The organism is Shewanella sp. SR44-3, assembly GCF_014163735.1.
GTDB lineage: Bacteria > Pseudomonadota > Gammaproteobacteria > Enterobacterales > Shewanellaceae > Shewanella.
The window spans coordinates 1-48,075 of sequence record NZ_JACJDV010000029.1 but is presented as its reverse complement, the minus strand read 5'-3'; the positions used below and the strand labels follow the sequence as shown (position 1 = coordinate 48,075).

Genomic DNA, 48,075 nt, shown 5'->3' with positions numbered 1-48,075 from the left:
CTTTAGGCTTTAGGCTTTAGGCTTTAGGCTTTACACGTTTAAAACAAAAAAGCGCCCTAAGGCGCTTTTTAATTCAATCTACAAATTAAACGTACATGAAATCTGCGTGTTCGATAAGTGGCTTGAATGCGTGACGTTGCATAGCTTTAGCACGAACTTTAACGTCTTTACCGTCAACAACGATTGTTACGTCAGAAGTATAAAAATCAGCGTTAGCTTGAACGTTGATGATATCTTTTTGGTCAAAAACGATAACCATTGGCTCTTTACCTGGGCCATAGATAACAGCTGGAACTTTGTTCGCATGACGTAGGCGGCGGCTCGAACCTTTCCCGATTTCAGTACGAATTTGTGCTTTAATAGTGTAAGACATGAGTTTCTCACTTAAAAATAAATAATTAAAGGATCAACATTCTCGACCAATGTTGATTTCATTAGTAAAAAATAGACTCATGCTGATGAAGATATAATGTCGTGTCCTTCATTGCGTCTAATTTTTACCTGGCACTCCCATGGTGATAACCTCAGTTAACCCAAGCTAATCAACTTAATGCACCTACCTGAAATAGTGCCATTGATATTGAGAGTGCAAATAAACGCGCGGATACTAACATACACATAATAAATCAACAAGTAGACTCGCCCTAATAAAGGCATAAACTAATACCAGCTCTGCATAAGCCAAGGATCAGGAGCCGACCTCAATGAGTTTGTCGTGATTACCAAGCCCTCACAGGGCCGCAATCAACGTGGATAAAACCAGAGCTTGGGTAAAACCCCACCCCACCTAGCTTCAGGGATTTAGCTGCATCCCGCAAATGGGCTAGCTTAATCCCTGGCATAGCAATATCCATTGCCATGCCCTTCATGTGATAGCTTTTTTTAGCAACGCCATTACTGCGCGCGGCCAACATTTGATTGGTCTTCGGTGAGCGATAAGCAGAAATAACGTGGATTTCGTCTTGATACTCCACCAACTGCTGTAACTTGTATAAGTAGTCGTAGAGACGCTTATCCATCGGAGCTGAAAGATTTTGTCTGTGATCTCTAAGTACATGTTCAAAAGCTGTTAACGCGTCTTGCTGGTATTGGCCGTCAACCCAAAAGTCTCCTTGGCCACGCTCGCCGGTGTGACGATTATAAAAGCTCAGATCTTTTACCCCCTTACTGCTACGGCTTGCGTGGGCTTTGTTTGGTAATAAACTCGCGACAGCGACGCCACTTAGACCCAGTAAAATTTGCCGACGAGTCGGACATGCTAATGTCATCTTAGACCACCAATCAGTTGTTTGTTTTTCGTACAATTGGTGAGCAAATTAAACTGAAAGGCGAATAATAGCAAGTCGCGTAGGCTAAAAGTTTGAATATAAAACAAACAATTTTATCGACTTTGAATTAGCTCAATCACTTAGCAGCACTGACAATCATCATTGACTGGCTAATTTTCAACCACGTCGATTTGAGCCTGAGAGCCTTTATGATAAATATCGTTACGATATTGGGCTAAATGCTGCTCGTCTACCCAAGCGGTCCAATACACTAAATGAACCGGTAACGTGTGGGATAAAGAGAACCACTGAGTCTTGTGTTTGTTACTTTGCAATTTACGCCAAGTCCGCTTGTCATTAACCCTATTGAAGGCGAACCAGTTGGCAAGCTCAGCTATTTTTTCAATGCGAATGCAACCAGATGACAAAGCCCGATCAGCATTGGCAAATAATTCAGGGGTAGGCGTGTCATGAAGGTAAATGTTTTTATCATTATTAAAGTGAAATTTATAACGCCCTAGGGAATTATGCTCCCCTGGTCGCTGCACCAATTTATAAGGGAAGTGAGTATGAGCCAGAGCTTGCCATTCCTTGGGAGTTAACCACTGTTGCTGCCCTTGATAATCAAACACATCAAATTGTTTCTCCGCCAAATAATGGCCGTCTTTTCGCACATGGGGTAGCACATCTTGGCGCAATAACTTACGGGGCACTGTCCATGTAGGGTTAATTACTAAGTTAGATATGGCTCCAGACATCACAGGCGTTTGACGATAGCTTTTACCGACAATCACCCGTGAATGCAGCACGGCCTGATCTTTATCCACCAGCACCATGTCAAAGGCGGGAATATTCACCAGAAGATAGCTGCCATTAAGCTCACGTTGATAATCACTTTGCGCCACAAAGTTAACCGCCAGCAATCGTGCCCTCTCTATGGGCAAAAGATTCAGCCATGCCAGCGTCTTAGGGCCAATGACACCATCATCTTTAAGCCCATGGCGACGTTGAAAGGCTTTAACGCCAACATCTAAGGCTTGATTAAACACATAACCTTGATGCTCGCCATAAAAATCCCCCAATAAGCTCAAGCGATGAGCAATTGAGGGGATACTGCTATGGCCATCATTAAGGCGCAGCAAGCCTTGAGGATCTATGATAGGCCAGTCTAAGTGCTCATCTAACCACAGCATGCGCCTGACATGGCTCATCACGGCTAAATATGCTGTATTTTTTGGCTCTAACGCATAGCTTTTTTGTCGCGTCGTGAGCTGGTTGAATCCATCAGCATTAAGTGGGTAATCGCCCCCCATCATAGGCACTTGCCGTTGCTGCCAAAAGTAAGCAATATTATCAAAAATTTTGTCGTAAATTTCGAGGCGCCCAGCGGCGCTGCCTTGATGTAGGATAGTTAACCATTGCTGACGTTGGGCACTGGGTTCAACCAGTGTAATAAGTCTTAAGTGATCCAATAAACCACTGTCTTGACGTTGATCTTCAGCTCGGGCATCTGAAGATGATATTAGAGCCAGCGCTAACACTAACCCTCGGTGTAACGGCATCAGTAATAATACCAGCGCTTTGGTTTTTACCTTAAAATTCCATAGCAACTTAGACAGTGCCGTCACTAACAGTGCAGTCCCTAGCAGAGTAATACCTCGACTCATAACGCGCTCCGACAATGAACCTTGAGTTAAAGTATGGCAAACATTTACTCACTCAGTGCTCATGGATTATCTATTTTGCGAACGTTAATTCTAAGGCTAAACCTAGAGGCACAATAAACGTAACCTTGATGAAAATCACCGCAACTGGTGCAAACAATCGCCATCAAGGCGAGGTATACTTTCAATCACCCCAAAATCTTGTTATAAGCAGGCCTTCTTTTTTTGTTCAAGCATTCAAGGTCATTTACAAGATGAACAAACAACAGTTAATTGCCGCTATGTCCCAGAAACTTCAACAATCTCAACGCCAGACTAAAATTGAATTAGAGCAAATACTAGCGGTCATAAAACAGAGTATGATTGAAGGCGATAAAATCTTTCTGCCACAATTTGGCACCTTCGAGCTACGCTATCGTTTGCCACAAATCGCCCGTAATCCTCAAACAGGTGAGAGCATAGAAGTAGAGGGACAGAATGTGCCTAGCATTAAGTTCTCTCCCACCCTTAAAGCCGCCCTAAACTCATCGACTTTGTAATAATTATTGGTGTTGAATCAATAAAAAAGGTCAGCAAATTGCTGACCTTTTTATCGCTATAACTCGAAGGTTAAGCCTAGAAGCCCTCTACCCCATGCATATCGGGTAATTGATGCGCTATGCCTTTGTGGCAATCAATACAGGTTTTCTCGCCGCTTGCCAAAGAGGTTGAGTGCATCTGCGCAGCACGCGTTGACTGACGGGTAAAGTCCATGTAATCAAAATTATGACAGTTACGACACTCTAACGAATCATTGGCTTTAAGACGTACCCATTCATTTTCCGCAAGATGACGACGCTTAGCTTCAAACTTTTCGCGGGTATTGATGGTGCCGAAAATCTTACCCCAAACTTCTTTCGATGCCTGCATTTTACGGGCTATTTTATCGGTCCAGTTATGGGGCACATGGCAATCAGGACAGGTTGCGCGCACGCCACTTCGGTTAGTGAAGTGAATCGTGGTTTGTAGCTCCTGATAAACATTGTTTTCCATCTCATGACAACCGATACAGAACTGCTCAGTATTGGTGACTTCAAGGGCGGTGTTAAACCCGCCCCAGAAGATGATCCCCGCCAAGAAGCCACCCAAGGTCAAGAAGCCTAAACTGTAATGAACACTGGGACGATTTACTATCTTCCAGATTTGTTTCAGCTTATCTATCATAGTGACTCCTACTTCTTAGTTGCCGCGTCGGCTTTGATCAACTTATCGACATCGACAAAGTCGTTTTCAACCAATAGTTTGGCATCCAACTGAGTGACATGACATTGAGTACAGTTGTAACGTCTTGGTGAAAGCTCTGCCAAGAAGTTATTGTCCCTGTCCATGTAGTGCGTCACGCTGACCATAGGTGCCTGTGAGTGACCTGTGCTGTTACGAGCATGGCACTGCATACACTTGTTGACCTTAAGATCCAACTGATAACCATCAGTCTTGTGTGGGATCAAAGGCGGCTGCATTGGATAGTTACGCACTTGCTTTAAATCCGTGTTGAGCACCTTTTGCATCAAAGGTGGCGTGACTTCAACATTGATAGGCGCTAAGCGCAAAGTATCGATTTGATCTTCAGGTACGCTGGTTGCTAATACGCTAAAAGATAAACCTAACATGGCGATAATTGACGCTATTGTGATCTTTTTCATGTGTCTTCTCCTTAGGCCTTCAATACCTTAACTGCACACTTCTTAAAGTCGGTTTGCTTAGAAATGGGATCGGTTGCATCTAAGGTGACTTTATTAATGAGCTGGCTTGCATCAAACCAAGGAACGAACACTAGCCCCACTGGTGGCTTATTACGGCCGCGAGTTTCGATACGTGTCTTGATTTCACCACGGCGTGACATCACTTTGACTTCATCACCACGACGTAAACCACGTTTCTTAGCATCATCTGGATGCATAAAACACACAGCATCTGGGAAGGCTTTGTAAAGCTCTGGCACACGCTGAGTCATAGAGCCTGAATGCCAATGCTCAAGCACACGGCCGGTTGATAGCCACAGGTCAAACTCTTCATCAGGCGATTCCGCAGCAGGCTCATAAGGCAGTGCAAAAATCACCGCTTTGCCATCTGGCTTGCCGTAGAATTCAAAACCTTTACCAGCTTTGACATAAGGATCTGAGCCTTCACGGAAGCGCCATTTGGTTTCCTTACCATCAACCACAGGCCAGCGCAGGCCATGCTCTTTATGGTAGGTATCAAAGTCAGCTAAATCGTGTCCATGACCACGGCCAAAGGTTGCGTACTCTTCAAACAAACCTTTTTGAACGTAGAAACCAAAGGCATCATTTTCATCGTTAAGGTACTTAGCATCCGCATCCGTTAGTGGGAACTTATTCACTTGACCATTTTTAAACAAGACTTCAAATAAGGTTTTACCCTTAAATTGTGGGTTTGCTGCAAGCACAGCCTCAGACCAGACTTCATCAGTTGTGAAGCGCTTTGAGAATTCCATCAACTGCCAAAGATCAGATCTTGACTCACCTGGCGCTTTCACCATTTGATGCCAGAATTGAGTACGACGCTCGGCATTACCATAGGCGCCCTCTTTCTCAACCCACATAGCGGTAGGTAAGATTAAGTCGGCGGCCTGTGTGGTCACCGTTGGGTAAGCATCAGACACCACGATGAAGTTCTCTGGGTTACGGTAACCCGGTAGCATTTCTTCGTTAATGTTCGGACCCGCTTGCATATTGTTATTCACTTGCACCCAGTAACAGTTCAAGTCACCGTCTTTAAGACGACGGCTCTGCTCAACCGCGTGGAAACCGGGTTTTTCAGGAATAATGCCACTGGGTATTTTCCAAATATTTTCAGTGATTTTTCTGTGTTCAGGGTTATTCACCACCATGTCTGCAGGTAGACGATGGGAGAAAGTCCCCACTTCACGCGCGGTGCCGCAAGCCGATGGCTGACCGGTCAATGAGAACGGACTGTTACCTGGAGATGAAATCTTACCTACCAACAGGTGAATGTTGTACATCAAGTTATTACACCAGACACCACGAGTATGTTGGTTGAAACCCATGGTCCAGAAGGAGGTCACTTTGACTTTTGGATCCGCATACAGCTCAGCCAGTTCAAGCAATTTATGCTCAGGCACACCAGAAAGCTTGCTGACGGACTCGACATCGTAATCGGCAACAAACTTTTTAAACGCTTCAAAATCGATAGGGGTTGAATCGTTTGCAGTGTCTGCATTTTTAGCTTTCATCTGAGTCGGGTGCCCAGGGCGCAGACCATAGCCAATGTCAGTGGTACCTTTGCGGAAATTTACATGCTTATTCACAAAGTCCCAATTGACCTTGTTGTTTTGAATAATATAGTTAGCGATGAAGTTCAGAATCGCCAAATCTGTCTGTGGATGAAACACCATGGGCAAATCAGCCAGATCGAAGGATCTGTGTTCAAAGGTTGACAAGACTGCCACTTTTACATGGGGAGCACTGAGACGACGATCTGTTACGCGGGTCCAAAGAATAGGATGCATTTCAGCCATGTTAGAGCCCCAAAGCACAAAGGCATCGGCCGCTTCCATGTCATCATAACACCCCATAGGCTCATCAATACCAAAGGTACGCATAAAACCTGCAACCGCTGATGCCATACAGTGACGCGCATTGGGGTCGATATTGTTTGAGCCAAAGCCTGCTTTCATCAATTTAACAGCGGCGTAACCTTCCCATACTGTCCACTGGCCTGAGCCAAACATACCCACAGATGTTGGGCCTTTGGCTTTAATGCTGGCTTTGAAGCGTTCAGCCATGGTATCAAAGGCTTTTTCCCAAGAAACCGGAGTAAATTCACCGTGTTTATCGTACTTGCCGTCTGTCATACGTAGCATAGGCGAGGTTAAACGGTCGCGGCCATACATGATCTTCGATAAAAAATAACCTTTAACGCAGCTTAAACCGCGGTTAACTTCACTGTTGGCATCGCCATGAGTGGCCACCACTTTACCCTCGCGGGTAGCAACCATCACAGAGCAGCCTGTACCGCAGAAACGGCATGGTGCTTTGTTCCACTCAAGCTTGTTCTGCTCTGAGCTGGTAATCAGATTACTGGCACCAGCAGGAAGCGCTAAGCCTGCTGCACTTGCCGCAGCAATCACAGCGTTGGCCTTCATAAAATCACGTCTATTCATATTCATATTTCACCCTCTTCAAGCACTTCACATTGGTGATACACCATGGTGGCCGTTAAGACGCCTGGCATAGCATTGATGACCGCAATGTCATCCAACAAGGATTTTTGATTTGCGCCTTCCAATACCACGACTAATTTAACGTCATTATTCACTGACAGTTCCGCCCGTTTGTTTTCCAAAATGGCTTGTCTCACCTCAGTCATCATCTCAGGTTTGACTTGAACAATTAGGCTGGTTACGTGAAGTTCATTGCTCATTAAGTTGCATCTCTTTGTTATTGATTATTGTTCTACGGCTATCAACCGTACTTAGCCAGCTCCAGGCGGGCCCATTAGTATTTGACTAAACCAGATACTAAAACCCAATGCGCTGACAAACAGCACTGCCAAAATTGGCGCTAAAAAAACCGTTAGAAATACGAATATTTTTAACTCAGTTTTTTTCTCAACTTGTGTGTTCTGACTCATGAACCCTCCCAGCATTAACACCTTACGGCGTGGTTGACTCTGTATTCAAGCGCTATGCATATGAAGTTTATCGCCAATTTACAGCCAGTCTCTGTGCTGCTACGGGCCTAACTCACTGTGACTTGATCCAGATCAGTAAACTCTAGTCTTGTGTGAAACAAACCGCCAAATATCTGTGTTTATCTCATCCATTGATATCGGTATTTGCCATGGCTTCTGTGATCTATGTAAATGGTCTAAATAAACAGGCCCAGTAAGGCCACTCAAGCCACAACAAGGTAAATTATAGAACAGCGATGACCAGTTATTACCGATAACGACACCTGATTTAAACCAGTATAAGAAAAACACGTAAAAAAAATACGGGTTTAGCATCAAACTTAGTGTTGGCTCACACTTTATGTTGAGATAATTTAGCGAAGACTAATGCCAAGGCAACATCAAGGAAAAGACCTAAGTTAGGCACAAGGGTATAGGCGAAAAATATGATGAGAGAAAATTAAGTAGAATAAGGCTAACTCAGTGTAGTAATTGCGGTTAATTGTGATGGTACGGCTACGCTATATTGTGTAGAAGGTGATAAAACATCGCCACATCGAGGCTCGACATGGCGATAAATTAAAAGCGTGCATCACAAGGTAGGAATCAGGCCTTATTACTGGCTATCCACTCTTGGACATCGGCTTCGACGACGCTCATAGGCCGCGCCCCTGGCAGTAAAATTAAGTCGTGGAACTGCCTGATATCAAACTTATCACCTAATGCGGCTTTAGCTTGCTCTCGAAGTTCAACAATTTTTAACATCCCAAGCTTATAACCTAGGGCTTGACCCGGCCATGCGATATATCTGTCGATGGCTGAGGCCACATTAGCTTCTGTTGAGCCTGTCGCTGCTGCAAAATAACTGATTGCCTGTTCGCGGTTCCATTTTTTATGATGAAGTCCTGTATCGACCACTAATCGTGCCGCGCGGTAGACTTCAGCTTTTAAGCGGCCTAAGTTACCCCAAGGATCGTTTTCATACATACCCATTTCAAACGCCACTTGTTCCGCGTATAACGCCCAGCCTTCAATAAATGCATTAAAAGAGGCGTTTTGACGCATCAAACCTATATCAGTTTGTTGCATGTTCAAAGCAATTTGAAAATGATGTCCGGGCACAGCCTCATGGTAAGTTAAGGTTTTAAGACCATATTTCGCTATTGAAGTCATGTCCATTAAATTAATGAAGTACACCCCCGATCGGCTACCATCCAGCGCAGGAGGCACATATGAGCCACCAGCGGCACCAGCTTGAGTTTCAATCGGTACTCGCTTCACAACCACGTCTTGAGGCGGCAAGGTTGAAAATAGCAACGGCGCTTTAGTCATCACTAAATCTATCTCAGCACTTAAATCATTAAGCAGTTGCTGGCGACCCGCATCTGAATTCTCATACAGGAAACGAGGTTCTTGATTGAGCATTAACATACGCTCGCCAACACTGCCTTCACGATAGCCATTGGCACTTAAAATATTGTCCATTTCCTTGGTTATCCGAGTCACCTCCTCGATGCCCAATTGATGAATAGCATCGGCGCTCAGGCTGGAATCAGCAAGGTATTGTATCCCATGCTGATAGAAAGCTTGCCCATTGGGCTGCGCCCAAATACCAACGTCTGTGGGCGCTTTGGCTTCTAACGCTGCGACAAACTCACTGAGTGAGCGATAGGCAGGATAAATATTAGTCTCAACTTGAGCCACAGCCTTGGCGACTAACGCTTGTATTTTTTCAGGGCTAAGCTCAGTACTTGGGCTCTGCTCAATACTTTGAGCTGGGCTGCGGTCAGTACTGTTTACTGCGGCGCGGGCAAGCTTACTAGCAAAACTTGTGACTAAACTATGCTCAGAGGCTGGAACCGCAGTGAAATTGGCTAAAAACTTCAATGTATTAGGAAAAAGCGCCTTAGGAAGAATAACCCCAGCTTTTGCATCATCTGCCACTTTTGCTTCTACTTGGCCGACCATCAATGCAAAGGCTGACAGCCGTGCTAAATAATCCTGTGCATCATTGAAGTTATTGATAGTCTGCTGATCCGCAAGGATGGCCGGAATGTCGATTAATGGGCCATTAATTTGGTTAACAATATACGGCAAGTGCCCGGCCCAAGTATCAATATACCCAGCGCTGAAACTCTCCAGTCCAGCATAATACTCGCTAATAACCTGATTGATTAATCTATGCTGTTGCTGCTTGTCATTCAATGAGCTTGTGTCTATGGCCGCTAATTCATCTGCTGCCTGTTGCATTTGCTGCTTAAACGCCATCACGCCCGGTGAAGAATAATCCGGTAATTGACGCTGAAAGTGCCCCGCCTGCGCCTGAGACAAATTAAGCGAAGTCGCCATCGCAGGTTGAAATTTAATAAAGTTAACCGCAAAACGTGCAACGGCAGCATCAAGTTGCTGCTCAGCGGTGACGTTAGCCTCTTGGCTCACACCTTGAGTAGTGCTGTCTTGTTGAGCCGAAAGTTGTGATTGAATGTCAGAGTCAGGTGAGCAACCACTAAGGGCAATGAGTATAGCGAAACTAATAAGGCGCGGGCTGAACATTAGGCTTCCTTGGGAGACAAAAAATAGTCGCTAGACTATACCTGTTAAGCGTCCGTAACAAAATCTATTCTGAGGTAACCCTATAAAAATTTCAAAGATTACACTAAGATATGCAAGACTTATATCAGCTTAGCAGCAAGGTATTGGTCAGTAACTTAAGCCATAGGTTGGAGACAGCATGAATAAGCAAGTGAGCACTCGCGGTACCAAAGAAAAAGCATTACGTCTAAATCTAGACGACAAAAAATACGGTACTATCGTTGAAATTGGTGCAGGACAAGAAGTAGCACGTAACTTTTTTGTCGCAGGCGCTGCAGCGGGTACGATTGCAAAAACCATGTCAGCCTATGATATGACCTTCTCCGACGCCATTTACGGTGTCCAGCAAGACGGCCGTTACGTCAGTAAAGCCCGAGTACAGGCCATGATGGAGCAAGAGCTTGATTTAGTCATTGAACGTGTAGGCAATGTGCGCTCTAAATCATCGCGCTATTTCACTTACGCAGCCACTGTGGCAGCCAAGAGCTTTAATCGCAATAACGAGTGCCATGCTTGGTGCGGCGTTAGGGTACAAATGTACCCAGGTGCTGAGCCATCAAACATTGTGGTGCATGTGCGTATGTTTGACGATAACGCCGAGGCGCAGCAACAAGCCCTTGGAGTGCTGGGCGTTAACCTTATCTACGCGAGTTACTATTACTTTGAAGATCCTAAAAAAATCATCGACTCATTAACCGATGATTTAAAAGCCAATCGGATTGAAATTGATTGCATCGAATTCCAAGGCCCTTATTTTGAAGACATAGACAGTCGTGCTAAAAACATTCATCTTATTCGCAGTTGGAAAACCCGTGCCATCATGTTTAAACCCGATGGTAGTGTGGCAGTACCTGCTGAAATGCTCTACAAAAAGAATGTATTAACGATCCGTGGTTCATTTAAGCCTGTAACTCGGCTGAATGTTGACATGATAGAACAAGGTGAAAAAGCCTTTGCCGAACTCAATGGTGTTAACAAGGAAAACACTGTGGTAATCGCGGAAATTTCTTTAAATGATAGCCATGGTAAAGATGCCAATATGTCTTCAGCGGACATCATAGAGCGAGTGAAACTGCTTAACTTACTCGGTTATAATGTGATGGTGTCGGATTACACCCGCTACTTTTCTTTAAGAGCCTATTTCCGTCAATACACTAAACTGCAAATCGGCATAGTAGTGGGCATGATTAATATTAAGCAAATCTTCGATGAGAATTTCTATCGTGGCCTTGAAGGTGGCATTTTAGAAGGCTTTGGTAAACTTTTCCCCGATCACACCCGAGTCTTCGTCTACCCTGAGCTCAGCGAAAGCGGTGAATTAAAAGATTTAACCACAGTTAATGTGCCCAATAATTTGCGCTACTTGTACCGTCATCTATTGGATAATGGTTTTATTACCAGCATAGAATCCAGCGACATTAATTTGTTTAACTTTTTCTCACGTGAAGTCTTAAAGCAAATTGCTAAAGGCTCAGACGAATGGCAACAAGCCTTGCCCCAGCCAGTTATTGATGAAATCATCAGTAGAAAGCTGTTTGGTTATCGCGGTTAATACAAGCTAAAAAAGCTACAAATGTGGGATAAAAAAAACCAGTCGCTTTAGGGCCACTGGTTTTTTATTTTCTGCATGTTCACTCACAACAACGGTTATTCGTTGCTGTACGTCTTAAGGATGACACACATTGTGCAACTCAAGGTTAGTGCCGATATCTTTACTGCGGCCCAATTTTGCATCATCGTTACGCAATTGCGTCAGGTGATCCAGATAGCTTTGGTCGACATCATTGGTAATGTAATGACCATCAAATACCGAAGTATCAAACTGCTTTATCTCTGGGTTCTCCATCCGCACAGCTTCCACTAAATCAGTGAGGTTTTGGAAAATAATCCCATCTGCACCAATAATGTTGGCGATTTCATCGGCATCACGGCCGTAAGCAATCAACTCATTAGAGGTGGGCATATCGATTCCATAGACGTTCGGGAAACGAACCTCTGGGGCCGCTGAGGCAAAGTACACCTTCTTGGCTCCGGCTTCTCGGGCCATTTCGATGATCTGTTCAGAGGTGGTGCCGCGTACGATGGAGTCATCCACCAATAGCACATTTTTACCTTTAAATTCAGTGTTTATCGCATTAAGTTTACGGCGCACGGATTTAATCCGCTCTTCTTGGCCGGGCATAATAAAGGTACGGCCAATATAACGATTTTTTACAAAACCTTGTCGATAAGGTAAATCCATGCAACGGGCAATTTCTAAGGCAATATCACAAGAGGTTTCGGGAATGGGAATAACCACATCGATATCGTGCTCTTCCCATTCTTTCTTGATCTTCTCGCCTAACTTGGCCCCCATGTTCACTCGACTGGCGTACACAGACACTTTATCTATGGTGGAGTCTGGACGTGCGAAATACACGAACTCAAAGATACAAGGTGCATAATTAGGAGCAATTGCACACTGGCGGGTGAATAACTGGCCATCTAAGGTGACAAATATCGCTTCACCGGGAGCCACATCACGCATCACTTCAAAACCAACAGCATCCAATGCCACACTTTCAGAGGCTACCATGTACTCAGTACCGGTTGCACTTTCATGCTTACCTAAAATCAGCGGACGAATACCAAAAGGATCTCTAAATGCCACTAAGCCTTGACCTATGATCATTGCAGTCACAGCATAAGCACCGCGCGTTTGAGCATGCACCTTAGCCACAGCATCAAACACTTCATCGGCACTTAAGGTTAGGCTACGAGTTTCTTGCAGTTCATCGGCTAATAGATTGAGTAATACTTCTGAGTCGGAGGTGGTATTCACGTGACGACGTTTTTTCACTAAGCCTTCAGCCAGTTCGACTGTATTCGTGAGGTTGCCATTATGGGCGAGGGAAATACCAAAGGGAGAGTTAACATAAAAAGGTTGGGCTTCAGAGGCGCTGGAACTACCAGCGGTGGGATAACGTACATGGCCTATGCCGGCATTGCCTTGCAGCCGTTGCATATGTTTAGGTTCAAATACATCCTTCACTAGGCCGTTGGCTTTGCGTAAACGAAACGCATACTTGTCAACGGTAACTATACCTGCCGCATCTTGACCACGATGCTGTAGTACAGTGAGTGCATCGTAAATCGTTTGATTAACTGATGACTTGCCTACTATTCCGACGATACCACACATGGGTAAACTTCCTCATTGTAAGATGTTCTATTTTATCATTATATTTTTGGGTACAAAGCTGGAGGTGTTTTCCAAATAGCTAAAAAACCATTGGATAACCACACCAAATTCAGGCACTAACACAGATTGCTTCCACCAATTGGAATTGGGAAAAGCGGTAAACGCATCCATAAAAAACAGTAATGCGCTCACTATAAGGGCACCGCGAATGGCACCAAAACACACACCTAATACCCTATCGGTACCGGAAAGGCCTGTTTTGGACACCAGCTGGCCTAAGAGGTAATTGATTAAGGCACCAAGAATGAGGGTGGTGATAAATAAAATCGCGATGGCTACGCCATTGCGGAACAGTTCATCTGACATCTGAGTCAGGTGCACCGCAAGGTCGAGATAAAATTGGCTGGCAATAAAGAAGGCTGCAAACCAAACAACAAGAGACATAGCCTCTTTGGCAAATCCACGGATAAGGCTTATCAGGGTTGATAGGCCGATCAGGATGATAATTGCGTAATCAATCCATACCATTGAGCTTGAGATCCACTATCTAGATTAAGACGGCGCGATTCTACCAGAGACAAGAGTGTTTCTCACCCTCTTGTCGAATAAATAAATCACACTATCAAAATGAGTTAATAAAATGCTTATCTTTCAAGGGGATTGTAGGGAACAATCTTACCTTTTAGCCCTGTTAGTTTTTCAATCTGTACTTGCCTTGCTTTAAGCTTGGCTTCAGAAACATCGGGGCCGACAAACACTTTGGTTAAGCGTCCATCGATAGGATTGCGGGGTAAAGTGTAAGTCGTAAAGCCTGCTTTACGTAATTGCGCCACCAAAGCCACCACATTGTCGGCACTGTTAAAACCGCCCAACTGTAAGGTCACATTAGCCCTAGGCTGGCTAACAGGTTTATTCACTGCAGGCTTGCTGACCGATTTAACTTCGGTTTTGGCTGTATTGCTCGCTGGTTTATTCGCAGATTTACTGCTTGTAGGAGGCGCCTTTTTTGCTTCAGCTGTGCTTAGGTCTAATGCATCGACCATTTTGATAGGCTTAAGGTTTGAGATAGGCGGTGAGCTGCCTTCAAGCTGGGGCTGGGTATTTTGCTCACTGAGCACTTGAAATTTTTCATCTTCTGCGGCGGTATTAGCGTCTTTATCAGACACTTCGTCAGCTCCCTGAGTCTGGGTGTTTTTTGCTAGACTATTGGCGCGCAGTGGAATTTCGGTAAACACCTCTTCTACTTTACGTTGCTTTCCGTCAAGTAAATCTGGTAAAAAAATCACCCCTAATGCGACTAAGACTATGGTGCCCACTAATCTATTTTGAAATTGACTGGTCACTTGCTGATTCCTTGCTTCTTAAAAAGAAAATGTTGTATTGCCACAATGCTTGTTAACCACCTTCACCGCTGACGAATAAATGTGTTATCAAACGAGTTTACTCATCTTTGAACTGCGCTAACTCAAGTAATGTTTTAAAGCCTGAAACTGTATAAAAAGAGCCAAATACAATAATAATATCATCATCTTGCACATCAATAGATAACGTCTCCCAAGCTTGACTCAAGGTGTCGAACCCTAACGCTTTGACATCCATTTTTGCTGTATCAAAGCTAACATTTGCACTCTTATTTAGATTTAACGCATCGATTAACTGCTTGGAACTTGCACCGCGCTCATTATCTAAACTGGCAAAATACCAACTGTCTATCACATGCATGAGCTCACTGAGCACCCCTTGGATATCTTTATCTTTTAACATAGCGCACAAGGCCAGTACGCGCTTACCACTAAATACCGCTAACTGCTGAGCTAAGTAAGCTGCGGCATGAGGGTTATGGGCCACATCAGCAATCAACAATGGCGAGGTTGACAGCGTTTCAAAACGACCACTAAGACGGGCTTTAGCTATGCCCTCACTCAGCTGTATATCGCTAATTCCAGGCCAGTATTGAGTTAATAATGCCACCACGCCCGCAGCATTGGCTAACGGTAACACAGGCAAGGCTAATGCGGCTATCTGCCTATTGCCACTGTGAAAAGACCATGTTTGTTGCTGCTTTTGGTAGCTAAACTCGTGGCCAACACGACAAACTGGCGCGCCAATTTGCGCGGCATAATCTGTCACAGTTATGGGCAGTTTCGGCTCACTTATCACAGCTAAGCGCTCAGGCCTAAACACTCCCGCTTTCTCTCGCCCCACTGACTCGCGGGTATAACCTAAATACTCTTGATGATCTAACGCAATAGAGGTGAGCAAGCAGACATCGGCATCTATCATATTGGTGGCATCTAGGCGGCCACCTAGGCCGACTTCAAGAATGATGACATCAAGTTTCGCCGCTTTAAATAACCATAGACCCGCTAACGTCGCGTACTCGAAAAAGGTTAAGGAGATGGCTCCTCTCGCCGTTTCAATGGCAGTAAATGCGGCAATTAAAGCATCATCGGTTGCGTCTACGCCTTGAATACGCACCCGCTCGTTGTAATGGATAAGGTGCGGTGAGCTGTAAACCCCCACCCGCTTGCCAGCCAAGCTAAGCACTGACTCAAGCATGGCGCAACTGGTACCTTTACCATTGGTGCCAGCAACAGTAATGACTTTGGCAGGGGCTAAATCCAATAGCTGTAATTGACGGGCAACCTCACTTACGCGACTTAAACCCATGTCGATTTCTGCCGGATGAATAGACAGCAAATACTCGAGCCAATCATTCAATGATGCGCCCGGTAATGGACTGCCGCCCATTACGCTTGGCGTAGCTGTGTCTTGCTCAGTCTTATGCAGAGCCCTTTGTTGAGCCACACCTTGTTGGATATTTGAGGACATAAATAAAAACCAACCTAGTAAAATTCACAAATCATAAAATAGCGACGCGAGCATTAGGCTTAAACGTCAGACTCTCAATCAAGAGCTTAGACACAGCTAACATTGTTGTTAATCCAGCATAAACAAAGGCCCTAGGGCGAGCTTAGGGATCGCAAACTCTTCTGGATAGGTCACATCAACCAAATACAAACCATTAGGTTTAGCCGTAGCTGCCGCTTGCCTTCTGTCTTTAACTGCAATTAACTCAGAGATCCAATTAAGCGGCCGATTTCCTAGGCCAATTTCAAGCAAACTACCCACAATATTGCGCACCATATGGTGTAAGAAAGCATTAGCCTTAATATCCACCATGATATACATGCCCTGGCGGGTCACATTCACTTCATGGATGCTGCGAAATGGACTTTTAGACTGGCACTGCATCGCCCTAAAGCTAGTAAAATCATGCTCACCTAACAGCTGTTGTGCCGCTTGATGCATTAAGGTTTCATCAATGTCACCGTGATAATGGCTCAGACCATGGCGTAATATTCCTGGGCGAAATTTATGGTTATAAATCACATAACGGTAACGTCTCGCGGTTGCCGAAAAACGCGCATGAAAGCTGTCATCAACAACCTTAGCCCAGCGCACCGCAATAGTGTCAGGCAAGTTCGCATTAACTCCTAATGTCCAAGCTGAGTCAGGTCTAATAGCCGTAGTATCAAAATGCACCACTTGGCCAGTTCCATGAACCCCAGTATCTGTTCGCCCTGCGCATACCACCTCGATAGGCTCATTTGCAATCAAAGAAAGGGCTTTTTCAAGCTGAGCTTGTACCGAATCCACTTCTATTTGGCGCTGCCAACCACAAAAATCACTGCCATCATATTCGATACCTAACGCAACCCGCATTGACTCATCCTCACATTTTAAGAGCGCGCATTTTATCACAAAAAAAACGGCGCATGCAGTGCGCCGTTTTAGTTTATCTTGCGAAGGTAACAATAAGCTTACTGAGTGTGGTGCTAAAGCTAAACCTTGCTGATTGTAGCTTCCAATCTGATTGAAATGTGGATCCCCCAGCGCTTAAGCTAATCCCTTAATAAGGCTTTTTGCCTCTGATTTTTGTCTGTCATTGCCATCTAGCTGCACCTCTTTCAGCAAGGCTCTAGCACTATCAGCATCTTCAATCTCGATATAGGCCCTTGCTAAATCCAATTTAGCATTCACTGAGTTTTCTTCATCATCAACATCAATCATAGAAGTGTTGCCAATCAAGGAACCAATTTCATTATCATCCATGGCCACGTCAACATCTTTATATTGATCGCTACTGTCATTACCTTCATCGGCATCATTCAGTAACTTATTAATGTCGATATAGCCATTTTCTTCTTCGAAATTAGCCAATGAGTGCTCATTTAACAAATCTTTATGTTCATCGGCATCTAATGCGGCCAATGCTTCTTCAACAGTCAGGTTTTCATCTGTAATTTCAAAATCATCTTCGACGCTAAAGACGTCTTCCTCTTCACTAAAGGCGACGTTTTCCGCAAATGCTGCTAACAGGTTTTCATCACTGAAATCAGGATCGTCTGGGTAAACTTTAGCCGCCTTTGGGTCGCTAGCGTCCGCAGTCGATTCTAATACTTCAGGTTTTTTATTTGATTTTAAATCATTAAAAAATTGATTTTCCTTCGCTTTATCAGTCTCTTGCGCTGGTTCTTGCAACTGAGGTGTTGCACTAATATCAGTATCAGACTCGTCCTCATCTTCAAAGTCAAAACTGACATCGTCACTGTCATCCATGCCGGCCAATAAAGCTTCAAGTTCAGCAGCGGTTGTGGCTTCATCGAGATCGGCTGTCGGTTGCGCCGCGCTAGTATTAAGATCATCTTCTTCATCAAGTAATGAAAAATCGATATCATCAATTTCGTCGTCAGTCTCAGTGCTGAATATACTCTCATCCTGAGTCAATGATGCTTGTTCATCAGTGTTAAGCTCTTGCGTTACTTCAACCGCACCCGAATCGGCTAATTCTTGGGCATGATTTAATTGACCTAAGAGAGCATCGAGTTCATCAGTATCAATATCGAGCGTTTCTTCGTCATCATCGGCATCCACCGCAGGACTTGATAACACTTCTTCCAAGCTTTCTTCTTCAGCTTCAATTTCAGGCTCGGCTTCTGTTTCAGCTTCTATTGCAGGTTCAGGCTGTTCTTCAATCTCCACTTCCGCAGCTAATTCTGATGCACTCTCATCCTCAAGCTCGATGTCAGCGGCTGGTTCTTCAGAGCTAGGCTGTGCATCGACGTCAGAAGTTGTATCGGACCCTAACTCCTCGAGCATGGTATCAATATCATCTTCTGTGGCTTCAGCAGCTGGACTTGATAACACCTCTTCCAAGCTTTCTTCTTCAGCTTCTACTGCTGACGCTAATTCTGTTTCGGCTTCTTCTGATTCGGCTTCTTCTGATTCGGCTTCTTCTGTTTCTGTTTCAGGCTCTGCTGCTACTGCAAGTTCAGGTTGTTTCTCAATCTCAACTTCAGGCGCTAATTCTGACGCATTCTCATCCTCAGGCTCCACAGCAATGTCTGAGTCTGGTTCAACTTCAGCGGTTAATGCTGGTTCATCTGGAACGGCAGTAGTTGCTTCTGAAACGATCTCAGACTCCGCTTCTGGAGCTGTATCAGAGTCGAGCTCCTCAAGCATGGTATCGATATCGTCTTCTGTCGTTTCAGCAGCAGGGCTAGATAACACCTCAGCTAAGGTTTCTTCTCCAACTTCTGCCTCTGCTTCAATTTCAGGTTCCACTTCTTCAAATACAGATCCGGCGACGACTTTAGAAGCTGCATCAGCCTCGGCTTCTTCACGCTCAGCCTCTGATGCTAATTCTGTTTCACTCTCATCCTCAGGCTCCACAATAGCATCTGACTCTGGTTTAACTTCTGAGGTTAGCTCTGGCTCATCTTGAACTTCTGTATCAGCTTCAGGAACGACTTCAGTTTCAACGGCCGGTTCAGAAGCGGCTTCAAGCTCTGGCTCTGCTGGAATATCAACATCTGTTTCTGGTTCAACTTCTAATTCAGCTGATGTTTTTGCTAACCTTTGTTCTGCTATTTTTTCTGATGAAGTATCAAAGTCAGCCAGTAAAGAATCCAAATCATCATCGGATACTTCATCATCTGGATCGGCATCACTATCAAGCTCAAGTTCTGCACTTAACTCTGCCGCGATAGCATCGGCCTCTAACTCTTCTGGAGTGGTTTCAAGCTCTGCAAGTAAAGCCTCTATGTCGTCAGGAGCCTCATTAGACTTCTGAGCGGCCTCGCCCGCATCGACGTTTTCAGCAGTAGTTTCGTCTTCTGGTGTGCGCTCAAGTTCTGCGAGCATTGAATCAAGATCATCATCTGAGGTTTCTGTGTCTTGAGCTGCATCGAGCTCAAGCTCGGCATCTAACTCTGCAGCAATGGCATCAGCTTCTAGCTCTTCTGGCGTGGTTTCAAGCTCCGCAAGTAAAGCATCAATATCGTCTGCTTCAGGTGCTGATTGTTTATCGGCCTCAGAGCGGACATCAAGGTTATCTTGTGCGTCAGACTCAAGTTCCGCTTCAAGTTCAGCTGCGATAGCCGCCGCTTCTATCTCTTCTGGACTTTTCTGCAGTTCTGCCAACATTGAATCTAGATCATCATCTGAAGGCTCATTATCTGAGTCAGTATCAAGTTCAAGTTCGGCATTCAACTCTGCGGCAATGGCATCGGCTTCAAGCTCTTCAGGGGTAGTTTCAAGTCCGGCAATTAAGGAATCAATATCATCGACGGCTTCATCTTCTGAAGATGCTTGAGCTTCAATTTCAACTTGTGCATCAGTGGCTAATTCAGCTTCTGATTCTGCATCTAACTCGATTTCTGGTGCGAGCTCTGGTTCTAACTCTGCCGCAATGTCGGCATCGCTGTCTATTTCTTCGTCAGCTTGTTTCTTTGAATCAAAAGCTGCCAACATGGCGTCTATGTCGTCATCTTCTGGTTCTGTTTCAACTTGTGCATCAGTGGCTAATTCAGCTTCTGATTCTGCATCTAACTCTGGCCCTAATTCTGGCTCTAACTCTGCAGGTTCTAATTCCGCGGCCTCGGTATCACTGTCTATTTCTTCGCCAGCCTGTTTCTTTGAATCAAAAGCCGCCAACATGGCGTCTATGTCGTCATCTTCTGGTTCAGCTTCCGTTGATGCCTTTGGTTCCATTTCTGGTTCAGATTCAGCGCTAGCGCCATCATCTTTGCCGATATCAAACTCGGCCAGCATGGCATCGATATCATCATCTGCCGTAGCGGTATCGACATCCGCCTCACTTGAGCTATTGTCATCCTGCCCCACATTGAACTCGGCCAACATAGCATCTATGTCGTCGTCAGCATCTATTGCTGTATCAGTACTTTGTGGTTCATCAGCAGCAAATTCAGACAACACAGCATCAATATCATCATCGGTGTTTTCAGCTGTGGCATCTTCTGGCACTGGAGTGGCTTCAGGCTCTTCTTCTAAATTAGCGAAAAAGCTATCAAGATCATCGTCATCGGGTTTTAATGGCTCAAGCTCTTCATCTTGCTCTTCCATTGCCTCCGCCCAAAGATCATCCAGAGAGGTGCCTTCGTCATCATCTGCAACGGACTGGCTGCTTTCTTCTGCGATGAACATTTCAGATGCCATGTCCATTTCAGCATTACTGCCCATTTCCGCTTCGGGCTGAAGATTGATGCTGCTTAAATCCAATAAATCGTCCAATGATTCAGCATCGTCTTCATCTAAATGAACCGCTAAGGTGCCTTCATCGTCTTCAACATCAAGCTCTTCATCATCGAGCATATCAGCCATGGAAGCAGCACTTGCAGCAGCGGCAATCGCCGCCGCTTCTGCCACTTCCGCTTGCATTTTCTTCTTGCTACGGCGACGCATAATTAAAAACAAGATCAAGAAGATGAGCAATAATGGCAGTGCCGCCATTAACACTAAAATTAAGGTGCTGTCAGTTAGCGTACGCCAAAAGTCACTCGGTGCTTCTTCAACTACCGGCTCATCAACTTTTGTGGTGTCTTCTATTAACTGCTGATAACTCACTTTTAATGCTTGATTCTTCTCATTTAGCTGATAAAAATCCTCTTCTAAGCTTGAAACTTGTAACGATAACTCTTCCAGCTTCATTTTTAGCGCTTTAGTATCGCCCGCTTTTACCATCAGCTCATCTTGGGCACGGCCAAGTTCCTCGGTAAGCATTAACACCTTATGTTCAGATGCTTCGAGTTTGATTTTTAAGTCATCAGCTAAGCTTTTTTCAACCATATCCACCATGGGTTTTGCAGCAACAATCACCTCAGGTTTGGTGTCAGGCACAATTTGTAAGGTTCTAGAAGGAGTTACTGGCGCACGGACAAGGGGTCTGACTGGTGGCGCTTTAGCAAAACGTTGATCATCCCTGTCGGCACGCTCTTTGGCTAAGCGCTCAGGAATCGCGGCCATCACTTGCTCTGATGGCACCAATAAAATCATGCCTCGCTCTAAGGTGTTGTAATTATTACCACTAAAAGCATGGGGATTGGCATCATAGAGCGCGGCCATCACTTGATAGACGCTAATATTTTCGCTGGGGCGCAACTTCTGAGCGATGCTCCAGAAAGTATCGGCGGAGGTTGTTGGACCATACTGACGCTTAGGTGATTGTTTTACTTCACCATTTGGGCCGGTAATTTTCAATGTTTCAGCCTGGACAGGTACGCTGATATTGGCCGCAGATAAGGTAACAAGAGCGCAAGCTAAGGCGCCCAGTAAATATGAAGTACGAAAAATCATCAATCTTTCCCTTTTAGCGCTATAAGGTTGTCTTCTGACAACTGGCTTTAGGCAATTGTATTTATTAGGTTTGGGTTATAAACGTCGTTAACATGACTGCAACTAGACTATAAACCAGAATCCCTTGCCAAGCTACTGCTGCCAATTGTAAAACAAAAAAAGCCTGCTGACAGCAGGCTTTAGAGCTAAATGGCTAAAATCATTAAAAGATTAGAACTGGATCAGTAATAGTCTCTAATTAAAATCTCAGCTATCTGTACGCTATTTAATGCCGCACCCTTACGAATGTTATCGGCAGTCACCCATAAATTTATACCATTACTATGGGAAATATCTTTACGTACTCGGCCAACATAAACAGCATCGTTACCCGCAGCTTCAGTCACAGCCGTTGGGTAATCATCGTCACTTTCAAACAATTCAACCCCAGGTGCATCACGCAATACAGCTTTAATCTCTTCTGCATCAACGGCTTGAAGAGTTTCAATATTAATCGCTTCTGAGTGACCATAAAAAACCGGCACCCTTACTGCAGTGGCATTAACCAAGATTTCATCATCGCCAAAAATCTTTTGAGTCTCCCACACCATTTTCATTTCTTCTTTGGTGTAGCCGTTTTCCATAAACTTGTCGATTTGCGGCAAGGCATTAAAGGCAATTTGCTTTGGGTACACATTAGTTTCAGCAGGTAGGCCTTGTAATAATTTAGCGCATTGCTGCGCTAATTCTTCAATAGCTTTTTTGCCCGTGCCTGAAACAGACTGATACGTCGCCACATTGATACGACTAATACCAAAGGCATCATAGATTGGCTTCAATGCCACCAACATCTGGATGGTTGAACAATTTGGGTTAGCTATGATATTGCGATTGCGAAAATCGGCAATAGCATGGGGATTGACCTCTGGAATAACCAATGGTACATCGATGTCATAGCGAAAATGTGAAGTATTATCGATGACCACACAACCCGCTTCAGCAGCAATGGGAGCCCACTTAGCAGACACATCACCACCAGCGGAGAAGAAACCTAGCTGAGCTTGGCTCCAGTCGAAGGTTTCGACATCCAGAATCGTCACTTGTTTACCATGAAAACTTACGGTTTCACCGGCACTGCGGCTACTGGCTAAGGGGTATAAATTCGCTATTGGAAAGTTACGCTCTTCGAGGATCTCTATCATGGTTTGACCCACAGCGCCCGATGCACCCAACACTACTACATTAAATTCTTGCGCCATTTCTTGTGACATAATTAACGTCCAACTCCTGAAAACCCTAGTCTTAAGAGCCAATTTACCTCACAACCCCCGCTTGATGCTAGGGTCAATGCACTAAATTCGCGTCTATGGGTATGATTTTTTCTCAATTGGTCAAAACCATTGGCTTGATTAAACGCTTGCCTGAAGTTTCTATCATCATCCCTAAGGTCATATACCAACCGAGCAAGGCTGAGTAGGTGTCCCTGAGTCAGCTCAGTTTGCGTGGCTAATCTCATTTGATCCACAAAGTGAGTTGGCAATAATTCATCCAAAGATGCGTTAACTGGCAGCTCAAGCGTCGCCGCTAACGCTTGATAGAGCATGAAAGTGCCTCTGGCCTTGCCCTCCAAGCTGTATCCTGCAATATGCGGAGTCGCAAACTCAGTTAAGGGCACCAACGCGGCCATGGGATGGGGCTCCCCCTGCCACACATCGAGCACCAGTTTAATGTCATCACGGCGCTGCTTAAATTTAATTAACGCCTGATTATCTATCACTTCACCGCGGCAACAATTAAATAGCCAAGTGCTAGGCCTTAAGGACTCAAGCCGCGCGCTATCAAATAAATACCAAGTTTTATAGGGGCCTGCTTCAGTCAATGGCACATGTAAACTAATGATATCTGCTTGTTGAATAAGCTCATCGAGGTCAACGAGTGGAAAATCGAGCATGTCTTGGGTTTTAAATGGATCGCAAACAACAACCTTATTGCCAAAAGCTGAAAAACATTTGGCCGCTGCCAGCCCCGTATTACCCGCACCGACGATGCCGATAACCTTATCTTTAAGGTTAACCTGTTCACGCTCGGCAAGCTCTAATGCGGCAATAAAAGCGTACTCCCCAACACCTGTGGCATTACACCCAGGGGCATTGGCAAAGGGGATATCTCGATGTTTAAGGTAGTCTTGGTCGATATGATCTGTGCCTATGGTGGCGCTGCCAACAAACTTAAGGCTGGTGCAATCTTGCAAGAGCGCTTGATCAACTTTAGTCACTGAGCGGACTAACAGCACATCGGCATCTTTTAGATCCTTAGCACTTAGGCTACGGCCATTGACGCTAACCACGTCTCCAAGCTCACCAAATAAGGCTTGTACAAATGGCATGTTTTCATCGGCAACTATTTTCATCACGCATCCCCTCATCAATTTTCCCGCATTGTACACCAACTCTTGTATTGGATTTCTAACGGGCATAAAAAAGCCAACCGCACTAGGCGCTTGGCTTTTCATTTCTGAGACTAGCCTGTCATGTTACACAGGAATAATCTAATGACTTGTACACATGACTAAGACTTGTACTTACGCATCACTAACGTCGCGTTAGTGCCACCAAAGCCAAAGCTGTTGCTCATTACTGTGGTTAACTCTGCGGCGCGCATTTGTTGCACAACTGGAATACCTGCAGCTTTTTCATCTAATACATCGATATTGATGCTAGGCGCAATAAAGTTATTTTCCATCATTATCATGCTGAAAATCGCTTCATGGACACCGGCGGCACCTAGCGCATGACCAGTCAAAGATTTAGTGGATGCAACTGGCGGCACCTTGTCTTTAAAGACTTGGGTTAAGGCTTCAAGCTCACGCACATCACCCACAGGTGTTGAGGTGCCATGAGTGTTGATATAATCGATAGGGGTATCCACATCGGCAAGGGCCATCTGCATACAACGTACAGCGCCTTCACCCGATGGGGCAACCATGTCATAACCGTCTGATGAGGCGCCATAACCTATGATTTCCGCATAGATTTTTGCGCCGCGGGCTAAGGCATGTTCAAGCTCTTCAACCACCACAATACCGCCGCCACCAGAAATAACGAAACCGTCACGCTCTGAGTCATAGGTACGAGAGGCTTTCTCAGGCGTGTCGTTGTACTTAGTCGACAAGGCGCCCATAGCATCAAAGCCCATGGTCAAGGTCCAATCCACTTCTTCAGCGCCGCCAGCAAACACCATGTCCTGCTTACCCATTTGGATAAGTTCAGCCGCATGGCCGATACAGTGAGCAGAGGTTGCACAGGCTGAACTAATTGAGTAGTTCACGCCTTTAATTTTAAATGGCGTCGCTAAGCAAGCACTTGTGGTGCTGGACATAATGCGCGGCACGATATACGGTCCGACGCGCTTCACGCCTTTGGCGCGAAGTGTATCAGCGGATTCCACCTGATTCTTCGATGAAGCGCCGCCAGAGCCAACCACTAAGCCCACTCTGAAATCTGAGTATTGCTCTTCCGTTAAGTTGGCATCTGCGATGGCCTCTTTCATGGCGATATAAGCATAAGCTGCAGCATCGCCCATGAAGCGTAACGCTTTTCTATCAATATGATCAGCTGGGTTTAATTTGATATCACCCCAAACATGACTGCGTAATTTCATTTCTTCAAATTGAGCAGAATGAGTAATACCACTTCGGCCAGCTTTAAGAGACTCTGTCACTTCTTGCTTGTTATTACCGATACTTGAAACTACACCCATTCCGGTTATCACGACTCTTTTCATTGTTTGCTATCCATTTTGTACATGTCAGTACCTAATTTTGCTGCGGCAATCATATCCGCTTTGACGCAATTAAGTGGTCAGCTTTCCATAAACACAGGTAAAATAGTGCCAATATATGGACTTTGAGTACACTATTTTGCCTTTTTCTTATTCACATGCAGCCAAATCGCCCCGTTCGCTAGCGGTATTAGCCGAACTTTTCCCTGCGACTTACTCTATTTTTTATAAAGACAATACAGAGACTTGTCCTAAGGCTCAAGAGTATAGCAAGGCTTTACAGGGTTTTTATACTCAAGAATTAATGCAATCTGATGACGCTTGTCTCACATTAGGGCAAATTGGCCTTGGTAATGGCGTATCTATGTTAATGCTGTGGCAAAGTCTAGCCCAATATATTGATAGGATAAACGCCGAGCCCATCTCTAAAAAGCAAACAAAAAGCTTATCTGCCAAAGTTCAGCTAGTGATCTTTGAGCCTAATGCCATCAGCGCCTTAGAACTTAAGCAATATTGGCAAGCGTTAGGGTTACTCAGTGCCAACTCTCCAGTAATGGCTCAAGCTGAGCAATTTATTGCAGGGGAAGTCGCTCGCATTAATGGCGCCCAGCGGTTTATTTTTGAGCAAGGCCAGCTGTGCATCGACGTGCATTTTGGCGAGCTGCAAGCAAACTTAAGCCAACTTATCACCCCAAAACGTAAAGTGGATCATTGGCACTGTCTACCTCACATTACAAACGCGCTAACCCAGGCTCAGCTGTGGCAAATGGGGCGATTAAGTAAAGACGGAGCAAGCCTATATCTTGATGATAAATCAATATATTTATCCAATAATGGCAACCAGGCTTTAGCAGAAAGTCGTCTTATTATCATGGCAGAGCAAGCCGGCTTTTCACATTATCAACAACATCCGCAGCAAACACTTAACAGCGACAATCTGATTGCCCTTGCCGAGCGCAGTGCTCTGCGGCAGCAACAAATTAATCAGTTAGCCCATAGTCCAATAGCCAATGGAATGGATGGCAAACACCTTGATCAACCTATTATAAAAAATGCGCCAGAGGGAGATGCAACCACAGTTGACACTAACAGCATCGCCATCATTGGTGGCGGTATTGCAGGGGCTTGTCTTGCCTTGTCTTTAGCTGAGCGCGGTAAACCCATCACGCTATATTGCCAGGATGACAAAATAGCCGATGGTGCCTCGGGTAATCGTCAAGGGGCTATTTATCCACTGTTAACCCCAGAAAACAGCCCCCTCAGTCAATTCTTTCAGCAAGCATTTCTGTTTAGTCGCCGGCGTTTACTATCCCTTATGAATGACGGCTACCCTATCGGTCATCAACTTTGCGGCGTGCTGCAAACCGGCTTTGATGAACGCAGTGACGCGCGGCTAAATAAAATCGTTAAAGGTCAATCATGGCCCCATGAAATTGCTTATACCTTAAACCCGCAAGACGCCACTGAAGTCGCAGGTGTCAGTATAGATAAAGCGGGATTTTTCTATCCTAATGGTGGCTGGATCTGCCCCTTTGAGTTTGCCCGTGCTTGCCTTGAAAAAGCCAAGTCATTAGCCAATGTAGAAGTGAAGTTAAATTGTACTGTCACCGCAATTACGAGTACGGTAACTAATGCGATAGCTCCACCAACCACTGATACAGCAATACCAGATACCCTTGAGCCAAAACAGCACACACAAGCCACACTATGGGGTTTGTATAATGGCAGCACTATGATTGCTCAGCATCATCAAGTCGTGCTGGCCAGTGGCGCCAGCATTACCGACTTTGAGCAAACCCAAGCCTTACAGATGAGCGGTTTTCGCGGCCAAGTTAGCCATGTGCCTAGCCAAGGTGAATTAACTCAGCTCAGCACTGTTATTTGCGCCAATGGCTACCTGACACCCGCGATGAACTCAAGCCATTGTGTTGGAGCAAGCTATATCAAAGACCCTAAACATCTTGATATTTGCCCAGATGAACAACGCGAAAATGGCCAGAAGATGCAGCAAAGCTTCCCAGCATTACGCTGGCCACAGGATATTGATGTCTCAGATATGGAAGCCAGAGTGGGCGTGCGCATGGTGACCCGGGATCATTTTCCCATGATGGGCTGCGCCCCGGATGTCACTGAAATAATCAACCGCTATGACGCCCTCAATACCAGCCCACTGGCAAGTCAAAACAGTTACGCCAAGCAGTGCCAGCAATACTGGCAACAGACGCCAGCGCCCGTGCACCACAATTTATTCGTCTTAGGCGGATTAGGCTCTCGCGGCTTAAGCTCAGGCCCTCTTGCCGCCGAATGCTTAGCTGCATTATTGTGCGGAGAAATCGCGCCCATCAGTGCCGACACTTTAGCCCTACTCAACCCCAACCGCATGTGGATGAGAAAACTATTAAAAGGCAAAGCACTGTAAGTTCACACCAAATATGATCGCTTGAACAGATAAGGATCAGGTTCGCACGCGCCTAATTTTTATCTGTTCTTATTTAACCTCAACAACCTCAACGTTATTTTCAACTCGGGTTAAGACATGAAAATGGCAGTTAATTGGCATAAATTCAGGCTCTTACGTTAAAGCTTGAACTTTGCGCTTAAAATAAAGCGAATTAATGCAGTAAGGATTATTCCCTTTCAAATTAATGACACACCAACTAATACTAAATCTGATACGTTTAATAGATTAATAATGTTGATATAAACTGATTATTTCATCAAGTTGATTGCGCGCATTGAATAGTTCATTTAGTTGCTGAATTCGAGCCGAGTAACGATACCATCAGCACCTTGTCTATTAACAAGGTATCACTCTTTTTTATCCAGCAATCATTTTTCTTCACCTGCGATTAAATAATCTGCATCAAATTCAGGTGATGAACACAATAATTTACAAATTTAACCCGTCGACGTTAATTTTAGATAGGTAGAACACAGCAAAAAAGTTAACATGCACGCCGCACTTTAATAACATATTGTTTTCATCGATTAAGACGTTAAACACACAAGGAGTAATATGCTTACCATCAATGGAGTTTCAAAAACGTACGATAATGGCGTAAAAGCGCTTAATAATATTTCACTGAATATTCCCACTGGCATGTACGGCTTACTCGGTCCAAATGGTGCGGGTAAATCTTCATTAATGCGCACGATTGCGACGTTACAAGCCCCTGATTCTGGAAGTATTATCTTCGATGGTATCGACGTATTAGCCGATCCGCAATCAATGCGACTACGTTTAGGTTACTTACCACAAGATTTTGGTGTTTACCCCCGAGTTAGTGCTTACGATTTATTAGATCACATGGCCATTTTAAAAGGTATTAGTAATAAAGCCGAACGTAAAGAAGCCGTTGATGGTTTACTTGCACACACTAATTTATTTCAACACCGTAAAAATGCCGTGAGTGGTTTTTCAGGCGGTATGCGTCAGCGTTTTGGTATTGCTCAAGCCTTACTCGGCGATCCTGATTTATTAGTGGTTGATGAACCAACGGCAGGGTTAGATCCAGAAGAACGCAATCGTTTCCATAACTTATTAGTCAGCTTAGGCGAAGAAAAAGCCATTATTCTGTCGACTCATATCGTTGAAGATGTGTCTGAGCTATGCCCCAATATGGCAGTTTTAGCTTCAGGAAGCATATTACTTGAAGGTAACCCCATAGAATTAACTCAGCGGCTTAATAACCAAATTTGGCGTAAAACCGTATCTCAACAAGAAGCGATAGAAATAGAGCAAAACTTTGCCATTATTTCAAAACGTTTATTCGCGGGTAAAACAATTATTCACGTTATCGCCGATAGCGCCCCCGAAGGTTTCGAGCAAGCGCCAGCCAACTTAGAAGACGTTTATTTTTCTACGTTACTTAAACATCGCCAGCAAAACCAAGCTGCTTAAGGAGCCATATCATGTTAAAGGATATGTTCGTCTTTGAATGGCGATATTTTACCAAACAACCTTCTTTTTATGTCACCAGCCTAATTTTCTTTTTTCTGACTTTTTTTGCCACCGTCAGTGAAAACGTACAAATTGGCGGTGGTGGAAATGTGCTCTATAACGGCCCCTTCTCTATCGCGCAAACGCTGTTAATAATGGGGTTGTTTGCGATGTTTTTAGTGGTTAACTTTGTCGCTAATACTGCAATTCGTAATGACACCACGCAAATGTCTGAATTGTTATATAGCAAGCCTATTAAACCTATCAGTTACCAATTAGGGCGATTTCTTGGCTCTTTTGCTGTAGTCGCAACGGTATTCGCCTTTGTGCCTTTAGGGATTTACTTAGGTTGTGTCATCGGCGGTTTAACCGGCTGGGTGGATGCTGAACGGTTAGGCGTAAGTCACCTTAATCATTATATTGCGGCTTACTTTTATATTTCACTACCTACGCTATTGGTTTTATCATCATTTTTCTATGCGGTTGCTATTCGATTTCGCTCCATGATGGCGGTCTACTTAGTGGCGATTGCATTGATGATAATCTACGAGGTGTCAGGTCAGTTTGTTAATGAACCTGAATACCGCACCATTGTTGCCTTAGCAGATCCTTTTGGCTTTAACACGTTCGCCGAAATTACCCGCTATTGGACCATGCACGATAAAAACAACACCCCTATCGTTTTAGAAGGTTTACTCCTTCAAAATCGCTTGATCTGGTTGAGTATTTCTATTGCTATTCTGATGCTATTTGGTGGTTTTAGTCGTAAAGTCTCATTACGCAAGCCTACGCGTTCAAAGAAAGTATCAGCAAAACCCACTCAAGATGACGATATATCACGCTATTTGAACAATACCATTACTTACAAAAGTAAAGCTATTGAGAATATGGCACACCTTGGATTACGCATTAAGTTTGAAATTAAACAAGTTATTTTCAGTCCACCTTTCATTATTTTAAGTCTGCTAACCATCTTTTTATTGGTCGCGCCATTGGTTGACCCACGTGGCATGTTTGGCACACCTAACTGGCCTGTCACTCAAGCCATGGTGATGTTAATCATGGGGTCGTCTGGATTATTAATGGCGATCGTCGTCGCTTATTACAGCGCGGAAATTGTCTGGCGGGAACGTAACTCAGGCATGGGCGACATCATAGATTCGATGCCGGTTAATAGCATTACTTTTTGGCTTTCTAAAATTATCGCGATCACGCTTGTGATGGTGTTGCTCTACTGCTTTAGCATGGGCGTTACCATAGTTAATCAAGTATTGCGTGGACAGCAACATATTGAAATACTTCAGTATGTTATTCGTTTAAGTGTTGATGCGTTACTGCCATTTATCTTTACCGCTGTATTAGCCTTTTTACTACAAGTATTAAGCCCGAACAAATACATAGGGATGCTGCTGTTTGTATTGTATTTTATTTTTTCAATCACCATCAGTAATTTTGGCTTTAGCCATCATATGTTCCGTTTCGCCAGCTCGCCTACCCTGTTTTATTCTGACATTAATCAATACGGTAATTTTTTAAGTACTGATTTATGGTTCAAGGCCTATTGGTTTGGCTTAGTGATGATCTTAAGTGCGTTGACTTATGCGTTATGGCACCGAGGGCCGGCACAAACACTCAAGTCGAGAATAAAAAAAGTCGGTTATTACTTAGGCAACACAGGTAAAGGTGTGATTGTGTTAGGTTTAGCGATTTTTGTCTCAACTGGCAGCTATATTCATTACAACACGCGGGTGCTAAATGAATATGTGGTCCTTGATGACCAAGAAGAAAATCAAGCCGAGTACGAAAAATCGTATGTTGGATTTAAGCAAGATAGCTTCCCTACTATTACCCAAACACACGTGTATGCTGACATATTTCCAAGTGAGCGTCGTATAGAAGCAAGGGCTGAAATCACCATAGCCAATAATACGCAGCAAGCCATGAGTCAATTTTTAGTCAGTCACCCTTCATTCACACCTAAGTGGTCGGTGGATATTGAAGGTGGCAGCTTAGGCGAAGTCGATGAACGCTTTAATAGTGCTTGGTTTACCTTTGATAAGCCATTGGAGGCCGGTGACACTCGAAAAGGCGTGCTAAAAGTTACAAGGGCACATCAGGGGTTTTCTGATGGAAATAACGATTTTTCACTGGTGGAAAACGGCACGTTTATTAACAATTTTGAGCTGTTTCCAGTATTCGGTTACCGCGAAGATTGGCAATTGGTTGATAGCCATAAACGCCGTAAATATGGGCTTGAGCCATTAAAACGTGCCAATGACCTTGATGATACTCAATTTTACAATGAAAGCTTCTTCGGTGCTGGTGTTGGCTTCATTGATTTTGAAGCCACAATTACAACGAGTGAAGATCAGTTTGCGATAGCACCTGGTTATCTGCAAAGTGAAACACTTAAAGACGGCCGCCGTCGTTATCATTATAAAATGGATGCGCCTATGGTGAACTTCTATTCTATTATGTCAGCGCAGTTATCTGCTAAAAAGGAGCAATATAAAGGCATTGATATTGAAGTCTATTATCATCCATATCACGCTATGAACGTAGACCGTATGATAGAGTCAGTGCGGGATTCTATTGATTACTTCAGTGAGCACTTTGGCCCATATCAGCATAAACAAATGCGGATTATCGAGTTTCCTGGTTATCGCGCATTTGCACAAAGTTTTGCTAACACTGTGCCTTACTCTGAAGAGATAGGCTTTATCACAGATTTGCGCGATCCTGAAAATATCGACCCTGTCTATTATGTTACCGCCCATGAAGTGGCTCACCAATGGTGGGGGCACCAAGTCGGCGCGGCGAACGTCCAAGGTAGTGCAATAATTTCTGAATCACTGTCACAATACAGCGCGTTAATGATCATGGAGAAAAAATACGGCGAAGATAAACTTCGTAAGTTTTTAACCTATGAATTAGATCGATACTTACAAGGTCGAAGCGTTGAAATTATTGAAGAAATGCCATTCATGCGCAGTGAAAATCAGCAGTATATTCACTACAATAAGGGCTCTGTGGTGATGATGTCTATCAAAGACAGATTAGGAGAGCAGAGGCTAAACCAAGCGCTGTCATCATTCTTGGCTGCGTACCGCTATCAAAGTACGCCGTACCCAACCACCAGAGATCTATTCAGTTATATAACCCAAGATGCAACTGAACAAGAAAAAGTGTTTATCACAAATCTATTCGAGCACATCACCCTTTACGACTTAAAGACTTCAAATGTACTTGTCGCAGCCAGTGAAAATGGCGAGTTTGATGTGACCTTAACCATAGACGCTAAATTAATTCGCGCTGATGGACAGGGACTTGAAACAGAAGAAGCCTTTGAAGATCATATTGATATCGGGTTATTTAGCGAAAACCCAGAAAATATTACGGGTAAGAATGCGATATTATACTTAGAAAAGCACCTGATTAAATCAGGGACGAATACGATAACGATATCGCTACCTAGCAAGCCAAGCTTTGCTGGCGTTGATCCTTTTGTACGACTCGTTGATAGAGACAGTGCTGATAACATTTATCGTATTAACTAAATAAATAGTGCTAAAAATAAAAAAGGCTTACCTAGGTAAGCCTTTTATGTTTCTAATAAAAATGATTAGCGATACGTCAAGCTAGTGCTACCTTCACCGCCTTCGTTATCAATAACGGTTAATTCCACACTGCTTAAGTTGCGGTTACGCTGAATGGCTGAAAAGCCTGTCATTGTTTGGCCATTGCTAAAGCGCCATTTGTGTTGTTTGATGTATCCATCCGCGTCTGAGCTAAAGGAGAAAAACAAGTCAAAAAACCACAGTTTTAAATGATGAATTTTCGCCACTGGTAGTGCATTTTGTGGCCCAACAGTCACCTCTACGGTTTGAGTCACGCTGTGACTTAAGCCGCCATCATCGGTCACGGTTAATGTCACTGGGTAACTGCCACTTTGTTGGTATTCATGCACGACGGCTTGACCTTGAGCACTATTATCATCACCAAAATTCCACTGAAGGCTGACCACTTCACCGTCGATGTCGGTAGAGGTTGAGGTAAAGCTCACCTGCCCTGCATTGACTTGATAGCCAAAGCTTGCCACAGGCGCCACATTGGCTGCGGTAAAGTTAAGGCTGACAATCACAGGATCGTGATCTGATGAACGATACGCATCCCCTTGATACAAGTTAGTGATTTGTGCTGCAGATTTAAACTCTTCGTTGTAATCAAGAATGCGCGGCTCATCAGTATTGATGTGCCACTCTTGTACTGCGATGACGTTATCAAGTAGCGATGCACTGGCTAATGCGTGATCCAGTTGCCCTGACTCTCCAGAAAATACATAAGAGTATGCATTAGCTTGACCTAAATGCTGGAACAATTCGCTAAAGCCGCCCAGCGCTAATGCCGTGATAGGATCTTCTTTGGCATAGGCATTCATATCACCTATAACCAGCACTTGCTGCTCTGGATATTGGGTATTTAACCACTGGGCAATCGCTGTTGCTGCCCGAGTACGGGTTAGATTGCAGTTTGCTTGACCATCATTAAGATCAGGATCCCCTAGGGCATCACAATTGCTGCCTTTGGATTTTAAATGATTCACAGCTACCACAAATTGCTCGCCACTGCCTTGATGAACAAAGCTTTGGCTTAGCATAGGGCGGTTTTTAGTATCATTAAATAACACTTGGCCGTTATCATCTAAGGGCGAGTTTGCACTAGATAGCAGCTGCGCCGCGCCTTGTAACATGACTTTGTCGCCACGATAGACCATACCCACACTGATGGCATCTGTACCTATGCCGGCACCATCCATTGCAATATATTGGTATCGCTGCTCGCCAATGGCGCTGTTCAAACCATTGACTAAATCAGCAATTGCGCTGTTGCTGCCAAAGCCATCGTTTTCAATTTCCATTAAACCATACACGTCAGCATTGATAGCTTGCATAGCGCTGACTATTTTGGTTTTCTGGCGGGCAAACTCGCTTACTGTATGAGCGCCTCTATCGGTTGGGAAACCACCGCCTATGCCATCACCATTAAAATAGTTAAGTACGTTAAAGCTCGCCACTTTGATGTCAGCATCTACGGCATCTGGCGCCGAGGTACGAGGGTTATTGGCAACAAAGTTAACCACTTCTGTTGGCATCACTCGGTATTGACCAAAACCAAAGTGCATTACGCCGTCTAAATCTGTGGCTAAATCACCAACGCGCACTGTGTTACTGGCACTCAGCTCTGGGGCTGGATAGCGAATGGGTTCAGGATTTTGCGCTGTTAAACCATCATCGAGCAATATGCTATCACGCTTGTTCGCCGCGCTAACGGCTAAAGCATCGGCGCCCGGCGCTGCCACTTGGGTACCAATAAAATGACGACTGCTGCCTAGGGTGATTTCACCATAGCGGCCAAGGTTGTAGACTTCATTGACCACTAATGGCTGGCTAAAGTGCACCGCCATACCTTCAAAGCGTTCGAGCTCGTTAGTGTCACTCACTGGCAGCGTAATTTCCGCCGCCGTTGGCAGCGCTTGAGCTGAGGCACAAAGCGTATGCTGACTGGTTTGAGATAATTGTGTTGTGCCTTGGTATTCGCTAACAGTTGCACGCACGCGAATACTGTCCCCAGCTATGTATCCCATTGGCGCATTTCCGGTATACAGGAACACGCCTTCTGAGGTAAGCGGATTGCCATCAACCTGTGCATCACTCATTTGAATGAATAAGCCTTTTAAACCGGCTTCTTGATTACTAATAACCACAGCCTCTACGTCTAGGCTTTGGCCGTTAAGTGGACTAGCATCTCCTTCACCTTGAATAAGGTGAATGGCTGTCATGGGTTCATTACAGGCAAATTCAACCGGCTCAGTGGGATCGGGATCCACAGGTCCTGCGCCAAACTGGCCTAAATCGCTGATATCATCTTTGGCAAAACCCAGCCAATTATCTAAGCTGACTTCATCATTAATCACGGTATCTGCCGTTAAGGCATCAGTCTTTCTTCTGATGGTATTATCTTGAGTCGATAAATCGCCGCTGCCCCATTGTGAACCTGGATCAACGCCCACCTGACCCAATGAATCGATAACTTCATCTTGCTTATACAGCACCACGGCATCATCGCCGTTAAAGAAGCTTGCATTACTGACTAACTGGGTTTTAGCTAAAATATCCGCGCTGGCATCATTATCGGCGATAACATACGTGCCGCCGGCAATTAACGAGCCTGTTAACGCAATACTGCTGCCTGCCGATGTACTGCCATTAAAAAAGAACTTTAATTGATATTGGCTTAAGTCAATTGTTACAGCAGACGGGTTATAAAGCTCAATGGCTTTATTATTACTGCTGCCTTCAACGTATTCTGAAATAATTGGATTATCAGCTGCGTGACTGAGCGATGAAATCGCTGTTGCCGCCATTACAGCTAAACTGGTTTTGCTGATCATTGTTGTGTCCCCATATTATTATAAGTGTCACTTGCTGCTGATTGAGCGTGCCGTTTTATGCATCTGTTCTGTTCTTCTCTGCACAACACAAAACCACGGGCTTCAATTGTCTAATGATTATTAACCTCAACAATCATTGACCGCAGTGAGCGTAACTTTAAATTGTTACAACAAAATGGCAACAAGGTGCGTATAAACTAGCCAAACGTACTAGAACAAAAGCTCAGACTCTAGGCATAAAAAAAGCCGCAACAGCGGCTTTTGAGTAAATCTAAGGTACTACAACATACGCATTAGCTTGTGCTAATACATTATTTAGTGACATCAACTAAATATCTGCCCTGTAGCCAATTACGGCCAATAAGCAGTTTGTAACCCATTTTACTTCTGTCTCTTAAGTTAACTCTCACTAAATGCTCACTGCCTTTTTGGCCTAAGTTAAGCATTACGGTATAGCGGGTTTCATCCCCTTGAGCGTTACGAATGTAAGAGGTGCCATAGACATAAGTCTTAATGGTTTTACGCTTATTTTTCTCATTCACTGTAGTGAAGGTAATTTTCTTGCCAATATTATTCTTCATATTGACCTTATCTTCATCTTCAATGCTGATATCGATGGCATGTAAAGAGGTTTGAACTGCGCCAGAATCAATGCGGGTCTTGAACACTAACCCAGCTTCTTTAACATTGATTTTTGCTTGTTCGCCAATCAGTTTCTTCTTTGAAACATCAATCACATAACCATTTTTCAAGAAACTTCTGCCGATGAGTAATTTATACTCCATCGCACTGCGGTCGCGCAAATTCACATCCACCTTGTGCGTCTTACCTTCAAAACGGACTGGTAGCTTTACTATATAGCGGGTTTCAGTACCTTGGGAGTTACTCACTGTGGAGGTATCTACAATTTTAGCTTCCATGCGCTTCTTTTCACCCAGCTCATTCTCAGTGGTGAAGGCGATAGTTTTACCTATATTTTTTTTCATTTTCTTGGCGCTGCCACCAACAATCTCAAGATCGATGGCATGCAAGGATGAATTCTCAGCCCCTGTGTCCATTCGCGCATGATAGCTCAAGCCTGATGGCTCAATGCTCATCATCTCTGATTGACGCAATATGACTTTATCGCCAGCAAACGCAACACATGAAAATACCAATAAAACCGTACTAATCAACACGCTTTTAAACATGACAAACCCTAATAACAGACAAAAAGAGGCCCAAGTGTAATCTACTTGGGCACGGTATTTACTCGCTCATCTCAAGACACTGAAGCAGGCTTGCGATAGATGCAGTCTATCTCAATAAATGATCAATTTCCTGATCAAATAGATTTTTTATTAATCCTGAAAATTCACTGACAAAAATACTCTGAGAGGCAGTGGCATTATGATTGGCAACATTAGCTAAAATCTCTTCAAGATCGCTAATTATCGCATCCACTTCACGGATCACCATATTACGCTGCTCAAACGACAATTCAGGGTTTTGACCACAAACCATGATGATCTGCGCCGCCAATTGCTCTTCAAATAGCTCAAGAACAGTGTCAGCGATGGCATCGTGTTCCTCTGGTGACTCAAACAAACCAAGATGTTCAGTAAGGTATTGAATTAAATGTAAATACCCGTCTTTATCTGTAACCATTGTTGCCTCTGCACTTACGTTATAGTACTGATACTATTATTTATTTACTGGAAATTTTCTGAGACAAGGTCAGCACAAATGACACGGGAACCGCCATACTGATGCTGCTCAAGCCTGCAATATCACGTAGCTTTTCAACCCCTGCAACTAAATCAAATTCATTAGCCATCACAATCACCGGCGTCATACTGGTGACGACTAAAGTGGTGGGAGTTAATTTAGCCACCAGCACATCAATATCTTTATTGACTTGCTGCCCATGAAGCTGAATAGTTGCCGTGATTTGAGTCACCAAGGTGGAACCTAGCGGTAAATCATTAATTAATTTAGGATTCACATGACCGGTAATTTCAAGCTTGGGGTACTTAGCCACTTCAAACAGCAAACTTGCCATACGTTCATCGCGAATACTAATGCCAGTATCAACACTGTTTAAGTCTATGGCTAAGGCCAGTTCGCCTTGTTTAGAAAGGCTCCCCTGAACTTGCTTAAATTTATGTACTTCTGCGATATCCACTTTTTTAGTCGATACAAAGCTGACGTTAGAATGACCTGAATTAACCAGCCAATCTTCGGCTTGAGCTGCCATGCTGACGCTGCCAAAGGCTAATAGACACAATGTCAGTGAACCGTTGAAAAATCCTTGTTTCAATACGTGCTTCAGTGCGGGTTTCATTGCTATCACCTTATATAAATCAATCTTTAAGCAGTAGAGTAATATGAAATTCGTCTCTAGGCTAATTTTTGTAACCATTTATCCAATGCTTGGGCAAATGCGTGCTTATCCGCTTGGGAAAAACTATTGGGGCCGTCGAGCTGCATCCCGCTGCTACGAAGCTCTTCCATAAAATCGCGCATGGTCAAAATTTGGCGAATATTTTGCTCTGTGTACAAGGTGCCGCGCGGGTTTAGTGCAATGGCGCCTTTGTTAATCGCATCGCCTGCTAAAGGAATGTCCGCTGTAATGACTAAATCGCCCACGTCCAATTGCTCAACAATGTAATTATCGGCCTCATCAAAACCAGAGCTGACCCTAATGGCTGAAATAAAAGGCGATATAGGGACTCGAATAAGCTGGTTGGCAACGCAAATCACCTTAACCTGTTTGCGCTCGGCGGCGCGAAATAGCATGTCTTTTACCGGATTGGGGCAAGCATCGGCATCGACCCAAATTTTGACACGACTCGTCTCTTCAGTCATAAATTAGGGCGCCAATCTGTCTATCTGCCATTCACTGGCTTGTTTGGTATAAATAAATCTGTCGTGAAGCCTGTGCTCTCCACCCTGCCAGAATTCAATGCTTTTAGGACGCACTAAATAGCCGCCCCAAAACTTAGGAATGGGCACATCTCCTTGGGCGAACTTGGCTTTCATCTCATTAAACTTGCCTTCAAGGGCCTGCCTTGCAGAGATTTTACTGGACTGTTTTGATACCCAAGCGGCGATTTGGCTGTCTTTTGGGCGACTGATGAAGTACTTGGCCACTTCTATCATAGATAAGGGTTCGGCCTCACCGATCACTGCCACCTGGCGCTCTAAGGGATGCCAAGGGAACAACAAACTGATCTGCTTATTAACGCCGATTTGCTGAGCTTTGCGGCTTTCAAGATTAGTAAAAAACACAAAACCACTGTCATCGAAACGCTTTAACAGCACGATGCGCTGAAAAGGCTGACCCTGCTCATCCACTGTGGCCACGCACATGGCTGTGGGATCGCTTAAGTTGGCCTCCTTGGCTTGACTCATCCAAGTTTCAAACAGTGCCATTGGGTTTTCTGGTAAGTCATTACGACGTAAACCGCCCTTGGTGTATTCGCGGCGAATATCACTTAAGTCACTCATGTTAATCCTTAAAACTAATACCAATCCTGATTAACTGGCATAGTAGCAATAAAAAAGCCAACACAGAAGGTTGGCTTTAATGCATTTAAGACTCTGGCTTATTTCTTTACAAAGCCATTAGCGTCTGCCCACACATGCAGCATTTCAAGGCCTAATGTGGCCCCAGCCAGTGCGGTAATGTCTGCGCTGTCGTAAGAAGGTGCCACTTCGACTACGTCCATGCCCACTATGTTAAGACCACGTAGACCACGAATGATTTTCATCGCCTTGTCTGTAGTTAATCCACCGCATACAGGTGTACCTGTACCAGGCGCGAAAGCGGGGTCTAAACAGTCAATGTCAAAAGTGACATAAAGCGGCATATCGCCAATACGTGCACGGACTTTTTCAACGATTTGTTCAGGTGTTAAGTCGTTAGCCATGGCCGCATCAATGACTTCAAAGCCGTGACCTTCTTTGGTGTAATCGGTACGAATACCAATTTGCATTGAATGGTCTAAGTCAATCAAGCCTTCACGGGGCGCATGATAGAACATGGTACCGTGATCGTACTTGCTGCCTTGGCTGTAAGTGTCTGTGTGCGCATCAAAATGCAGCAATGCCATCTTACCGAATTTTTTCTGGTGCGCGCGCAATAACGGCAAGGTCACAAAGTGATCGCCACCAAAGCTTAACAGGGCTTTATCTGCATCTAACACCCGGGTAGCAAACGCTTCTAGACGTGTGGTGAAATCTTCTTGATCGCCACAATTAAACACTAAGTCACCGGCATCGACAATCTTAATGCTTTCGTTAAGGCTAAAATCCCAAGGCCAGCGGGTATCTTCCCAGGCAAGGTTCACTGAGGCACGACGAATGGCGTCAGGCCCCATACGACCACCAGAGCGACCCGTGGTCGCCATATCAAAAGGTAAACCTATGACAACGACGTTAGCGTCAGTTTCTGTAGGCTTGAAATTAAGGGGTTGGCGCAAATAACCAAACGCATTGGAATATAGCGAATAATCAGGTTTTTCTGCGAAGGTGGTCATAAACTCTCCAGGATGGCAACTGCCGACAATTACATGAATTCAGGGATCAGCACTTCTTGGCAACGCTGTTGATAGTGACTGAAGTGAATATTATACCCTAGGGAAGTGGTAATTGAACAACTCCCTAAACATAAATGTACAGGAAAATCGCTTTCTTCATGGGCTAGATTAAAACCTATGATATCCCAACTGCTAGGCTGTAGTCGCTCAAGTAACTTAGCAAACACGGGATAAGGATAATTAGCCAAATCAAGGTTGGTTTCTATACTCACATACGCACTTTGCTCTTGGGGGCTGATATGAATAGTGAAATACTTGTCGTCTTTGATGCCGTTAACTGAATAACCCAAGGGACTAAACAGATGATCGTCCAAGGTAAAACCGCTAAACAGCTCTGCTAAGCGTAATTGTTGCCTAATCACCTCAGCATTTTGGCCCTGTGAGCGTAAATAAGCGGCGATATCACCACTGATGTGGTACATCAGCAGTTCACAGTTTTTTTCCTCCAAAGCATTCGCATAGGGATTAGGGCTATGAAACAAATAATGATGATGGCTGTCTAGGTGACCAATCCGGTACGCTTTACCGCTTATATGCTGGCGAATAAGCGCAATATCTTCAGCAAATGTGCTAGGTTGTAGTGCGGCGATAAACTCATTTTTGCGCTGAAAACTGACAAAGCTAATGGCATCTACGCCCAAAACCTGAATAAGATGCATAAGCGCATTCACGAGTCGTGTACCGCCGCAGGTGAGCATAATCAACTTTTTATCCCACACGAACAGACTCGACTCGCTCAATATATAGCTGTCCAGATGGTCATTACTTATTTGAGATAAAATATCTGCATCAGCACTGGCCACCAAAGCATGCCAAAAATCCACACCTAGGTCTCTAAGATTTGGCCCTGAGTCACTAATAACAACCTCAAGTTTTTTTTCAGCGCCTTCAAAAAATAAACTCACACAAACTCCAACAAAAGACTAGTACCAAGCGTATTAATTATCTGGTCATTCAGCGGGAGCATATCAAGCACCCTTTGGAATGTTAACAGTGAAGGCATAAAAAAACCGGGTTACCCCGGTTTTTATGGTTCGCCATTACAGCAGATTTACACTAAGACGCCGTTACTTAGAAATCTTCTAAGTAAGTGTAACCTTTAAGTCCAAGTTGTAACTCTTCTAAGATTGAAGCACGTTCATCTTCAACAATATGCTGTTCAACTAATTCTTCGTAAGTATGCATAAATTCATCGGCATCTAAGTTAACATAACGCAGTACGTCCGCCACTGTGTCACCGTCTAACGTCGACTCAATCCGCGCTTTACCGTTATCTTCAACAAATACCACTGCTGAGTTAGTGTCGCCAAACAGGTTATGCATGTCACCCAAAATTTCTTGGTATGCGCCCACCATGAAGAAACCAATCAAATAAGGGTTCGCAGGATCCCATGCGGGTACTGGTAATGTCGTCTCAATACCTTGACCATCAACGTATTGATCAACAATACCATCAGAGTCACAGGTGATATCTAGCATTACTGCACGGCGCTCAGGTGCCTTATTAAGCCCTGTCAATGGCAATACTGGGAATACTTGATCTATACCCCATGCATCTGGCAATGACTGGAATAATGAGAAGTTAACAAATAACTTGTCAGCTAATTTTTCGTTTAGCTCATCAATTACCGGTCTGTGATAGCGGTTGTTATTGCTTAGCAAGCCCTTCACTTCGTGACATACACGTAAGTTGGTTTGCTCTGCCCAAGCGCGGTCGATTAAGCTCAGTTGACCTACTGCAAACAAAGAATGCGCTTCGGCAATATCACTTTGGCTGTCGTGGTAAATTTCAATAATCGCACGTTGATCATGACGACCGCTTATCTCAGTCCAAGACTGCCACATGTTGTGCAATAATTGCGGCGCATCTTCGGTAGGTGCTTGAATATTTTCAGGCATGTACGCTTCAGTGCCAATCACGTCAGTGATTAATACTGCATGGTGCGCCGTTAAGTGGCGACCAGACTCAGAAATAATGCGCGGCATTGGCTGCTCGTACTCATTACATAAGTCAGTTAACACGTTAACGATATTGTTAGCGTACTCGGTTAAACCGTAGTTCATCGAGTTATTGCTTTGGCTACGAGTACCATCGTAGTCAACGGCTAAGCCGCCACCGACGTCAAAACAGTTAATGCTGGCACCCAGTTGACGTAATTCACAATAAAAACGCCCAGCTTCACCCACACCTTGACGAATATCGCGGATGTTGGCAATTTGAGAACCTAAGTGGAAATGCAGTAACTGTAAAGATTCCAACATATTGGCTTCTTTCAATTCATCAACCACTTTAAGCACTTGAGCTGCGGAAAGACCAAACTTAGACTTCTCACCACCGCTGGCCTGCCACTTACCTTTGCCTTGGAATGCAAGACGAGTACGTAAACCAAGACGCGGAGTCACGCCAAGAGCACGGGCTTCTTCAAGCACCATTTTAAGCTCTGACATCTTCTCAAGTACGATGTAAACTTTATGGCCTAACTTTTCACCAATCAAGGCTAAGCGAATGTATTCTTTATCTTTGTAACCGTTACACACGATCACAGAACTGGCTTTTTGCGCCATAGCAAGCACAGCCATTAGCTCAGGCTTACTGCCCGCCTCAAGGCCCAACTGCGGCACTTCTTTAGACACTTGGCTGGCAAGAATTTCTTCAACCACAGTTTTCTGTTGGTTTACCTTGATGGGGTACACCAATAAATAATCATTTTGGTATTCGTACTTTTGAATCGCTTGGTTAAATGCATCACACAGACTTTCTACTCTGTGGTGCAAAATTTGTGGGAAACGCACTAATACAGGTAAAGCAATACCTGCTTGGACCAAATCTTGTGCCAATGTATCTAAGGCGACCTTGTTGGTTGGGTTTAAGGGATCCGGTGACACTGTCACTTCGCCAGCTTCACCTATACCGTAAAAGCCTTGGCTCCAATGAGTGACATTGTAGCCTGCGCGGGCATCTTCGATTGACCAATCATTCATAAATAAATTCCCATAATAGTAATATTGAGCAGCGGCCGACTCGGCGGATTTGACTGCTGTAATAAACATACCAAGGCACTGTTTTAGTCCTTTAGTCCCTGGTTCACCGCCGGCCGATATATTTATCGTCACCGTCTAAATAAAGGCCCAAATTAATACTTTGAATTCAGGCCGTTGAGCTTTATTAACATTATCTGACGCACAGCCAGTGTAAACATCCATCATGACCGCTGCCTAAGACCACCGTCGGCTCGCACCTAACTCAAAAGGCGCTAAGGGCCATTCATTAGTATAGCGCTGTAGGCGCCAACATCGAATGAGTCACATGGATAAAATTTACAATTAGTCAGCCGCAACAGCGTAAAGTGGCACACGAAAGAAACAAACTTGAGGGAGGGATATCAACAATGTAAAAAGGGGGATTGATCTGCATTCTACTTGAATATTCTCCTGTGTTTGGCTTTCATGGTTAACGACTCTAGTGGCTGCAAAACAGTCATCTTGTAATGTAATATCAATCGTATTAATTGGATAAAAGTATTCTAATCGTATCGCTGTCATCAGCGATCGGCGCAATTAAACCGCGAGCGGCGGCTGATTGCAAGTAACAAGCTTAGATCTGGATAAAAAAACTTTCACTGAGCCACTTTTATCAATAACAGAGGCGGCTTGAAAGTTACAATCCATGCAATTGAGTATATAATCAGGTCGATTTTTACTTTAATAAGCGAAACAGAGTCACAGATGATACAGATTGGAAAGAACTACCCACTTGAAGTGGTAAAAGAAGTCAGCTTTGGGGTGTATCTTAATGCACAGGAACTCGGTCAAGTGCTCTTGCCTAAGAAGTTTGTCCCTAAAGATTGCACTGTGGGTGACATTTTAAATGTATTCTTGTACTTAGACTCTGAAGACATAGTCATAGCCACCACTCAAACACCACTGGCTCAAGTGGGTGAATTCGCCTACCTTAAAGCGGTAGCAACCAGCTCTTACGGTGCATTTCTGGATTGGGGCTTAGATAAAGACTTATTATTACCCTTTGGCGAACAGCACAGAGACATCGAAGTTGGCCGTTCTTACTTGGTTTATGTTTACGCAAACCAAGCCGATGAGCGTATTGTTGCCTCATCTAAAATCGACAAATTCCTCGATAAAACTCCTGCTGAATACCAAGCAGGCGAAGCCGTTGAACTTTATATTGGTGGCACCACTGATTTAGGCTTCAAAGCTATTGTCAATAATCAGCATTGGGGCGTGTTATTTCAGAACGAAGTGTTCCAAAGATTGAGCTTCGGGCAAAAGATTAACGGCTTTGTAAAACAAGTGCGCAGCGACGGTAAAATTGACTTAATTTTGCAAAAAGGCGCTCAGCAATCCTTTGATAAGCATTCAGAAACCATTATCAATAAATTGCACCGTGCTGGCGGCTTCTTGCCATTAACCGATAAGACAGATGCTGAAGTTATTTACGAGCAACTGGGTATGAGCAAAAAAGCATTTAAACGTGCTATTGGCGGGTTATTCAAAGCCGGTCAACTCAGTATTGATGCCGATGGCTTGCGTTCGAGCAAATAACCCCTGATTTAATCCAGTGATAGTGTATTCAGTCACAGGCTTCTGTTATAAATAGAAGCCTGTTTTCTTTTGGGATATATAATGGAACTCACTGAATTTGAAGCAAGAGTCATAGGCTGCCTATTAGAAAAGGAAGTCACCACTCCAGAACAATACCCGCTTTCTCTCAATGCCCTTACACTAGCCTGTAACCAAAAAAGTAGCCGTGAACCTGTGATGAGCCTGACGGAGTCTCAAGTTCAAACATGCCTTGATGAATTAGCCAAGAAGCGCTTAGTCAGCGAACAATCTGGCTTTGGTAGCCGAGTCGTAAAATATAAGCACAGATTTTGCAATACCGAGTTCAGTGAACTGCAGCTCTCAAATGCTGAGCTAGCATTAATTTGTGTGTTATTACTCAGAGGTCCACAAACCCCAGGAGAGCTTAAGACCCGTAGCCAAAGGTTACATGAGTTTTCCCATGTGAATGAAGTTGAAACCTGCCTGTATAAATTGTCTCAATCAGATAAGCCTCATGTTGTTATGCTGGCAAAAGAGGCTAACAAGCGCGACCATCGTTATATGGAGCTTTTTAGTCAGTCTCTGGTTGAGCAATACTTAGCATCAGAAGCGCAGCGCCAACGCACGCCGCAAGCCATACATTCAGATAGCGCAGCTATTGCTGAGAAAAACCAAGCAAGCGATGAAAAAATCTGCCAGCTCGAAACGAGAATAACGCTGCTGGAACAACAAGTTGCGGCATTAGAAGCTAAGCTACTGAACTTATTGACTAATACTGACGACTAATACGAAAAGCCAATACAAAAGGCTAAAACTCAAAGGTAATAACAGAAGCCTGAGCATTGTGACTCAGGCTTTAGGTAAGGAAATAAACCATGGCGTTATCCCACCAGCCCTCAGGGCTTAAACACACCTACTTGATTGCAGCGAATGAAGTCAGCAGGCGATTTACTCAAGGCCAAGGCTTAGTAGCCCTGTTTGCCTTTAGCTTAATTTGGGGGCTTATCCTGCTATTTCCCATTAAAGAAGCCAGCTTGTTGTTGCTCGATCCAAGCTTTAAACAGCTAACCATGGCGGTGTTTGGGCCTAATGTTGTCGATAAACTTTTCATGTGGCCAGTGGCCGAATTTGCCGTATTTTGGTGCGCCAGTTTGTATCTGTTTCCCATGTTCAGCATTTTTATCAGTGCAGATCAATTTAGTTCGGATAAACACCGAGGTACCTTTAGATTCTACAGTTTAAGAGTCAGTCGTGATTCACTGTTTTTTGGCCGCTTCCTAGGACAAATGCTGATCCAGCTGGCACTGATAAGCTTTACCGTATTAGCCACTTTAGCATTAGCGTTAAGCCGCGATCCAAGTCTCTGGTTTGCCGCTATAAGTAGCGGCTTTTATGTTTTGATTAACATTTTTATCGTGCTGTTACCTTACACAGCGGTCATGGCACTTTTCTCTCTTTATGCAAAATCTGCTAGGCAAGCCACAATATTTGCGGTGATCCTCTGGGCCTTAGTGTCTATCAGCATTGCTATTATTAATAGCCAATTCCCCAGTGTTGATTTCTTGCAATGGGCGCTGCCTGGCTCACAAATTATTAGCATGATGAATACCCAAGGCGCAGCTGCATTACTGTTTGCCCCCATTCCTTTACTGCAAACATTAATAATCTTATTCATTGGCAGGCTTTATATGCAAAGGAGCACACTATGATACTGATTGAATGCCAACAGCTGTCGAAACACTATGGTGATAAATTAGCTTTAAATAAAGTATCACTATCCTTAAGTGCTGGGGCACCTATTGGTCTTGTCGGTCCCAATGGCGCAGGCAAAACCACCTTGTTTAGTCTGTTATGCGGCTATATTTTGCCCACGGAAGGCGATATTCGCATCATGGGCTACAAAGCGGGAAGCTCAGAATTATTGGGGCTTGTTTCAGCACTGCCTCAAGATGCGGCCTTAGACCCTAATCTAACTGTGCTAGAGCAACTGAGCTTTTTTGCACGCTTGCAAGGCATACCTAGAGCAGCGGCCAAAGAAGAAGCTTTAAGGGTGCTGGCACTTGTCGATTTAACCAGCTCTGCCAAGCTTAAACCTAAGAGTCTAAGTCATGGTATGGGTAAACGCGTTGCTATCGCTCAGGCTTTGATTGGTGAACCCAAATTAGTCTTACTGGATGAACCAACCGCAGGGCTTGATCCGGTCAACGCTAAACTTATTCGTCAGATAGTTAAATCTCAGTCAAATAATACTCAGTTTGTGATCAGCTCCCATAATTTAGAAGAGCTTGAAAAGCTATGCGATCAAATCGTCTACTTAGAACAGGGGAAATTAGCGCAATCCGTATCATTGGCGGAGCAAGATGGCAGCACTTACCTGACCCTTATCATGAAGCATGCTGACTACCCAGCGCTGATCAGTGCCATTAACGCCCTGCCCTCTGTGCTTGCTGTAACCCATAAAGAACAGCAGCTGCTTATCAGTTACCAAGCCCCAGAACCTTATGAGCTAGAACAAGCATTGTTTACCCTCTTCAGCGCCCATCAATGGCAATACAAGATGCTGCTAAAAGGCAGAAGCTTAGAAGATACCTTATTCGCTTAAGCTTACTTAACCTCAACTCGGGATAAAAAACTGAACTAATCGCCCTCTTTGTGATCAGATCTTTCGACCAAGAAGGAACCAATCACGCAGAGGGCTTATGGATAATTTAGTGGATGTATTTTGTGATG

Annotated in this window: 36 protein-coding genes; 9 read left to right on the top strand and 27 right to left on the bottom strand. The window is 44.3% G+C overall.

Going from position 1 to position 48,075, the window contains the following annotated elements; genetic code table 11:
- Positions 1–85 precede the first annotated feature (85 nt).
- From rplY to H5073_RS13550, 3 genes are all read right to left on the bottom strand, one after another.
- Positions 86–373, bottom strand: a complete 288-nt coding sequence (gene rplY / locus H5073_RS13560; protein WP_182680097.1) for a 50S ribosomal protein L25 — start codon at positions 371–373, stop codon at positions 86–88.
- Positions 374–719: 346 nt separating this feature from the next.
- Complete coding sequence (locus H5073_RS13555) at positions 720–1,268, bottom strand: DUF882 domain-containing protein (RefSeq protein WP_182680096.1); 549 nt, start codon at positions 1,266–1,268, stop codon at positions 720–722.
- Between the two features lie 170 nt (positions 1,269–1,438).
- Complete coding sequence (locus tag H5073_RS13550; RefSeq protein WP_259394902.1) at positions 1,439–2,935, bottom strand: L,D-transpeptidase family protein; 1,497 nt, start codon at positions 2,933–2,935, stop codon at positions 1,439–1,441.
- A gap of 251 nt (positions 2,936–3,186) precedes the next feature.
- Between H5073_RS13550 and H5073_RS13545 the strand changes: the two genes are divergently transcribed.
- Complete coding sequence (locus H5073_RS13545) at positions 3,187–3,471, top strand: HU family DNA-binding protein (protein WP_182680095.1); 285 nt, start codon at positions 3,187–3,189, stop codon at positions 3,469–3,471.
- A gap of 76 nt (positions 3,472–3,547) precedes the next feature.
- Here H5073_RS13545 and H5073_RS13540 read toward each other — a convergent pair whose 3' ends face one another.
- From H5073_RS13540 to H5073_RS13515, 6 genes are all read right to left on the bottom strand, one after another.
- Positions 3,548–4,135: a cytochrome c3 family protein gene (locus H5073_RS13540; RefSeq protein WP_182680094.1), complete on the bottom strand. Its 588-nt coding sequence runs from the start codon at positions 4,133–4,135 to the stop codon at positions 3,548–3,550.
- Positions 4,136–4,143: 8 nt separating this feature from the next.
- Positions 4,144–4,614 carry a nitrate reductase cytochrome c-type subunit gene (locus H5073_RS13535; RefSeq protein WP_182680093.1) on the bottom strand — a complete coding sequence of 157 codons (471 nt, stop codon included), beginning with the start codon at positions 4,612–4,614 and terminating at the stop codon, positions 4,144–4,146.
- Between the two features lie 11 nt (positions 4,615–4,625).
- The gene (gene napA / locus H5073_RS13530; protein WP_182680102.1) at positions 4,626–7,115 is read right to left on the bottom strand and encodes a nitrate reductase catalytic subunit NapA; all 2,490 of its coding nucleotides are present in this window, start codon (positions 7,113–7,115) and stop codon (positions 4,626–4,628) included.
- A 2-nt stretch (positions 7,116–7,117) separates the two neighbouring features.
- A complete protein-coding gene (locus H5073_RS13525; RefSeq protein WP_182680092.1) occupies positions 7,118–7,375 on the bottom strand; it encodes a chaperone NapD in 258 nt (85 codons plus the stop codon).
- Between the two features lie 51 nt (positions 7,376–7,426).
- Complete coding sequence (locus tag H5073_RS13520; protein WP_182680091.1) at positions 7,427–7,585, bottom strand: periplasmic nitrate reductase, NapE protein; 159 nt, start codon at positions 7,583–7,585, stop codon at positions 7,427–7,429.
- Between the two features lie 645 nt (positions 7,586–8,230).
- Positions 8,231–10,177, bottom strand: a complete 1,947-nt coding sequence (locus H5073_RS13515) for a DUF885 family protein (RefSeq protein ID WP_182680090.1) — start codon at positions 10,175–10,177, stop codon at positions 8,231–8,233.
- Between the two features lie 178 nt (positions 10,178–10,355).
- On the opposite strand from H5073_RS13515, the gene H5073_RS13510 reads away from it, so the two are divergent.
- Complete coding sequence (locus tag H5073_RS13510; RefSeq protein ID WP_182680089.1) at positions 10,356–11,768, top strand: TonB-dependent receptor; 1,413 nt, start codon at positions 10,356–10,358, stop codon at positions 11,766–11,768.
- 114 nt (positions 11,769–11,882) lie between these two features.
- On the opposite strand, the gene purF is transcribed toward H5073_RS13510, so the two are convergent.
- The 9 genes from purF to fabB all read right to left on the bottom strand — a co-directional run bounded on the left by purF (position 11,883) and on the right by fabB (position 25,817).
- On the bottom strand, positions 11,883–13,397 hold the full coding sequence (gene purF, locus H5073_RS13505; protein WP_182680088.1) for an amidophosphoribosyltransferase: 1,515 nt from the start codon (positions 13,395–13,397) through the stop codon (positions 11,883–11,885).
- A gap of 27 nt (positions 13,398–13,424) precedes the next feature.
- The gene (locus H5073_RS13500; protein WP_182680087.1) at positions 13,425–13,925 is read right to left on the bottom strand and encodes a CvpA family protein; all 501 of its coding nucleotides are present in this window, start codon (positions 13,923–13,925) and stop codon (positions 13,425–13,427) included.
- A 116-nt stretch (positions 13,926–14,041) separates the two neighbouring features.
- Complete coding sequence (gene dedD, locus H5073_RS13495; RefSeq protein WP_182680086.1) at positions 14,042–14,740, bottom strand: cell division protein DedD; 699 nt, start codon at positions 14,738–14,740, stop codon at positions 14,042–14,044.
- A gap of 97 nt (positions 14,741–14,837) precedes the next feature.
- Positions 14,838–16,148, bottom strand: a complete 1,311-nt coding sequence (gene folC, locus H5073_RS13490) for a bifunctional tetrahydrofolate synthase/dihydrofolate synthase (RefSeq protein WP_182680101.1) — start codon at positions 16,146–16,148, stop codon at positions 14,838–14,840.
- A gap of 189 nt (positions 16,149–16,337) precedes the next feature.
- Positions 16,338–17,123, bottom strand: coding sequence for a tRNA pseudouridine(38-40) synthase TruA (gene truA, locus H5073_RS13485; protein WP_182680085.1), 786 nt, complete (start codon positions 17,121–17,123; stop codon positions 16,338–16,340).
- A gap of 174 nt (positions 17,124–17,297) precedes the next feature.
- Entirely contained in the window at positions 17,298–22,055 is a 4,758-nt protein-coding gene (locus H5073_RS13480; protein WP_182680084.1) for a FimV/HubP family polar landmark protein, read from the bottom strand.
- A 221-nt stretch (positions 22,056–22,276) separates the two neighbouring features.
- Complete coding sequence (locus H5073_RS13475) at positions 22,277–23,293, bottom strand: aspartate-semialdehyde dehydrogenase (protein ID WP_182680100.1); 1,017 nt, start codon at positions 23,291–23,293, stop codon at positions 22,277–22,279.
- Positions 23,294–23,307: 14 nt separating this feature from the next.
- Positions 23,308–24,444 (bottom strand): 4-phosphoerythronate dehydrogenase, encoded by a 1,137-nt coding sequence (locus tag H5073_RS13470; protein WP_182680099.1) that lies wholly within the window; start codon positions 24,442–24,444, stop codon positions 23,308–23,310.
- Between the two features lie 158 nt (positions 24,445–24,602).
- Positions 24,603–25,817 (bottom strand): beta-ketoacyl-ACP synthase I, encoded by a 1,215-nt coding sequence (gene fabB / locus H5073_RS13465; RefSeq protein ID WP_182680083.1) that lies wholly within the window; start codon positions 25,815–25,817, stop codon positions 24,603–24,605.
- 115 nt (positions 25,818–25,932) lie between these two features.
- Between fabB and mnmC the strand changes: the two genes are divergently transcribed.
- The 3 genes from mnmC (at position 25,933) to H5073_RS13450 (ending at position 33,311) form a co-directional block, all read left to right on the top strand.
- Positions 25,933–28,233 (top strand): FAD-dependent 5-carboxymethylaminomethyl-2-thiouridine(34) oxidoreductase MnmC, encoded by a 2,301-nt coding sequence (mnmC, locus tag H5073_RS13460; protein WP_259394901.1) that lies wholly within the window; start codon positions 25,933–25,935, stop codon positions 28,231–28,233.
- 597 nt (positions 28,234–28,830) lie between these two features.
- Positions 28,831–29,715, top strand: a complete 885-nt coding sequence (locus H5073_RS13455; RefSeq protein ID WP_182680082.1) for an ABC transporter ATP-binding protein — start codon at positions 28,831–28,833, stop codon at positions 29,713–29,715.
- Positions 29,716–29,726: 11 nt separating this feature from the next.
- Entirely contained in the window at positions 29,727–33,311 is a 3,585-nt protein-coding gene (locus tag H5073_RS13450; protein ID WP_182680081.1) for a M1 family aminopeptidase, read from the top strand.
- A gap of 65 nt (positions 33,312–33,376) precedes the next feature.
- Here the strand turns inward: H5073_RS13450 and H5073_RS13445 are convergent, their stop codons facing one another.
- The 9 genes from H5073_RS13445 to speA form a co-directional block, all read right to left on the bottom strand.
- Positions 33,377–36,205, bottom strand: coding sequence for an ExeM/NucH family extracellular endonuclease (locus tag H5073_RS13445; protein ID WP_182680080.1), 2,829 nt, complete (start codon positions 36,203–36,205; stop codon positions 33,377–33,379).
- 311 nt (positions 36,206–36,516) lie between these two features.
- Complete coding sequence (locus H5073_RS13440) at positions 36,517–37,395, bottom strand: RimK/LysX family protein (RefSeq protein ID WP_182680079.1); 879 nt, start codon at positions 37,393–37,395, stop codon at positions 36,517–36,519.
- 106 nt (positions 37,396–37,501) lie between these two features.
- The gene (locus H5073_RS13435) at positions 37,502–37,852 is read right to left on the bottom strand and encodes a DUF3802 family protein (protein ID WP_182680078.1); all 351 of its coding nucleotides are present in this window, start codon (positions 37,850–37,852) and stop codon (positions 37,502–37,504) included.
- Positions 37,853–37,892: 40 nt separating this feature from the next.
- Positions 37,893–38,528, bottom strand: coding sequence for a YceI family protein (locus H5073_RS13430; RefSeq protein WP_182680077.1), 636 nt, complete (start codon positions 38,526–38,528; stop codon positions 37,893–37,895).
- A 56-nt stretch (positions 38,529–38,584) separates the two neighbouring features.
- The gene (locus H5073_RS13425; RefSeq protein WP_182680076.1) at positions 38,585–39,052 is read right to left on the bottom strand and encodes a YaiI/YqxD family protein; all 468 of its coding nucleotides are present in this window, start codon (positions 39,050–39,052) and stop codon (positions 38,585–38,587) included.
- Between the two features lie 3 nt (positions 39,053–39,055).
- Positions 39,056–39,694 carry a pyridoxamine 5'-phosphate oxidase gene (gene pdxH / locus H5073_RS13420; RefSeq protein ID WP_182680075.1) on the bottom strand — a complete coding sequence of 213 codons (639 nt, stop codon included), beginning with the start codon at positions 39,692–39,694 and terminating at the stop codon, positions 39,056–39,058.
- Between the two features lie 98 nt (positions 39,695–39,792).
- The gene (gene speB / locus H5073_RS13415) at positions 39,793–40,725 is read right to left on the bottom strand and encodes an agmatinase (RefSeq protein ID WP_182680074.1); all 933 of its coding nucleotides are present in this window, start codon (positions 40,723–40,725) and stop codon (positions 39,793–39,795) included.
- Between the two features lie 29 nt (positions 40,726–40,754).
- Positions 40,755–41,690: an adenosylmethionine decarboxylase gene (locus H5073_RS13410; RefSeq protein WP_182680073.1), complete on the bottom strand. Its 936-nt coding sequence runs from the start codon at positions 41,688–41,690 to the stop codon at positions 40,755–40,757.
- A 166-nt stretch (positions 41,691–41,856) separates the two neighbouring features.
- The gene (speA, locus tag H5073_RS13405) at positions 41,857–43,767 is read right to left on the bottom strand and encodes a biosynthetic arginine decarboxylase (RefSeq protein WP_182680072.1); all 1,911 of its coding nucleotides are present in this window, start codon (positions 43,765–43,767) and stop codon (positions 41,857–41,859) included.
- Positions 43,768–44,511: 744 nt separating this feature from the next.
- Here speA and H5073_RS13400 point away from each other — a divergent pair.
- The 4 genes from H5073_RS13400 (at position 44,512) to H5073_RS13385 (ending at position 47,947) form a co-directional block, all read left to right on the top strand.
- A complete protein-coding gene (locus H5073_RS13400; RefSeq protein WP_182680071.1) occupies positions 44,512–45,345 on the top strand; it encodes a S1 RNA-binding domain-containing protein in 834 nt (277 codons plus the stop codon).
- 81 nt (positions 45,346–45,426) lie between these two features.
- Complete coding sequence (locus H5073_RS13395; RefSeq protein WP_182680070.1) at positions 45,427–46,131, top strand: YceH family protein; 705 nt, start codon at positions 45,427–45,429, stop codon at positions 46,129–46,131.
- 89 nt (positions 46,132–46,220) lie between these two features.
- Positions 46,221–47,054 (top strand): ABC transporter permease, encoded by an 834-nt coding sequence (locus tag H5073_RS13390; RefSeq protein WP_182680069.1) that lies wholly within the window; start codon positions 46,221–46,223, stop codon positions 47,052–47,054.
- Positions 47,051–47,947, top strand: coding sequence for an ABC transporter ATP-binding protein (locus H5073_RS13385; protein WP_182680068.1), 897 nt, complete (start codon positions 47,051–47,053; stop codon positions 47,945–47,947). Before H5073_RS13390 ends, H5073_RS13385 begins: the two co-directional genes overlap by 4 nt.
- The last annotated feature ends 128 nt before the right edge of the window (positions 47,948–48,075 follow it).

Excerpts from the sequence above, each read along its gene's own strand:
- H5073_RS13475 (WP_182680100.1), bottom strand. The coding sequence starts at position 23,293 with ATGGCGCAAGAATTTAATGTAGTAGTGTTGGGTGCATCGGGCGCTGTG.
- H5073_RS13545 (WP_182680095.1), top strand. The coding sequence starts at position 3,187 with ATGAACAAACAACAGTTAATTGCCGCTATGTCCCAGAAACTTCAACAA.
- mnmC (WP_259394901.1), top strand. The coding sequence starts at position 25,933 with ATGGACTTTGAGTACACTATTTTGCCTTTTTCTTATTCACATGCAGCC.
- truA (WP_182680085.1), bottom strand. The coding sequence starts at position 17,123 with ATGCGGGTTGCGTTAGGTATCGAATATGATGGCAGTGATTTTTGTGGT.
- H5073_RS13520 (WP_182680091.1), bottom strand. The coding sequence starts at position 7,585 with ATGAGTCAGAACACACAAGTTGAGAAAAAAACTGAGTTAAAAATATTC.
- H5073_RS13500 (WP_182680087.1), bottom strand. The coding sequence starts at position 13,925 with ATGGTATGGATTGATTACGCAATTATCATCCTGATCGGCCTATCAACC.
- H5073_RS13510 (WP_182680089.1), top strand. The coding sequence starts at position 10,356 with ATGAATAAGCAAGTGAGCACTCGCGGTACCAAAGAAAAAGCATTACGT.
- H5073_RS13445 (WP_182680080.1), bottom strand. The coding sequence starts at position 36,205 with ATGATCAGCAAAACCAGTTTAGCTGTAATGGCGGCAACAGCGATTTCA.
- H5073_RS13430 (WP_182680077.1), bottom strand. The coding sequence starts at position 38,528 with ATGAAACCCGCACTGAAGCACGTATTGAAACAAGGATTTTTCAACGGT.
- fabB (WP_182680083.1), bottom strand. The coding sequence starts at position 25,817 with ATGAAAAGAGTCGTGATAACCGGAATGGGTGTAGTTTCAAGTATCGGT.
- H5073_RS13455 (WP_182680082.1), top strand. The coding sequence starts at position 28,831 with ATGCTTACCATCAATGGAGTTTCAAAAACGTACGATAATGGCGTAAAA.
- H5073_RS13515 (WP_182680090.1), bottom strand. The coding sequence starts at position 10,177 with ATGTTCAGCCCGCGCCTTATTAGTTTCGCTATACTCATTGCCCTTAGT.
- H5073_RS13550 (WP_259394902.1), bottom strand. The coding sequence starts at position 2,935 with ATGAGTCGAGGTATTACTCTGCTAGGGACTGCACTGTTAGTGACGGCA.
- H5073_RS13450 (WP_182680081.1), top strand. The coding sequence starts at position 29,727 with ATGTTAAAGGATATGTTCGTCTTTGAATGGCGATATTTTACCAAACAA.
- H5073_RS13425 (WP_182680076.1), bottom strand. The coding sequence starts at position 39,052 with ATGACTGAAGAGACGAGTCGTGTCAAAATTTGGGTCGATGCCGATGCT.
- speA (WP_182680072.1), bottom strand. The coding sequence starts at position 43,767 with ATGAATGATTGGTCAATCGAAGATGCCCGCGCAGGCTACAATGTCACT.
- H5073_RS13555 (WP_182680096.1), bottom strand. The coding sequence starts at position 1,268 with ATGACATTAGCATGTCCGACTCGTCGGCAAATTTTACTGGGTCTAAGT.
- H5073_RS13535 (WP_182680093.1), bottom strand. The coding sequence starts at position 4,614 with ATGAAAAAGATCACAATAGCGTCAATTATCGCCATGTTAGGTTTATCT.
- purF (WP_182680088.1), bottom strand. The coding sequence starts at position 13,397 with ATGTGTGGTATCGTCGGAATAGTAGGCAAGTCATCAGTTAATCAAACG.
- folC (WP_182680101.1), bottom strand. The coding sequence starts at position 16,148 with ATGGGCGGCAGTCCATTACCGGGCGCATCATTGAATGATTGGCTCGAG.
- H5073_RS13395 (WP_182680070.1), top strand. The coding sequence starts at position 45,427 with ATGGAACTCACTGAATTTGAAGCAAGAGTCATAGGCTGCCTATTAGAA.
- H5073_RS13385 (WP_182680068.1), top strand. The coding sequence starts at position 47,051 with ATGATACTGATTGAATGCCAACAGCTGTCGAAACACTATGGTGATAAA.
- H5073_RS13390 (WP_182680069.1), top strand. The coding sequence starts at position 46,221 with ATGGCGTTATCCCACCAGCCCTCAGGGCTTAAACACACCTACTTGATT.
- H5073_RS13480 (WP_182680084.1), bottom strand. The coding sequence starts at position 22,055 with ATGATTTTTCGTACTTCATATTTACTGGGCGCCTTAGCTTGCGCTCTT.
- napA (WP_182680102.1), bottom strand. The coding sequence starts at position 7,115 with ATGAATAGACGTGATTTTATGAAGGCCAACGCTGTGATTGCTGCGGCA.
- H5073_RS13435 (WP_182680078.1), bottom strand. The coding sequence starts at position 37,852 with ATGGTTACAGATAAAGACGGGTATTTACATTTAATTCAATACCTTACT.
- H5073_RS13470 (WP_182680099.1), bottom strand. The coding sequence starts at position 24,444 with ATGAAAATAGTTGCCGATGAAAACATGCCATTTGTACAAGCCTTATTT.
- pdxH (WP_182680075.1), bottom strand. The coding sequence starts at position 39,694 with ATGAGTGACTTAAGTGATATTCGCCGCGAATACACCAAGGGCGGTTTA.
- speB (WP_182680074.1), bottom strand. The coding sequence starts at position 40,725 with ATGACCACCTTCGCAGAAAAACCTGATTATTCGCTATATTCCAATGCG.
- rplY (WP_182680097.1), bottom strand. The coding sequence starts at position 373 with ATGTCTTACACTATTAAAGCACAAATTCGTACTGAAATCGGGAAAGGT.
- H5073_RS13440 (WP_182680079.1), bottom strand. The coding sequence starts at position 37,395 with ATGTTTAAAAGCGTGTTGATTAGTACGGTTTTATTGGTATTTTCATGT.
- H5073_RS13400 (WP_182680071.1), top strand. The coding sequence starts at position 44,512 with ATGATACAGATTGGAAAGAACTACCCACTTGAAGTGGTAAAAGAAGTC.
- H5073_RS13540 (WP_182680094.1), bottom strand. The coding sequence starts at position 4,135 with ATGATAGATAAGCTGAAACAAATCTGGAAGATAGTAAATCGTCCCAGT.
- H5073_RS13525 (WP_182680092.1), bottom strand. The coding sequence starts at position 7,375 with ATGAGCAATGAACTTCACGTAACCAGCCTAATTGTTCAAGTCAAACCT.